53 protein-coding genes (1 of these 53 running past the window's edge) are annotated in these 56,957 nt (G+C 62.7%); 24 read left to right on the top strand and 29 right to left on the bottom strand.

Annotated features, from left to right (window positions below):
* From NLX68_RS15405 to pcaR, 6 genes are all read right to left on the bottom strand, one after another.
* Positions 1–151, bottom strand: partial view of a 3-carboxy-cis,cis-muconate cycloisomerase gene (locus NLX68_RS15405; RefSeq protein ID WP_254284832.1) — the start only. The gene continues 1,214 nt to the left of window position 1, outside the view; only the first 151 of its 1,365 coding nucleotides appear in the window; it begins with the start codon at positions 149–151; its stop codon lies beyond the left edge, outside the window.
* A 134-nt stretch (positions 152–285) separates the two neighbouring features.
* The gene (gene pcaF / locus NLX68_RS15400) at positions 286–1,491 is read right to left on the bottom strand and encodes a 3-oxoadipyl-CoA thiolase (RefSeq protein WP_254284831.1); all 1,206 of its coding nucleotides are present in this window, start codon (positions 1,489–1,491) and stop codon (positions 286–288) included.
* Positions 1,488–2,267 (bottom strand): CoA-transferase subunit beta, encoded by a 780-nt coding sequence (locus NLX68_RS15395; protein ID WP_254284674.1) that lies wholly within the window; start codon positions 2,265–2,267, stop codon positions 1,488–1,490. The genes pcaF and NLX68_RS15395 overlap by 4 nt, the downstream gene beginning before the upstream one ends.
* The gene (locus NLX68_RS15390) at positions 2,264–3,124 is read right to left on the bottom strand and encodes a CoA transferase subunit A (protein WP_254284673.1); all 861 of its coding nucleotides are present in this window, start codon (positions 3,122–3,124) and stop codon (positions 2,264–2,266) included. The genes NLX68_RS15395 and NLX68_RS15390 overlap by 4 nt, the downstream gene beginning before the upstream one ends.
* A 170-nt stretch (positions 3,125–3,294) precedes the next feature.
* Positions 3,295–4,641: an MFS transporter gene (locus tag NLX68_RS15385; RefSeq protein ID WP_254284672.1), complete on the bottom strand. Its 1,347-nt coding sequence runs from the start codon at positions 4,639–4,641 to the stop codon at positions 3,295–3,297.
* Positions 4,642–4,918: 277 nt separating this feature from the next.
* A complete protein-coding gene (gene pcaR / locus NLX68_RS15380) occupies positions 4,919–5,794 on the bottom strand; it encodes a pca regulon transcriptional regulator PcaR (protein ID WP_254284671.1) in 876 nt (291 codons plus the stop codon).
* A gap of 598 nt (positions 5,795–6,392) precedes the next feature.
* On the opposite strand from pcaR, the gene NLX68_RS15375 reads away from it, so the two are divergent.
* Positions 6,393–6,593: a hypothetical protein gene (locus NLX68_RS15375; protein WP_010220873.1), complete on the top strand. Its 201-nt coding sequence runs from the start codon at positions 6,393–6,395 to the stop codon at positions 6,591–6,593.
* A 341-nt stretch (positions 6,594–6,934) separates the two neighbouring features.
* Positions 6,935–8,407: an inorganic phosphate transporter gene (locus tag NLX68_RS15370; RefSeq protein WP_010220872.1), complete on the top strand. Its 1,473-nt coding sequence runs from the start codon at positions 6,935–6,937 to the stop codon at positions 8,405–8,407.
* 54 nt (positions 8,408–8,461) lie between these two features.
* On the opposite strand, the gene NLX68_RS15365 is transcribed toward NLX68_RS15370, so the two are convergent.
* Positions 8,462–9,940, bottom strand: coding sequence for a helicase HerA-like domain-containing protein (locus NLX68_RS15365; RefSeq protein ID WP_254284670.1), 1,479 nt, complete (start codon positions 9,938–9,940; stop codon positions 8,462–8,464).
* 168 nt (positions 9,941–10,108) lie between these two features.
* On the opposite strand from NLX68_RS15365, the gene NLX68_RS15360 reads away from it, so the two are divergent.
* From NLX68_RS15360 to NLX68_RS15345, 4 genes are all read left to right on the top strand, one after another.
* Positions 10,109–11,989, top strand: a complete 1,881-nt coding sequence (locus NLX68_RS15360) for a methyl-accepting chemotaxis protein (RefSeq protein WP_254284669.1) — start codon at positions 10,109–10,111, stop codon at positions 11,987–11,989.
* Between the two features lie 202 nt (positions 11,990–12,191).
* On the top strand, positions 12,192–13,313 hold the full coding sequence (locus NLX68_RS15355) for a glycosyltransferase family 1 protein (RefSeq protein ID WP_254284668.1): 1,122 nt from the start codon (positions 12,192–12,194) through the stop codon (positions 13,311–13,313).
* Entirely contained in the window at positions 13,306–14,067 is a 762-nt protein-coding gene (locus NLX68_RS15350; protein WP_254284667.1) for a DUF2334 domain-containing protein, read from the top strand. Before NLX68_RS15355 ends, NLX68_RS15350 begins: the two co-directional genes overlap by 8 nt.
* The gene (locus NLX68_RS15345) at positions 14,064–15,068 is read left to right on the top strand and encodes a lysylphosphatidylglycerol synthase transmembrane domain-containing protein (RefSeq protein WP_254284666.1); all 1,005 of its coding nucleotides are present in this window, start codon (positions 14,064–14,066) and stop codon (positions 15,066–15,068) included. The genes NLX68_RS15350 and NLX68_RS15345 overlap by 4 nt, the downstream gene beginning before the upstream one ends.
* On the opposite strand, the gene NLX68_RS15340 is transcribed toward NLX68_RS15345, so the two are convergent.
* Positions 15,043–15,216: a hypothetical protein gene (locus NLX68_RS15340; protein ID WP_254284665.1), complete on the bottom strand. Its 174-nt coding sequence runs from the start codon at positions 15,214–15,216 to the stop codon at positions 15,043–15,045. The two genes, NLX68_RS15345 and NLX68_RS15340, sit on opposite strands and share 26 nt — an antisense overlap.
* Positions 15,217–15,239: 23 nt before the next feature.
* Complete coding sequence (gene purU, locus NLX68_RS15335) at positions 15,240–16,091, bottom strand: formyltetrahydrofolate deformylase (protein WP_254284664.1); 852 nt, start codon at positions 16,089–16,091, stop codon at positions 15,240–15,242.
* 314 nt (positions 16,092–16,405) lie between these two features.
* Between purU and mvaT the strand changes: the two genes are divergently transcribed.
* Entirely contained in the window at positions 16,406–16,783 is a 378-nt protein-coding gene (gene mvaT, locus NLX68_RS15330; protein ID WP_010220862.1) for a histone-like nucleoid-structuring protein MvaT, read from the top strand.
* Positions 16,784–16,859: 76 nt separating this feature from the next.
* Here mvaT and sbcB read toward each other — a convergent pair whose 3' ends face one another.
* The 3 genes from sbcB to NLX68_RS15315 form a co-directional block, all read right to left on the bottom strand.
* Positions 16,860–18,290 (bottom strand): exodeoxyribonuclease I, encoded by a 1,431-nt coding sequence (gene sbcB / locus NLX68_RS15325; RefSeq protein WP_254284663.1) that lies wholly within the window; start codon positions 18,288–18,290, stop codon positions 16,860–16,862.
* Between the two features lie 61 nt (positions 18,291–18,351).
* A complete protein-coding gene (locus tag NLX68_RS15320; protein WP_010220860.1) occupies positions 18,352–18,711 on the bottom strand; it encodes a PilZ domain-containing protein in 360 nt (119 codons plus the stop codon).
* Between the two features lie 126 nt (positions 18,712–18,837).
* On the bottom strand, positions 18,838–19,224 hold the full coding sequence (locus NLX68_RS15315; RefSeq protein WP_010220859.1) for a tol-pal system YbgF family protein: 387 nt from the start codon (positions 19,222–19,224) through the stop codon (positions 18,838–18,840).
* A gap of 229 nt (positions 19,225–19,453) precedes the next feature.
* On the opposite strand from NLX68_RS15315, the gene pyk reads away from it, so the two are divergent.
* Positions 19,454–20,905, top strand: a complete 1,452-nt coding sequence (gene pyk / locus NLX68_RS15310; RefSeq protein ID WP_254284662.1) for a pyruvate kinase — start codon at positions 19,454–19,456, stop codon at positions 20,903–20,905.
* Between the two features lie 887 nt (positions 20,906–21,792).
* Here pyk and NLX68_RS15305 read toward each other — a convergent pair.
* Positions 21,793–22,731 (bottom strand): iron-sulfur-binding ferredoxin reductase, encoded by a 939-nt coding sequence (locus NLX68_RS15305; protein ID WP_254284661.1) that lies wholly within the window; start codon positions 22,729–22,731, stop codon positions 21,793–21,795.
* Positions 22,724–23,836 carry a GGDEF domain-containing protein gene (locus NLX68_RS15300; RefSeq protein WP_254284660.1) on the bottom strand — a complete coding sequence of 371 codons (1,113 nt, stop codon included), beginning with the start codon at positions 23,834–23,836 and terminating at the stop codon, positions 22,724–22,726. Before NLX68_RS15300 ends, NLX68_RS15305 begins: the two co-directional genes overlap by 8 nt.
* Positions 23,837–24,152: 316 nt before the next feature.
* Here NLX68_RS15300 and NLX68_RS15295 point away from each other — a divergent pair, with 316 nt between their 5' ends.
* Positions 24,153–25,676: a fumarate hydratase gene (locus NLX68_RS15295; RefSeq protein WP_010220854.1), complete on the top strand. Its 1,524-nt coding sequence runs from the start codon at positions 24,153–24,155 to the stop codon at positions 25,674–25,676.
* Between the two features lie 186 nt (positions 25,677–25,862).
* Here the strand turns inward: NLX68_RS15295 and NLX68_RS15290 are convergent, their stop codons facing one another.
* The 6 genes from NLX68_RS15290 to NLX68_RS15265 all read right to left on the bottom strand — a co-directional run bounded on the left by NLX68_RS15290 (position 25,863) and on the right by NLX68_RS15265 (position 30,616).
* Entirely contained in the window at positions 25,863–26,444 is a 582-nt protein-coding gene (locus NLX68_RS15290) for a DJ-1/PfpI family protein (protein ID WP_254284659.1), read from the bottom strand.
* A 65-nt stretch (positions 26,445–26,509) separates the two neighbouring features.
* Complete coding sequence (locus tag NLX68_RS15285; protein ID WP_254284658.1) at positions 26,510–27,667, bottom strand: phosphatidylserine/phosphatidylglycerophosphate/cardiolipin synthase family protein; 1,158 nt, start codon at positions 27,665–27,667, stop codon at positions 26,510–26,512.
* A 1-nt stretch (position 27,668) separates the two neighbouring features.
* Complete coding sequence (locus NLX68_RS15280; RefSeq protein WP_254284657.1) at positions 27,669–28,250, bottom strand: YceI family protein; 582 nt, start codon at positions 28,248–28,250, stop codon at positions 27,669–27,671.
* A gap of 45 nt (positions 28,251–28,295) precedes the next feature.
* Positions 28,296–28,592: an amidase gene (locus NLX68_RS15275; RefSeq protein ID WP_010220849.1), complete on the bottom strand. Its 297-nt coding sequence runs from the start codon at positions 28,590–28,592 to the stop codon at positions 28,296–28,298.
* Complete coding sequence (locus NLX68_RS15270; RefSeq protein ID WP_254284656.1) at positions 28,589–29,686, bottom strand: serine hydrolase; 1,098 nt, start codon at positions 29,684–29,686, stop codon at positions 28,589–28,591. The genes NLX68_RS15275 and NLX68_RS15270 overlap by 4 nt, the downstream gene beginning before the upstream one ends.
* Before the next feature lie 42 nt (positions 29,687–29,728).
* Complete coding sequence (locus NLX68_RS15265; RefSeq protein WP_254284655.1) at positions 29,729–30,616, bottom strand: acyl-CoA dehydrogenase; 888 nt, start codon at positions 30,614–30,616, stop codon at positions 29,729–29,731.
* Between the two features lie 136 nt (positions 30,617–30,752).
* Between NLX68_RS15265 and olsB the strand changes: the two genes are divergently transcribed.
* Both olsB and NLX68_RS15255 read left to right on the top strand, forming a co-directional pair.
* The gene (gene olsB, locus NLX68_RS15260) at positions 30,753–31,508 is read left to right on the top strand and encodes an L-ornithine N(alpha)-acyltransferase (protein WP_010220846.1); all 756 of its coding nucleotides are present in this window, start codon (positions 30,753–30,755) and stop codon (positions 31,506–31,508) included.
* Positions 31,508–32,293, top strand: a complete 786-nt coding sequence (locus NLX68_RS15255) for a 1-acyl-sn-glycerol-3-phosphate acyltransferase (protein WP_254284654.1) — start codon at positions 31,508–31,510, stop codon at positions 32,291–32,293. The genes olsB and NLX68_RS15255 overlap by 1 nt, the downstream gene beginning before the upstream one ends.
* On the opposite strand, the gene NLX68_RS15250 is transcribed toward NLX68_RS15255, so the two are convergent.
* Positions 32,290–32,862 carry an ACP phosphodiesterase gene (locus tag NLX68_RS15250; RefSeq protein WP_254284653.1) on the bottom strand — a complete coding sequence of 191 codons (573 nt, stop codon included), beginning with the start codon at positions 32,860–32,862 and terminating at the stop codon, positions 32,290–32,292. The two genes, NLX68_RS15255 and NLX68_RS15250, sit on opposite strands and share 4 nt — an antisense overlap.
* Positions 32,863–33,017: 155 nt before the next feature.
* On the opposite strand from NLX68_RS15250, the gene NLX68_RS15245 reads away from it, so the two are divergent.
* The 3 genes from NLX68_RS15245 to NLX68_RS15235 are packed head-to-tail and all read left to right on the top strand — an operon-like array spanning position 33,018 to position 35,570.
* The gene (locus NLX68_RS15245; protein ID WP_010220843.1) at positions 33,018–33,320 is read left to right on the top strand and encodes a helix-turn-helix transcriptional regulator; all 303 of its coding nucleotides are present in this window, start codon (positions 33,018–33,020) and stop codon (positions 33,318–33,320) included.
* 13 nt (positions 33,321–33,333) lie between these two features.
* On the top strand, positions 33,334–34,503 hold the full coding sequence (locus NLX68_RS15240) for an MFS transporter (protein ID WP_254284652.1): 1,170 nt from the start codon (positions 33,334–33,336) through the stop codon (positions 34,501–34,503).
* 17 nt (positions 34,504–34,520) lie between these two features.
* Positions 34,521–35,570, top strand: coding sequence for an alkene reductase (locus NLX68_RS15235; RefSeq protein ID WP_254284651.1), 1,050 nt, complete (start codon positions 34,521–34,523; stop codon positions 35,568–35,570).
* A 127-nt stretch (positions 35,571–35,697) separates the two neighbouring features.
* Here NLX68_RS15235 and NLX68_RS15230 read toward each other — a convergent pair whose 3' ends face one another.
* The 3 genes from NLX68_RS15230 to NLX68_RS15220 all read right to left on the bottom strand — a co-directional run bounded on the left by NLX68_RS15230 (position 35,698) and on the right by NLX68_RS15220 (position 38,575).
* Entirely contained in the window at positions 35,698–36,540 is an 843-nt protein-coding gene (locus NLX68_RS15230; RefSeq protein ID WP_254284650.1) for an ATPase, read from the bottom strand.
* Positions 36,541–36,627: 87 nt separating this feature from the next.
* On the bottom strand, positions 36,628–37,632 hold the full coding sequence (locus tag NLX68_RS15225) for an NAD(P)-dependent oxidoreductase (protein WP_254284649.1): 1,005 nt from the start codon (positions 37,630–37,632) through the stop codon (positions 36,628–36,630).
* Between the two features lie 52 nt (positions 37,633–37,684).
* Positions 37,685–38,575, bottom strand: a complete 891-nt coding sequence (locus tag NLX68_RS15220) for a LysR family transcriptional regulator ArgP (RefSeq protein ID WP_254284648.1) — start codon at positions 38,573–38,575, stop codon at positions 37,685–37,687.
* A gap of 121 nt (positions 38,576–38,696) precedes the next feature.
* Between NLX68_RS15220 and NLX68_RS15215 the strand changes: the two genes are divergently transcribed.
* From NLX68_RS15215 to NLX68_RS15175, 9 genes are all read left to right on the top strand, one after another.
* Positions 38,697–39,296, top strand: coding sequence for a LysE/ArgO family amino acid transporter (locus NLX68_RS15215; RefSeq protein WP_010220834.1), 600 nt, complete (start codon positions 38,697–38,699; stop codon positions 39,294–39,296).
* Positions 39,297–39,485: 189 nt separating this feature from the next.
* Positions 39,486–40,082, top strand: coding sequence for a superoxide dismutase (locus tag NLX68_RS15210; RefSeq protein WP_010220832.1), 597 nt, complete (start codon positions 39,486–39,488; stop codon positions 40,080–40,082).
* Between the two features lie 345 nt (positions 40,083–40,427).
* Positions 40,428–42,479, top strand: coding sequence for a bifunctional diguanylate cyclase/phosphodiesterase (locus NLX68_RS15205; RefSeq protein WP_254284647.1), 2,052 nt, complete (start codon positions 40,428–40,430; stop codon positions 42,477–42,479).
* A gap of 149 nt (positions 42,480–42,628) precedes the next feature.
* A complete protein-coding gene (locus tag NLX68_RS15200) occupies positions 42,629–43,963 on the top strand; it encodes an imelysin family protein (RefSeq protein ID WP_254284646.1) in 1,335 nt (444 codons plus the stop codon).
* Positions 43,964–44,158: 195 nt separating this feature from the next.
* Entirely contained in the window at positions 44,159–45,586 is a 1,428-nt protein-coding gene (locus tag NLX68_RS15195) for a di-heme oxidoredictase family protein (RefSeq protein WP_254284645.1), read from the top strand.
* A 15-nt stretch (positions 45,587–45,601) separates the two neighbouring features.
* On the top strand, positions 45,602–46,666 hold the full coding sequence (locus NLX68_RS15190) for an imelysin family protein (protein ID WP_254284644.1): 1,065 nt from the start codon (positions 45,602–45,604) through the stop codon (positions 46,664–46,666).
* A gap of 2 nt (positions 46,667–46,668) precedes the next feature.
* Positions 46,669–47,766, top strand: coding sequence for a DUF1513 domain-containing protein (locus NLX68_RS15185; RefSeq protein WP_254284643.1), 1,098 nt, complete (start codon positions 46,669–46,671; stop codon positions 47,764–47,766).
* 125 nt (positions 47,767–47,891) lie between these two features.
* A complete protein-coding gene (locus NLX68_RS15180; protein ID WP_254284642.1) occupies positions 47,892–49,049 on the top strand; it encodes an efflux RND transporter periplasmic adaptor subunit in 1,158 nt (385 codons plus the stop codon).
* 13 nt (positions 49,050–49,062) lie between these two features.
* The gene (locus NLX68_RS15175) at positions 49,063–52,113 is read left to right on the top strand and encodes a multidrug efflux RND transporter permease subunit (protein WP_254284641.1); all 3,051 of its coding nucleotides are present in this window, start codon (positions 49,063–49,065) and stop codon (positions 52,111–52,113) included.
* Between the two features lie 61 nt (positions 52,114–52,174).
* Here the strand turns inward: NLX68_RS15175 and NLX68_RS15170 are convergent, their stop codons facing one another.
* The 5 genes from NLX68_RS15170 to colR all read right to left on the bottom strand — a co-directional run bounded on the left by NLX68_RS15170 (position 52,175) and on the right by colR (position 55,908).
* On the bottom strand, positions 52,175–52,402 hold the full coding sequence (locus NLX68_RS15170; protein WP_254284640.1) for a hypothetical protein: 228 nt from the start codon (positions 52,400–52,402) through the stop codon (positions 52,175–52,177).
* Positions 52,402–53,112, bottom strand: a complete 711-nt coding sequence (locus tag NLX68_RS15165) for a lipopolysaccharide kinase InaA family protein (protein WP_254284639.1) — start codon at positions 53,110–53,112, stop codon at positions 52,402–52,404. Before NLX68_RS15165 ends, NLX68_RS15170 begins: the two co-directional genes overlap by 1 nt.
* A gap of 7 nt (positions 53,113–53,119) precedes the next feature.
* Positions 53,120–53,800 carry a class I SAM-dependent methyltransferase gene (locus tag NLX68_RS15160; protein WP_010220821.1) on the bottom strand — a complete coding sequence of 227 codons (681 nt, stop codon included), beginning with the start codon at positions 53,798–53,800 and terminating at the stop codon, positions 53,120–53,122.
* Positions 53,801–53,936: 136 nt separating this feature from the next.
* Entirely contained in the window at positions 53,937–55,235 is a 1,299-nt protein-coding gene (locus NLX68_RS15155; RefSeq protein ID WP_254284638.1) for a HAMP domain-containing sensor histidine kinase, read from the bottom strand.
* A complete protein-coding gene (colR, locus tag NLX68_RS15150; protein ID WP_100782556.1) occupies positions 55,225–55,908 on the bottom strand; it encodes a two-component system response regulator ColR in 684 nt (227 codons plus the stop codon). Before colR ends, NLX68_RS15155 begins: the two co-directional genes overlap by 11 nt.
* A gap of 188 nt (positions 55,909–56,096) precedes the next feature.
* On the opposite strand from colR, the gene NLX68_RS15145 reads away from it, so the two are divergent.
* Entirely contained in the window at positions 56,097–56,831 is a 735-nt protein-coding gene (locus NLX68_RS15145) for a phosphatase PAP2 family protein (RefSeq protein ID WP_254284637.1), read from the top strand.
* Positions 56,832–56,957 lie beyond the last annotated feature (126 nt).

The following is a 56,957-nucleotide window of genomic DNA, read 5'->3' as shown; positions in this document are numbered from 1 at the left end:
GAGGGATGACCCCGGCGGCCGCTTCGGCACGGGCCAGGGCCGCTTCGAAATCGAGCATGCCCTGCACCCGGCCACGGTCGCAGAAGATCTCGCGCATGGCTGGCGCGGTGAAATAGGCATCGAACAGCTGATTGCCCGGTCGTTGTTTCAAATAGGCTGAAGTCATGGCTACTTTCTCTTGGAACTACAGAGAGTCTAGATACACCCAGTAACATCCACGATCCACAGAACAATCACCCCAGGCCGCCAACCTTGCGTGGAGGCCGGCGGCTCGGGATCATTGCTTTACACCCGCTCGATGGCCAGGGCCAGGCCCTGGCCGACGCCGACACACATGGTCGCCAGGCCTTTGCGCCCGCCGGATTTTTCCAGTTGGTGCAAGGCGGTGAGGATCAAACGCGCGCCGCTCATGCCCAGCGGATGACCGAGGGCAATGGCGCCACCGTTGGGGTTGACCTGCGGTGCATCGTCGGCCAGGCCGAGTTCGCGCAGCACGGCCAGGCCCTGGCTGGCAAAGGCTTCGTTGAGTTCGATGACATCGAAATCAGCCACTGCCACCCCCAGGCGTTCGGTCAGTTTGCGCACCGCCGGTACCGGGCCGATGCCCATGACCCGTGGTGCAACGCCGGCACTGGCCATGCCCAGCACCCGTGCCCGCGGGGTCAGGCCATGCTTTTTCACGGCCTCGGCCGAGGCCAGGATCAGCGCTGCGGCGCCGTCGTTGACCCCTGAGGCGTTGCCGGCGGTGACGGTCTTGTCCGGGCCATTGACCGGCTTGAGCCGGGCCAGGGCTTCGAGGGTGGTGTCGGCACGCGGATGTTCATCCTGCTCGACCACGGTTTCGCCCTTCTTATGCGCGATGCGTACCGGCACGATCTCTTCGGCGAAGAAGCCCGCAGCCTGGGCCGCTGCGGTACGCTGCTGGCTGCGCAGGGCGAAGGCGTCCTGATCGGCGCGCGACACCTGATAATCGTCGGCAACATTGTCGGCAGTCTGTGGCATGGCATCGACACCGTACTGGGCCTTCATCAACGGGTTGATGAAGCGCCAGCCGATGGTGGTGTCTTCCAGCTTCATGGTGCGCGAGTAGGCGCTGTCGGCCTTGCCCATGACGAACGGGGCACGGGACATCGACTCGACGCCACCGGCGATCGCCAGTTCCATTTCACCGCTGGCGATGGCGCGAAAGGCCGTGCCCACCGCGTCCATGCCCGAGGCGCAGAGGCGGTTGAGGGTCACCCCGGGCACGCTTTCTGGCAAACCCGCCAGCAGCAGCGCCATGCGCGCGACGTTGCGGTTGTCTTCACCGGCCTGGTTGGCGCAACCGAGGAACACTTCATCGAGCTGCGCCCACTGCACCTGCGGGTTGCGTTCGATCAGCGCCTTGAGCGGCACCGCCGCCAGGTCATCGGCGCGCACGCCGGCCAGGGCGCCGCCGAAGCGGCCAATCGGGGTGCGAATGGCGTCGCAGATAAATACGTCACGCATCAGGCTTCTCCTGGCGCTTGGCCGTGGGCGGTGGCGGTGCGCGCTTCGAGGTCACGCAGGGCGTTGAGCTCGACTGCGCTCGGCTCGGCGGTGATCTGCACGTCGTCGGCAAAGCGGATGGCCCAGCCGGTGGCGGCAACGATCTGTTCGCGGGTCACGCCCGGGTGGATCGAGGTCACGACGAACTCATGGGTGCCGGCTTCGGGCTCCATGATGCACAGGTCGGTGATGATCCCGACCGGCCCTTCACCCGGCAGGCCCAGGCGCTTGCGCGAATCGCCGCCTTCACCATGGCCGACCGAAGTGATGAAGTCGAGCTTGTCGACAAATGCGCGGTTCGATTGCTTGAGGATGATCAGCACCTGCTTGGCGGAACCGGCGATCTCCGGCGCGCCACCGGCACCGGGCAGGCGCACTTTCGGCTGGTGGTAGTCACCGACCACGGTGGTGTTGATGTTGCCGAAACGGTCGACCTGGGCAGCGCCGAGGAAGCCCACGTCGATGCGCCCGCCCTGCAGCCAGTAGCGAAAGATCTCACCGGTCGGCACCACGGTATCGGCGGTTTCGGCCAGCTCGCCGTCACCGATCGACAGCGGCAGCACGCTCGGCTTGGCACCGATCGGGCCGGATTCGTAGATCAGCACCACATCGGGCGACGAGGTCAGGCGCGCCAGGTTGGCGGCCTTGGACGGCAGGCCGATGCCGACGAAACATACCGCGCCATTGCGCAGGCGACGGGCTGCGGCAACGGTCATCATTTCATTGGTGGAGTAGCTCATTGTGCAGCCTCCGCAGCGCTGGCCAGTTTTGCCTTGAATTCAGTGAAGTCGGCGGTGCCGCGAATGTACTGGTCGATCCAGGCCGTGAAGCTTTCGCGGTTGCGGGCAATCGGGTCCCAAGCCTGGTAGAAGCGGTTGTCACGCTCGTAGTAACCATGGGCGTAGGATGGATGCGCGCCCCCCGGCACCAGGCACACCGCAGACAGCGCCCAGGTCGGCAGCACGCAGGCGTTCATCGGTGCCTGGAGGTCATCGACGATCTCTTCGACCGTGACGATGCAGCGCTTGGCTGCCAGTGCCGCCTCCTTCTGCACGCCGAGGATGCCCCAGAGCAGCACATTGCCCTTGCGGTCAGCCTTTTGCGCGTGGATCACGGTGACGTCCGGGCGCACCGAAGGCACGGCGGCGAGCACTTCGCCGGTGAACGGGCAAGTGACGCTCTTGATCAGCGGGTTGACCTTCGGCAGGTCGGAACCGGCGTAGGCACGCAGCACCGCGAACGGCAGGCCGGAGGCGCCGGCAACGTAGGCGTTGGCCAGGTCTGCGTGGCTGTGTTCTTCGATTTCCATCGCCTGCGGCCACTGCTTTTCAACAGCGTCGCGCAAGCGATGGAGGGAGCCGACACCCGGGTTGCCGCCCCAGGAGAAGATCAGCTTGCGGGCGCAACCGGCACCGATCAGCTGGTCGTAGATCAGGTCAGGTGTCATGCGTACCAGGGTCAGATCTTTCTTGCCCTGACGAATGATTTCATGCCCAGCGGCAGTCGGAATCAAGTGGGTGAAGCCTTCGAGGGCGACGCTGTCACCGTCGTTGACGAACTGCTTCACGGCGTCGTGGAGCGAGAGGATTTCAGCCATTGCAGACTCCTGGATATGCTGAGTCGGGGTCGGTTTCAAGACGCCTTGGGCGGCGCCGGGTGTGGGTTCAGATTAAGGTGGGCTTGGGGGCGGTTCAATCCGATAATCGACTAACCGTTCGATTATCGAACCGATTGTTATCTTGCTAAGAACCCTTGTGGGAGCCGATATCAGGTGGCATCAGCATGGCTGACCATGCCCTTGATGATCACCGCCGTGGTGGCCAGCGCCGCCGGGATCACCAGTGCGGTCAGCACCTGCTCGAAGTTCCAGCCCAGGCCCAGCAGCGTCGCACCCATCCACGCCCCAAGGATCGCGCCGAAGCGGCCGATACCGAGCATCCACGACACACCGGTGGCGCGCCCCTGAGTGGGGTAGAAACGCGCCGCCAGCGACGGCATCGCCGATTGCGCACCGTTGACGCACATACCGGCAACCAGCACCAGGGTCGCCAGTACGGTGATGTTGCCCAGGCTCTGCCCTACCGCGTAGGCAAACACCCCGGCCAGCAGATAGAAGGTGCCGATAACTTTGTGCGGGTTGTAGCGGTCCATGGCCCAGCCCACGCCCACGGCACTGAGCACACCACCAAACTGGAACAGCGCACCGATAAAGGCGGCCTGCTCCATGCTCGCGCCACTGTCACGCATCAGCGTTGGCAGCCAGCTCGTCAGCAGGTAGACGATCACCAGGCCCATGAAATAGGTCAGCCACAGCAGCAGGGTGCCGGTGCTGTAGGTACCGGAGAAGATCACTGCAAACACGTTGCGGGCTTTTACCGTCTTCTGCTCCGGCACGCTGAAGCTCGACGCCTGGCCGACGATGCCCGGCTCAATCGGGGCGAGGGTCTTGCGCACCTTGTCGGTGCCACGGTTGCGGACCACCAGGTAGCGCGCCGACTCCGGCAGCCAGAACACCAGCACGACGGCCAGCACCAACGGCAGCAGGCCGCCGATCAGCAGCAGGCTGTGCCAGCCGAACGCCGGGATCAGCTTGGCGGAAATGAAGCCACCACCGGCCATGCCCAGGTTGAAGCCGCAGAACATGCTGGTTACCAGCAGCGACTTGTGCCGCTCCGGGGTGTACTCGGACAGCAGGGTCGTGGCATTGGGCATGCCCGCACCCAGGCCCAACCCGGTCAGAAAGCGCAGCACCAGCAACTGGTCAACGTTGCTGCTGTAGGCCGAAGCCAGGCTGAAGGCGCCAAACAACACCACTGCCCCCACCAGTACCACCTTGCGCCCGAAGCGGTCGGCCAGCGGCCCGGAACCCAGCGCCCCGAAGACCATGCCGATCAGCGCGGCACTCATCACCGGCCCCAGGCTGGCCCGGTCGATGCCCCAATCCTGGGACAGGGCCGGGGCGATAAACCCCATGGCGGCGGTGTCGAGGCCGTCGAGGAAGACAATCAGGAAGCACAGGATCACCACCCGCCACTGGTAGCGTGACAACGGTTGGCTATTGATAAAGGACTGCACATCAAGGCAGTTTCCGACAGCAGCTTGAGGACTATTCATTATTTTTATCCAGAAGAAGCGCGCGAGTGTGCAGGTGCGCGCATGAACGGCACAGGCGAACAGGAACAGGTTCGGAAAACTGGATCAGCTGCCGCGCAGTCCAGCGTAGGACAGGTGCAAGCCGTGCGGGGACAGGAAGTCGGTCATGGGGCGTTTGCCTCTCACTCATTATTATGGGCGGTCAAGGCAGGCTGACCGCTGCGAGGGACATTAATAAGCAGGCGGGCGCGGCGCAATTCGATAAACGCATCTCTGTGCGTTTATCGAACAGGAACGTTCAGGCGAACAGTTGCGCGCTGAGGTCGCGGCTGGCGGCGAGCATGATCGGCAGAAAGCGCTGCTCAAGCTCGGTGCGACTGACCCGCGCGGCATGGGTGCTGACGTTGAGCGCCGCCAGCACCTGGCCGGAGGCGTCATAGACCGGCACGGCGATCGAGCGCAAGCCTTGCTCGAGCTCCTGATCGACCACACACCAGCCTTGCTGGCGAACCAGTTGCAGGCATTCGAGCAGTGCCACCGGGTCGTGAATGGTGCGGCTGGTCTTGGCCTGCAGGTCGGCATGCTCCAGGTATTCGTGCAGGGTCGCGTCGTCCAGCGCCGCCAGCAGGATGCGGCCCATGGAGGTGCAATAGGCCGGCAGCCGCCCGCCAACCGACAGGTCGACCGAAATCAAGCGCTGCACGGTGGCGGAACGGGCGATGTAGAGAATGTCGTCGCCTTCCAGGGTGGCCATGTTGCAGGCCTCATGCAACTGATCGCTCATGCGGTCCAGATACGGCTGCGCCGACACCGCCAGAGGCGTCGACGACAGATAGGCATGGCCCAGGGTCAGCACCTTGGGCAGCAACGAATAAGTGCGCCCGTCGGTAGTGGCGTAGCCCAGCTTGATCAAGGTATGCAGGCAACGGCGCACCGCTGCCCGGGGAATTTCCGTGCGATGGCTGATCTGCGCGATGGTCAGGTGACGCTTGCGCTCCTGGAAGGCCTGCACCACCGCCAGGCCCCGGGCCAGTGAGGTCATGAAGTCGGGGTCGCCGGTGAAGGCCTGGATACGCTTGGCCGGCGAGGCGACGATGGGCGGCGCCAGTGACGCAAACGAGCTACGCACGTTGTCGTTCAATCCTGGCCCTTTGGGCGTGGTTTCTTCTGTCATGGCTAGCCTCGGCAACACGGTCACTAGGGCGATTATCGAACCATCGACCGATAATCGCAATTGACCGCTACCCTCAATTGCTTATACCTTTCTACCGCCACCATGTGGCTTCTTGGAGAGACTGGTCAGGTACCCACCGTAGAAGTCCCAGGCACGGCCTTGCCCACGAAGCGAGGCCGTTTTTCTTCCTCCGTACAATGCGGGGCTTTGTAGCCGGCGAACTTTTTCTTTGCCCTCGGCTCGGATTTAATACTCGCCCGTCTGACTACATTCATAACGTGGTAACAAAGCGGGTGCTCTTATCAACCCTAGAGCGTGCTACTGTCAGACCATCTGCTTGCTATAATAAAACTTCGTATCCCTGCCCTCGGGCAGGGATAGTGCGGATCCAATCCGCGTCTGCCCAGGCAGACACAACGGGATTGTTGCAAGTGCCACTCACGTGAATAGCCGTTGTTCACATTCGCTTGCATCATCACAACCTACTGTTGCTGCGACAGTTATGCCGCCCTGGCAGCGTAGCCGTGTGCATGTTGCGCCCCGCGCACTATTTGCCCACGTAATCGCCAGGGTTTATATCCACTCTACAGGTAGTACTGTGACCAAAGATGAACTGCGCGCGGAACTAGAGCGCCAGGAACAACGTTACAAGGATGTCTATGGCGGTGAAGTGACCACTTATGCCGCGCAACCCGATCCGGAACGCAAACCCTGGCGAAAACGCGCAAGCGTGCTTGACCAGGCCTTTGCTCAGGAGCTGGAAAAAATCGAGAAAGAACTCAAGGACCAGGCGCCCTGAGCCGCAGTTGCAGGCGACTGGAACATGCCGTTCAACGGCGTGCCGAGGCGCTTTTACCTGAACGTAATGCAGCGGATTTTTGCGCTTGCATGCGCATGCCGTAACGGAATTTCACAAATTTCATACGGCCGTTTGATTTCTTTCTGATAGAACAGAACGCTCTCAAATATCTAATTTTTCTCGATTTTTTAGAATTTTAGCCGACGTTAAGCGAAGCATCGCCGACTCAACGGGTCAGGCACGGGGGTAGAAAAGTCGTCGAGCGGTCAGCAGCAGGGGCATCGATTACCGGGGATTTCTGGCATAATCGCGCCCCCTTATGACCGGGTCAGAATTCCTTCATGATCGATTTATTCAGCGGACTTGATGCCTGGGTACTGGTGAGCTTGCTGCTCGCTCTGACCTTCGTACTCGCCTTCGAGTTCATCAATGGCTTTCATGACACCGCTAACGCGGTAGCTACAGTCATCTATACCAAAGCCATGCCGCCGCACCTGGCCGTGTTCTTCTCCGGCGTGTTCAACTTCCTCGGCGTTCTATTGGGCGGTGTCGGCGTGGCGTATGCCATCGTTCACCTGCTGCCGGTCGAACTGCTGATCAATGTGAACACCGGCCACGGCCTGGCGATGGTCTTCTCTCTATTGGCCGCCGCCATCACCTGGAACCTGGGCACCTGGTACTTCGGGATCCCGGCGTCCAGCTCGCACACGCTGATCGGCTCGATCCTCGGCGTGGGCCTGGCCAACGCCCTGCTCAACGACATTCCGTTGGGTGACGGGGTCAACTGGCAGAAGGCAATCGACATCGCCATGTCCCTGGTACTGTCGCCCATGGCCGGCTTTGCCGTGGCGGCCCTGGTGCTGATCGGCCTTAAATGGTGGCGCCCGCTGTCGAAGATGCACAAGACCCCGGAACAGCGCCGCAAGCTTGACGACAAGAAACACCCACCGTTCTGGAACCGCCTGGTGCTGGTCATTTCGGCCATGGGCGTCAGCTTCGTGCACGGCTCCAACGACGGCCAGAAGGGTATCGGCCTGATCATGCTGGTGCTGATCGGTATCGTCCCGGCCCAGTTCGTTCTCGACCTGAACAGCACCACCTACCAGATCGAGCGGACCCGCGACGCCACCCTGCACCTGAGCCAGTTCTACCAGCGCAACGAAGCGACCCTGGGTGAATTCCTGGCCCTGGGCAAAGCCAAAGATGGCGACCTGCCGGAGCAGTTCAGCTGCAACCCGCAGCAGACCGAGCCGACCATCAAGGCCCTGCAGCAATCGCTCAACGGCGTAGCCGACTACCACTCGCTGTCGGCGGAAAAACGCGTCGAAGTCCGTCGCTACCTGCTCTGCCTGGACGACACCGCGAAGAAGGTCGGCAAGTTGCCGGGCCTGCAAGCGCGCGAGAAGGCCGACCTGGAAAAACTGCGTAAAGACCTGACCGCCACCACCGAATATGCCCCGTTCTGGGTCATCCTCGCGGTCGCCCTGGCCCTGGGCCTGGGTACCATGGTGGGCTGGAAGCGCGTGGTGCTGACCATCGGCGAGAAGATCGGCAAGCAGGGCATGACCTACGCCCAGGGCATGTCGGCACAGATCACCGCAGCCTGCGCCATCGGCATGGCCAACATCTTCAGCCTGCCGGTTTCGACCACCCACGTGTTGTCGTCGGGTGTAGCCGGGACCATGGTGGCGAACAAGAGCGGCCTGCAAAGCGGCACCGTCAAGACCATCCTGCTGGCCTGGGTCCTGACCCTGCCAGCCTCGATGGGCCTGGCGGCTGGATTGTTCTGGCTGGCGACCAAAGCCATCGGCTAAGACAGCCGCACAAAAAAAGGCGCCCCAAGGGCGCCTTTTTTATACCTGGCAAAATCAGCGACGCTTGCTGCCCCCGAGCAACGAGCCCATCAGGCCACGCACCAGTTGGCGCCCGAACTGGTTGGCCGCCTGGCGTACCGCCGACTTGATCGCCTGCCCCGCCGCGCTCTGGAGGAACTCACCGGCCTTGTCGGCAAAGCTCTCCTCAGCCGCTGCCGGCGCTTGTTCAGGCTCGGCCGCGCCGCCTTTGCGGGCGTTGAGCATTTCATAGGCAGACTCACGGTCCACCGGTTTGTCATAGCGCCCGGCCAGTGGCGACGCGGCAATCAGCGCCGCCCGCTCAGCAGCGCTCAGCGGCCCGATACGCGACTGCGGCGGTGCGATCAGCACACGCTGGACCATACCCGGCGTGCCCTTTTCCTGCAGGGTTCCGACCAGCGCCTCACCGATGCCCAGCTCGGTCAGCACACTCAGGGTGTCGAATTGTGGATTAGGACGGAAGCCATCGGCCACGGCCTTGAGGGACTTCTGCTCCTTGGCAGTGAACGCTCGCAGGCCATGCTGGACCCGCAGGCCCAACTGCGCCAGGACATCATCGGGCAGATCGCTCGGCGACTGGGTGACGAAGTACACCCCTACGCCCTTGGAACGAATCAGCCGCACCACCTGCTCCAGACGGTCCTGCAGGGCCTTGGGCGTACCATTGAACAGCAGGTGCGCTTCATCGAAAAACAACGCCAGCAGCGGTTTGTCGGCATCGCCGCGCTCGGGCAATTGCTCGAACAGCTCTGCCAGCAGCCAGAGCAGGAAGGTCGCATAGACCTTGGGCGCTTCATGCACCAGGCGGCTGGCATCGAGCAGGTGAATGCGCCCGCGGCCATCGGCATCCGGTTGCAGGATGTCTTCCAGCTGCAAGGCTGGCTCGCCGAACAACGCTTCGGCGCCCTGCTGCTCCAGGGTTGCCAGGCGCCGCAACAGGGCCTGGCTGGAACCTGTGGTCATCAGCGCACTGTCTTCACCGAGTAGCTGCGGGTTGTCCTTCAAATGTGCCAGCAGTGCCTTGAGGTCCTTGATGTCCAGCAGTAACAGGCCTTCGCGGTCGGCAACCTTGAACGCGGCATACAGCGCCGCCTGCTGGCTGTCGGTCAGTTCCAGCAGGTTGCCCAAGAGCAACGGGCCCATTTCACTGAGGGTGGTACGCAATGGATGACCGGACTGACCGTGAATGTCCCACAAGCTGACCGGATACGCCTGAGGCCGGTGCCCCAGCCAGGGCATGCCGGCAATGCGCTCGGCCACCTTGCCTTGCGGGTTGCCCACTGCGCCCAGGCCGCACAAGTCGCCTTTGACGTCGGCGGCAAACACCGCTACGCCTGCGTCACTGAAGGCTTCAGCCATATGTTGCAGGGTCACGGTCTTGCCGGTACCGGTGGCCCCGGCCACCAGGCCGTGGCGGTTGGCCAGGCGCATGGCCTGGGCCACAGGCTGCCCGGCAAGGTCGGCACCGAGCACGAATTGCGAAGAGTCAGGCATGTTTTTTCACCCTCTGTTTAAAGCTTTGGCTGGAAACGGCCGATATTAAATGGCGACAGACCACCAGAAGACAGGAATAGCCCGACAAGGAATTGGGACCTGCACTGCTTTCACGCTGTTCTTTGTGCGAACGACCCGGACAACAAGACCTTAGCGGACCGACACGTTATGAACAAAAGCCTCCGATTCAGCCACAAGATCCTATTAGCCGCCTCGCTGATCGTCATGATCGCCTTTACCCTGTTTACTTTGTACAACGATTTCTTGCAGCGTAATGCCATTCGCGAGGATCTGGAAAACTATCTTGAGGAAATGGGCGAAACCACTTCGACCAATATCAAGAACCTGTTTGACGGTCGTATTCTGCTGGTACAAAACGTTGCACAGAACATTGCCGCGTTTCCCGAGGCTGACAAGATCGGCACCCTGCTCGGCCAACAGGCATTGGTCTCAAGTTTCCTGACGATTTACCTGGGTGACGTCAACGGCGGGTTCACCATTCGCCCGCAAGCCAAGATGCCGGACGGCTACGACCCACGCGTGCGCCCCTGGTACAAGGACGGCATGGCGGCCAACGGGCCGATCCTGACCGAACCGTATATTGATGTCAGCACCGGCAAGATGGTCATCTCGGTAGTGGCGACCGCTGCGCGCAATGTCGGCGTGGTCGGTGGCGACCTGGCCCTGGACGGCCTGACCGAAATCATCAACTCGCTGAACTTCGGCGGCATGGGCTATGCGTTCCTGATCAACGATCAGGGCAAGATCCTCGTGCACCCGGACAAGAACCTGGTGATGAAGTCGCTGTCGGACCTGTTCCCGCAGAACACCCCGCGCATCAGCAAGGAACCGAGCGAAGTCCAGCTCGATGGCAAGACCCGGATCCTCAGCTTCGCCCCGGTCAAGGGCCTGCCTTCGGCCAACTGGTACATCGGCCTGTCGGTAGACAAGGACGAGGCCTACTCGATGCTGAGCGAGTTCCGCACCTCCGCGATGATTGCGACCCTGGTGGCGGTAGTCATCATCATTGCCCTGCTCGGCCTGTTGATCCGTGTGCTGATGCAACCGCTGCACACCATGACCCGCGCCATGGAAGACATCGCCGAAGGTGAAGGCGACCTGACCAAACGCCTGGCCATTCACAACCACGACGAATTCGGCATCCTCGCTACCGCCTTCAACCGCTTCGTCGAGCGTATTCATGGCTCGATCCGCGAAGTGTCCTCGGCCACCGAACAGGTCAACGAAGTGGCCTTGCGGGTGGTCAGCGCCTCCAACTCGTCGATGGTCAACTCCGACGAGCAGTCCAACCGCACCAACAGCGTCGCAGCGGCGATCAACCAGTTGGGTGCCGCCGCCCAGGAAATCGCCCACAACGCCGCGCAAGCCTCGCAACAGGCAAGCTCGGCACGCCACCTGGCCGAAGAAGGCCAGCAAGTGGTCGATCGCAGCATCCAGGCGATGAACCGCCTGTCGGACCTGATCTGCACCTCCAGCGCCCACATCGAGACGCTCAACAGCAAGACCGTGAACATCGGTCAGATTCTCGAAGTGATCACCAGCATCTCGCAACAGACCAACCTGCTGGCGCTCAACGCGGCTATCGAGGCGGCACGGGCCGGTGAAGCCGGGCGTGGGTTTGCCGTGGTCGCCGATGAAGTACGCAACCTGGCGCACCGCACCCAGGAATCGGCGCAACAGGTGCAGAACATGATCGAGGAGCTGCAGGTCGGCGCCCGCGAGTCGGTCGACACCATGGGCCAGAGCCAGCGCCACAGCCAAGACAGCGTCGAGATCGCCAACCAGGCCGGCGAGCGCCTGGGCAGCGTGACCCTGCGCATCGGCGAGATCGACGGCATGAACCAGTCGGTGGCCACCGCCACCGAGGAACAGACGGCCGTGGTCGATTCGATCAACATGGACATCAATGAAATCAACATGCTCAACCAGGAAGGGGTCGAGAACCTGCAGTCGACCCTGCGCGCCTGCGCCGACCTGGAGCAGCAGGCCAGCCGCCTGAAACAACTGGTGGGCAGCTTCCGTATCTGAACTTGAGCTGCAAGCGGCAAGCTTGAAGCGGCAAGAAGAAGCAGTGCCATGCGCGCTCTGCTTTTTCTTGCCGCTTGCAGCTTGTAGCTGACCGCTGCTGAACCCAGTCGAACAAACTATCCTTCATAGAGGTCAACCTTAGGGCGTGTCTCCAGCGGCGCAAAGCTGCCTGGCGACACACTCTGGAGACGATCTCGGAGGGATGCTGATCGTGCACATCGCTGACATCACCATGTTCTACGCCCCTGCCAGTGGCGGCGTGCGTACCTATCTTGATGCCAAACACCGCCGCCTGGGCCTTACCCCAGGCGTCCGTCACAGCCTGTTGATCCCCGGCGCCAGCGCCAGCCACGACAACGGCATCTACAAGGTGCCGGCACCGGCCCTGCCATTTGGCAACGGCTACCGCTTTCCTCTGCGCCTGGCGCCCTGGCGCAATATCCTGCAGGATCTTCAGCCCGATCTGATCGAAGTCGGCGACCCTTACCTGACCGCCTGGGCGGCGCTGGATGCCCGCCGCCAGCTCGATGTGCCGGTGATCGGCTTCTACCACTCCGACCTGCCGCTGCTGGTCAGCAACCGCATGGGCAACTGGTTCACGCCAAACGTCGAGGCCTATGTCAGCAAGCTCTACGGCAACTTCGACCGGGTCCTGGCGCCGAGCCAGGTGATGGCCAACAAGCTGCGCGGCCTGGGTATCGATAATGTTCATGTGCAGCGCCTGGGCGTCGACCTGGCGACCTTCAACCCGCAGTACCGCGACCTGTCGTTACGCCAGCAACTGGGTATCGCCGATTCCACGCGGCTGCTGGTATTCGCCGGCCGCGGCTCGCGGGAGAAGAACCTGCCGGTGCTGCTCGACTGCATGAAACGCCTGGGCAAGCACTATCATCTGCTGCTGGTCGGTTCGCATATGCCGACCCATGTGCCGGCCAATGTCAGTGTCATCGATCACTTCTGCCCGGCCAGCGAAGTCGCCCGCCTGCTGGCCAGCGCCGATGCCTTGCTGCACGCCGGCGACCAGGAAACCTTCGGCCTGGTGATCCTCGAAGCCATGGCCAGCGCCATCCCGGTCATTGCCGTGGCCGCCGGGGCCTTCAGCGAAATCGTCAACGACCAGTGCGGCCGCCTGTGTACACCCAACGATGGCCAGGCCATGGCCCGCACGGTCAGGGAGGTGTTCGAAGCCGGTGCCCGGCAAATGGGCCTGCAGGCGCGTGCCCATGTCGAGCAATATTACGCTTGGGACACCGTGGTCAACGGCTTGCTGGAGCATTACCGGGCAGTGCTGGGCCACCCGATGCCGGTGCGCATCCATGCCTGAGTACACCGATCGACCAAGCCTGCTCCTGGTGCTGCATGATGTTGCGCCGCAAACCTGGCCTGACTACCAGCCCTTTGTCGAAGCGGTGGATGCCCTGGGCGAGATCCCCATGACCTGGCTGGTGGTGCCGGACTTTCACAAGCGCAACGCCCTGGAGCAGGCGCCCGGCTTTCGCCTGATGCTCGACCGGCGCCTGCAGCGTGGCGACGAGATGGCACTGCATGGCTATTTTCACCTTGATGACAGCCCGCCGCCGCGTTCGCCACGGGACTACTTCATGCGCCGGATCTACACCCGGGAAGGTGAGTTCTACAGCCTTGACCAGGCCCAGGCCCGCGAGCGCCTGGAAGCCGGCATCGCGCTGTTCCAGCGTTATGCCTGGCCGCTGTCAGGCTTCGTCGCCCCGGCCTGGCTGATGAGCGACGGCACCCGCCAGGCACTGTGCAGCCTGCCATTGAGTTACACCAGCGATCCACAGCACCTCTACCGACTACCCGACTTCACCCCGCTCCCGGCGCCTGGTCTGGTCTGGAGTGCCCGCAGCAGCTGGCGGCGCGGCCTGTCGAAAGTGCTCTGCGATGTACGTGAAGCGCGCCTGAGCAATGCTCCGGTCATACGCCTGGGCCTGCACCCGGTGGACATGCGCCATGGCTTGTCCCGCCGTTACTGGCTACAAACCTTGAAACGCCTGCTGCGCCAGGGCCGCGAGCCGATGACCAAATCCGCCTGGCTGGCCAGCAGGCACGGCCGGTGAACCGCCTGCTCTGGCTGCTCCTGGCGTTGATCATGGCAGTGCTGGTGCCGACCTTGCTGGGCGGCAGCGAACTGGTGCCGCGTCTGCGTGGCTTCGCTCCACCGTTGCTGCTTGGCCTGTTCGCGATGATCGTGCTGTGCTGGATCATCAATGCCATCCGCCTGCGTTTGCTGCTCGGCAGCCAGGGCGCGGCGTTGGGGCGCTTGCGCAGCCTGGGGGTGATCATGGCCACTGAATTTGCCATTTGCACCACGCCGGGCGGCAGCGGCGGGCCGCTGGCCCTGATGGCCTTGCTGGCCCGCGAGCGCATTGGCCCTGCGCGCAGCAGCGCGGCGTTCGCCGCCGACCAGCTCAACGACTTGCTGTTCTTTTTCTGCGCCATGCTGGGGATCGCCGGCTACGCGCTGTTCCACAGCCTCAACCGCAGCCTGGAAGGCATGCTGCTCGGCAGTGCGCTGTTGCTGTTCACAGCCTGCGGCGCTGTGCTCGGGCTGATGTGCTACCGCCGCACGCTGCTGCGCCTCAATGGCCGGCTGCTGCGCAGGCTCAAGGTGCCCGCCCAGCGACGCCGGCGCTGGACGCGCAAGCTGCTGCACTTCTTTCGTGCCTTCGGCGACACCTGGCGCCTGCCCAAACGCACCCTGGCGCTGGTGTTTGCCCTGACTTGCGTGCATTGGGGGTTACGTTACAGCGTGCTGTACCTGGCGCTGCGCGGGCTGGGCGTCGACTTGCAGTGGATACCGAGCTTTCTGGTGCAGATGCTGTCGCTCAGCGCGGGGCAGTTCAGCCTGCTGCCGGGGGGCGCGGGGGCCGCCGAGATGACCTCGGCCGCGTTGCTTTCACCGTTGGTGGGGACCTCCACGGCGGCGGCGGCAATCCTGATCTGGCGGTTGGTGACCTATTACTTCTATCTGCTCGCCGGTGGCCCGGTGTTTCTCTGCCTGTTGGGCCGGCCGCTGCTGGAGCGCTTGCGGCTCAGTCAGGCGCGGGGTCGTCGCTAGCCGGTTTGAGCTGTTCCCAGAGCTCGGCGGCACCCGGAAAATCGGTGCCATCGTCGCTGTCCAGCGCATCCGGATCGTAGCGGCTCAGGCAGCCCTCGCCGAGGGTTGGCGGGGCCTTGGAGGTTGCCTTGTCGAGGGGATCGGCCATGGAGCAACCTCCTGCACTGACGCTTAGTTGAACACCACGGTCTTGTTGCCGTGCACCAGCACGCGGTCTTCCAGGTGGTAGCGCAGGCCACGGGCCAGGACCATCTTCTCGACATCACGGCCGAAGCGGACCATGTCTTCGATGCTGTCGCTATGACTGACGCGGACCACGTCCTGCTCGATGATCGGGCCGGCATCGAGTTCTTCGGTGACGTAGTGGCAGGTAGCGCCGATCAGCTTGACCCCACGCAGCGAAGCCTGGTGGTACGGCTTGGCGCCGACGAACGATGGCAGGAAGCTGTGGTGGATGTTGATCACCTGCTGAGCGTACTCCTGGCACAGCTGTGGCGGCAGGATCTGCATGTAGCGCGCCAGCACCACGACATCGGCACTGTGCGCCTTGACCAGGCGCGAGACCTCGGCAAAAGCCGGTTGTTTGTCCTGCGGGTCGACCGGGACATGGAAGAACGGGATGCCGTGCCACTCGACCATGCTGCGCAGGTCGTCATGGTTGGAGATCACGCAGGGAATGTCACAGTCGAGCTCTTTGGCGTGCCAGCGGTGCAGCAGGTCGGCCAGGCAATGGGACTCACGGCTGGCCATCAGCACCACACGCTTCTTCTGGTCGGTATCGGTGATACGCCAGACCATCGAGAACTCTTCGGCGATCGGTGCGAAGGCTTCGCGGAACGCCTCGATGCCGAACGGCAGGGTCTCGGCGCGGATTTCGTGACGCATGAAGAACCAGCCACTCTGCTCATCGGAGTGATGGTTGGCTTCGTTGATCCAGCCGTTGTAGGACGCCAGGAAATTACTGACTTTGGCGACAATGCCAACGCGGTCGGGGCAGGCAATCACCAGCCGGTAGGTGCGCATGAAGTGGACTCCAGAAACTATCGCAAAGGCGCACATTCTAGCGAGTGCCCGGCAAAACTGCAGTACTCATTGCTTGCGGCCCGCCGACTGACCCGCCGTCGCTGCAGCCGGCCGGCGCGGGCGCAGCACCGGGCACAGATTTAAGTTAACTTTTGAAGCAGCGTATTAGTTTGTAAATTTTTCTTAACCTAGTCTATCGCCGTGATTAACAATTCATTGAGCTAATTGCCTGTTTTAATGTTTACTTGGCGAGGACGTCTGATTACTATTGCCGCACTGTCTCTCTGAAAACCTTCATTTCCAAGGAACGCCTCATGTCCCTGATCAACGAATATCGCGCCACCGAAGAAGCCATCAAAGAACTGCAGGCGCGTTTGCAGAACCTGTCGCAAGACGACAAGCTGAAAACCGAGCTTGAGTTCGAAGGCAAACTGCGCGCACTGATGGGCGAATATTCGAAGTCCCTGCGTGACATCATTGCGCTGCTGGATCCAGAAGCCAAACTGAGCAAAGCCCCACGCGGCGCAGTAAAAACCACCGGCACCAAGCGTGCGCGCAAGGTCAAGCAATACAAAAACCCGCACAACGGCGAAGTCATCGAAACCAAAGGCGGCAACCACAAAACCCTGAAAGAATGGAAAGCCAAATGGGGTGGCGATGTGGTTGAAGGCTGGGCAACCCTGCTGGGTTAATTGGCCCGCTGGTAACCTTGTGTTACTCGCTAAAAAAACGCCAGCTTAGCTGGCGTTTTTTATTTTCAACGATTGCTTACATTCCCAATTGCAACTTCAATGCCCGCACATGGCTGCGCCACTGACCGAGCAGCGCCTGCTGCTGGGCATCAGCCTCTGCCCAACAGTCCTGCAAGGCCCGCTCGAAATCACCGACGGTATTGGGTGCCCCCATCAACGGATCACTCAGGCGTTGCTGGCAAAAGGTCTGCCAGCGCTGGCGCTCCTCGGCATTCAAGGTTTCGTTGAAATTACGCGCACGATAGCGAAACAACAGTTCCGGTAAACGTTCATCATCGAACATCCACTGGCCCTGCCCCAACTGCTGCGGATCGACACTGCGCACTTGCTCGCATAACCGACGATCACGGTCGCCAAGAAAGCCATCATACAACTGCTGTTCCGGATCTTCGCTGGGGGCAAACTCCTCGGCGCTGTAGATTACCGGCAATTTGTCTTGCCATTGCCCTGCCGTGGCAATCAGGCTGGCAGCGCGCGCCTGATAAACAGACATATCCAGTTCCAGCCGCTGCTGATCTTCCCCACGCAATACACTTAAGGGGGCGACTACCGGGCAGCGATTGATGTGGATTAATTTCAGCGGTACCGGCAATTGTCCGTCAGGCATTTCCTCGCGACGAGTGTATAAACGCTGACGCAGTGAATCAGCACCCTCATCGATCAAGGGCTGCGCATCCAGATGCAGGTCACAGACGATCAAGGCATTGCGATTATGCGGATGCCAGGCCAGGGGTAATACCACCCCCAGATAATTACGTGCCGCAGAAAAGCGACCGGAAATATGCACCAGCGGCTGTAATAATCGAATCTGGTCGAGGACTTTCTGCTTGCTGCGCAGTTGAAACAACCAGTCATAGAGCTTGGGCTGTTTCTGTCGGATCAATCGCGCAAGTGCAATTGTCGCACGCACGTCCGACAACGCTTCGTGTGCCTGACCATGGTCGATGCCGTTGGCGGCGGTGAGCAACTCCAGGCGCAAACTGGTGCGCCCGTCCTGTTGCGGCCATTCAATCCCGTCCGGGCGCAGAGCATAGGCGCTGCGGACGATGTCGATCAGGTCCCAGCGGCTGTTGCCGCCCTGCCACTCGCGGGCGTAAGGATCAAAGAAGTTGCGATACAGGCTGTAACGGGTGACTTCATCATCGAAGCGCAGGCTGTTGTAGCCGGCGCCACAGGTGCCCGGACGTGCCAGTTCGGCGTGTACCCGGGTCATGAACTCGGCTTCGCTCAAGCCCTGGCTGGCCAGTTGCTGCGGGGTGATGCCGGTGACCAGGCAAGCCTTGGGGTGCGGCAGGATGTCGTCGCTGGGCTGGCAATAGAAGTTGATCGGCGCCTCGATCTCGTTGAGCTCGAGGTCGGTGCGCACCCCGGCAACCTGCAAAGGCCGGTCGTTGCGCGGGTTGATGCCGGTGGTTTCGTAGTCGTGCCAGAAAATGCTGGAGCTCACGGGGTCGTCCTGAACAGAAGATCGACCAGAGTCTAGGGCCAGCAGCCCGCCAGGGCCAGTGTCAGGCCGAGGCGTTCAACGGATGGAAGCTGAAATAGTTGCGCAGGGCGCGCACCAACAGCTCGTAGTCACGTGGTGCCTGCAACAGCATGAAGCCCGAGTCGTAATGCCCGGGCGTCTGGTCTTCATGGCTCCACAGGCAACTGGCGGTGAGGTTGATCGGGTGCACGGCGCCATCGCGGCCCGGAACTTTGAGTTGCAACTCGAAATCCGGGCCGACCAGCATCGGCAACTGGCTGATCAGCATCAGGCCGTCTTCCGACACATTGCCCAGGTAACCGATGGGCTGGTCGGTGAAGCGGTTGAAGACTTTGAGAAAATAAGGGAGCTGGTGACGCTCGATGCGGCGCTCGTCAAACATGGTCGGGATCGCTGTCGAAGACCCTTTTAGCAGGGCCGCGCTAGAGCTGCTGTTTTTCATTCATCTCAGCAACAAGATTAGCGCACCCTGACCCGTACGTCACAATCAGACTTGCTGACTTTAGTATTAACGCCAAGGCGTGGTCGTTGCCGGCCGGGCAATCGCGGCTTCGCCAGTGCGGTAGTGGCCCAGTTGCTCGAGGGTCTGCAGCCGCGCGCGGGCACGGAAGGCGTATTCGCTCTGCGGGTAGCGCTGGAGGATGAACTGGTAGGTCTGCGCCGCATCGACGAACAGCTTCTGCCGCTCCAGGCACTGGCCACGCAGCAGCGACACTTCCGGCTGGATGAACGGTCGGGCACGGCTGGTGCGCTCGACCTGGGACAGCTCCAGCATCGCCTGCTCGCAGTTACCCCGGTCATAGGCGCGGTAGGCGTTGTTCAAATGATGGTCCATCGACCAGCGGGTGCAGCCGACGACGCTGGTCGCCAAGGCTAAAACGATCAAGGCTCGCATGGGGATCTCCTGTATTGAGCAGTGTATCGGCTTTGTGCGGAAAATCTGTAGACGTTGCTGGCTGCAGGGGCCTCATCGCGGGGCCAGCCCGCTCCCACAGGGGCCGCGCTCGGGGCCCTGCCGCCGTTCAAACGCCACCCCCGCTAACCGGCAGGTAGTGCAAAGGAACAATGACTACAGCAATTTTCCGGAGTAGCCTTTCGCTGCGCTTCACTATAGGAGTCTGTGCATGACCATCCGCCGTACCAAAATCGTCGCCACCCTTGGCCCCGCCAGCAACTCGCCGGAAGTGATCGAGCAACTGATCCTTGCCGGCCTGGATGTCGCTCGCCTGAACTTCTCCCACGGCACGCCTGACGAGCACAAGGCTCGCGCGCGCCTGATCCGCGATATCGCCGCCCGCCTGGGCCGCCACGTAGCGCTGCTCGGCGACCTGCAAGGGCCGAAGATCCGTATCGCCAAGTTCAGCAACAAGCGTATCGAACTCAAGGTCGGTGACCGCTTCACCTTCTCCACCGCCCACCCGCTGACCGAAGGCACCCAGGAAATCGTCGGCATCGACTATCCGGACCTGGTCAAGGACTGCGGCGTCGGTGACGAACTGCTGCTCGACGACGGCCGCGTGGTCATGCGCGTAACCAGCGCCACTGCCGATGCCCTGCACTGCGAAGTACTGATCGGCGGCCCGCTGTCCGACCACAAAGGCATCAACCGTCGCGGCGGCGGCCTGACTGCTCCGGCCCTGACCGAAAAAGACAAGGCCGACATCAAGCTGGCAGCCGAAATGGACCTGGACTACCTGGCCGTTTCCTTCCCGCGCGATGCCTCCGACATGGAATACGCCCGTCGCCTGCGCGACGAAGCCGGCGGCAGCGCCTGGCTGGTGGCCAAGATCGAGCGCGCCGAAGCGGTCGCCGATGACGAGACCCTCGACGGCCTGATCGCCGCCAGTGACGCGGTCATGGTTGCCCGTGGCGACCTGGGCGTGGAAATTGGCGATGCCGAGCTGATCGCGATCCAGAAGAAGATCATCCAGCACGCCCGCCGCAACAACAAGGCGGTGATCGTTGCGACCCAGATGATGGAGTCGATGATCCAGAACCCGATGCCAACCCGTGCCGAAGTCTCCGACGTGGCCAACGCCGTGCTGGACAACACCGACGCGGTGATGCTGTCGGCCGAAAGTGCCGCTGGCGCCTACCCGATCGAAGCCGTACAGGCCATGGCGCGCATCTGCCTGGGCGCGGAAAAGCACCCGACCAGCCAGAAGTCCAGCCACCGTCTGCACACCCGCTTCGAGCGCTGCGACGAAAGCATCGCCCTGGCGGCCATGTACACTGCCAACCACTTCCCTGGCGTCAAGGCGATCATCGCCCTCACCGAAAGTGGCTACACCCCGCTGATCATGTCGCGCCTGCGTTCTTCGGTGCCGATCTACGCCTTCTCGCCGCACCGCGCCACCCTGGCCCGCGCCGCGATGTTCCGTGGTGTGTACCCGGTAGCGTTCGACCCGGCAGCCCTGCCGGCCGAGAAAGTCAGCCAGGCGGCAGTCGACGAGCTGCTGCAGCGCGGCGCGGTCGAACCAGGTGACTGGGCGATCCTGACCAAAGGCGACAGCTACCACACCATCGGTGGCACCAACGGCATGAAGATCCTGCACGTCGGTGATTCGCTGGTCTGATCCTCAGGCCCTGCTGAACAAAGCCCCGCAGCTTGTGCTGCGGGGCTTTTTTTTGGTTCTTCACGACATTTCGGGGACTATGAGCCTTGGGGTGGGGTTGGTTGCGAGCTTATCCATTCGCTGTGGCGCCGCTGCTGGCCCCTTCCGCCCTTACGGCGGCCTACTTTTCTCTTGGGAAAAGGTAGGCAAAACCGCTTGCTCCTGCATACGGCCCTACGCTGCGCTTCGGGTCCCTTCGCTACGGCGCCCTCCGGGGCATCGCGGCCTACGACTTGCTACGCCAAGTCTACGTCTCGCGTCTTCGGCTGACGCCGAAGGTGCTGCGCACTGCCCCTACAGGCACCTTCGCTCAGCCTCCTGAAGTCGCTTTCCGCGGCGCCTTGAATTACGTGCATGAACATCAAGATCAAGATCAGCATCAAGATGAAGCAGGTCGGTCCTCGCTTCGGGGTCAGTTTGGCTACGCCATAATCTGCTTTCGCAGATACGCCAGTGCAGGCGCCGCCCGTAACTTCGCGACTTCAGGAGGCTGAGCGTAGGTGTCTGGAGGGGGCTGGTGCGCAGCACCCTTCGGCGTTAGCCGAAGACGCGAGACGTAGACTTGCGCAGCAAGTCGTAGGCCGCGATGCCCCTGGAGGAGACCGAAGCGAAGGAACCCGAAGCGCAGCGTAGGGCCGTATGCGGGAGCGAGCGGTTTTGCTTACTTTTCCCAAGAGAAAAGTAGGACGCCGTAAAGGCGGAAGGGGCCGGCAGCGGCGCCACAGCAAATGGATAAGCTCGCAGCCGGAACAAGCCAAGCCAAGCCAAGCCAAGCCAAGGATCCTAGCCCCCCAGGATTCCGTGAAGAACCTTTTTTTGGGGGATAAGCCCGCAGCCTCAACAAGAAATCAAGCGTGACCGATGAAAACATCGGCAAACAACTGGTTGCGCGGCAGGCCAGCGAGAAACATGCGCCGGGAAAACTGCTCGACACCGGCCGCCGAGCCACACGCCAGGGCCACGGTCTGGCGTGACTGCAAACGTAACGCCGCCAGGGCCTGGGGCAACTGGTCCGGGGTCAGCAGCTCGACCTGCAACTGCGGATGCCGGCTGGCCAGTGCCGTCAGTGCCTGCGCCAGATAATGCTCCTGCTCGTCGTGGGCCAGATGCAGCAAGCGAATCGGCCCGTGATGCTCCTGGCGCAAGGCCTCGCGCAGAATCCCCCACAGCGGCGCCAGGCCGGTGCCGGCGGCCAGCAGCCACAGCGGGCGTTCCTGCCAGTCCGGGTCGTAATGCAAGGCTCCGCCGCGCAACTCGCCCAGGCGCAGCGTTGCACCGATACTCAGTTGCCGCGCTGCCGTGCAGAACGCACCGGGTTGCCGGCAATCGAGATGAAACTCCAAAAAGCCCTCCTCCCCCGGCAAACTGGCCAGCGAGTAAGGCCGGGCGACCCCGCTCGGGCTCCACAACACCAGGTGCTGGCCGGCCTGATAGCGCAACGGTCTGTGTGGCTCAAGACGCAAGCGCAGCACCGTCGGGCTCAGCCAGTCGAGGCCGCTGACCTGGGCTGGCACCCCATCCTGGAGCGGGTCGAACAAGGCCACCTGCAAGTCTTCCTCGATGCTGCACTGGCACGACAGGCGCCAGCCCAACTGGCGTTTGTCCGCCGCCAGGGCCTCGGGCCGGGCATCCCCCGGCTGGCCTTGCAGGCAGCGCACCAGGCAGGCGTGACAGCTGCCGGCACGGCAACTGTAAGGCACCGCCAGCCCGGCATCATTCAAGGCATCGAGCAGGTTGCTGCCCGGTGCCACCGTCCACTTTCGCTCACCAACCTGCAATTCAGGCATCGACGGCCTCCCAGGCGGCCAGGCAGCGGTTGCGCCCGCTGCGCTTGGCCCGGTACAAGGCCTGATCTGCGCGCTGCAGAGCGTCATCGAGATCGTCGCCTGCGCACAACAGGGTCAACCCCGCCGACAGGCTCAAAGGCTCGACCCGCAATCCAACCGCTGGCGGCTGAGCCAGGGCAAACGCCCTGCGCAGCCGCTCGCAACAGGTGGCCAGTTGCGCGTCGGTGCAGTCAGGCAGCAGCAACACGAACTCTTCGCCACCGTAACGGGCCAGTACCGCAGTGTCGCCCAGGCAGTCGCTGGCGATCGAGGCAAAGGCTTGCAGCACCTGATCGCCTGCGGCGTGGCCATACACATCATTGATGCGTTTGAAGTGATCGAGGTCGATCAATGCCAGGCCATGGCAACTGTCAGCGCCCATGCGCTCCAGCTCGTGGGTGGCCAGGCCCAGAAAGTGCCGACGATTGAACAAACCGGTCAGTTCATCGGTGGCCACCAGGCCTTCGAGCTGGCGCATCATGCCGCGCAAGGTGTCCTGATGGGCCTGCAGGGCATAGCGCCGCTGGCGCATGCGCTGACGCGCGGCCTGCACATAACGGGCATACAGGCACAACCAGCACAGCACCACCAACAAGGCACTGGCCTGCAATGCCAACAGCGACCCGTCGAAATGCGGCGCTTGCCAGGCCTCCCAGGCGATCAGGCCGAGGAAGCTGCACAACACCAGCAGCGCGCAGCGCACAAACACCCGTCCGCTCAGGTGAAACAGGCCGAACATCAGGATCAAGGGGTAGAACATCAGGAAAGTGCCGCGCCCCTGGTCAAGCTGAGCCAACAGCCAGGTCTGCCAGGCGATCGCCAGCAGCACCTGGAACTCGGTCAGGCTCGGGTCGTTAAAGCGCAGGTTGCGGCCGCTGGCGAACACCCAGCCGAGCAGCGACTGGCACACGAGCAACAGGCCGCTGCCCAGCAGCAAAACAGTCAGGGAGGCTTGCAGATGGCCGCTCAAGAGTGCCACCCAGAGTAGCGCCAGCACCAGCAGATACGTGCCAGCCGCCATGAGAAAGCGTTTGAGGAGAAGCTTCTGCAGCGCTGTTTCGGTCACTGGTGACTCACCGTGCTCTGGCCAGGGCAGAGGAATGGGGCATGGCCAACCGCCACTTTAGGCGGTGCGAAGAATAATTGCCATGGTTGCACAAATCGACCCTGGCCAGTGCTCAGGCAAGAACAGTGCCCGGCCACTGCCGACCTTGGTGGGGACCTTTGGTACGTGTACCGGCGGCGGATGCGCGCTATACTGCCGCGCCTTTTTTGCGCCGACAGCCTTGCGTTGGCGCCTGTTGAAGGTCGTTTCGACACCTCGGCCAGTCCGCGTCGGAATACCTTAATGAATGTTCCCGTCTTTAAGAGGAGCGCGCTGCATGACCGTGATCAAGCAAGACGACCTGATTCAGAGCGTTGCCGACGCCCTGCAGTTCATTTCGTACTACCACCCCGTTGATTTCATCCAGGCCATGCATGAGGCCTATCTGCGTGAAGAGTCGCCAGCTGCGCGCGATTCCATCGCCCAGATCCTGATCAACTCGCGCATGTGCGCCACCGGCCACCGGCCGATCTGCCAGGACACCGGTATCGTCACCGTGTTCGTGCGCGTCGGTATGGACGTGCGCTGGGACGGCGCGACCATGAGCCTGGACGACATGATCAACGAAGGCGTGCGCCGCGCCTACAACCTGCCGGAAAACGTCCTGCGTGCATCCATCCTGGCCGACCCGGCAGGTAGCCGTAAAAACACCAAGGACAACACCCCGGCGGTCATCCACTACTCCATCGTCCCGGGCAATACCGTGGAAGTGGACGTGGCGGCCAAGGGCGGCGGCTCCGAGAACAAGTCGAAAATGGCCATGCTCAACCCGTCCGACTCGATCGTCGACTGGGTGCTCAAGACCGTTCCGACCATGGGTGCTGGCTGGTGCCCTCCGGGCATGCTCGGCATCGGCATCGGCGGTACCGCCGAGAAAGCCGCGGTAATGGCCAAGGAAGTGTTGATGGAATCCATCGACATCCACGAGCTCAAGGCCCGTGGCCCGCAGAACCGCATCGAAGAGATCCGCCTGGAGCTGTTCGACAAGGTCAACCAGCTGGGCATCGGCGCCCAGGGCCTGGGCGGCCTGACCACCGTGCTCGACGTCAAGATCATGGACTACCCGACCCACGCCGCCTCCTTGCCGGTGTGCATGATCCCCAACTGCGCCGCCACCCGTCACGCCCACTTCGTGCTCGACGGCTCCGGCCCGGCTGACCTGGAAGCGCCATCGCTGGACGCCTACCCGGAAATCGTCTGGGAAGCCGGCCCATCGGCCCGCCGTGTCAACCTCGACACCCTGACCCCGGAAGACGTGCAGAGCTGGAAGCCGGGCGAGACCATCCTGCTCAACGGCAAGATGCTCACCGGTCGCGACGCTGCGCACAAGCGCATGGTCGAGATGCTCAACAAGGGCGAAGAACTGCCGGTCGACCTCAAGGGTCGCTTCATCTACTACGTTGGCCCGGTTGATCCGGTCGGTGACGAAGTGGTTGGCCCGGCCGGCCCGACCACCGCAACGCGGATGGACAAGTTCACCCGTCAGATCCTCGAGCAGACCGGCCTGTTGGGCATGATCGGCAAATCCGAGCGCGGCCCGACCGCCATCGAAGCGATCAAGGACAACAAGGCCGTGTACCTGATGGCCGTCGGCGGCGCTGCCTACCTGGTGGCCCAGGCGATCAAGAAGTCCAAGGTCCTGGCCTTTGCCGAACTGGGCATGGAAGCGATCTACGAGTTCGAGGTCAAGGACATGCCGGTCACCGTCGCGGTCGACAGCAACGGCGAGTCGGTACACATCACCGGCCCAGCGATCTGGCAGCACAAGATCGCTGAAAGCCTGGCGGTGGAAGTGAAGTAAGCCTCGGGGTTTGCTGATAGAAAAAAGCGGCAGGTGGATTATTCCCCTGCCGCTTTTTTATTGCCTGTACCGGCCTCATCGCTGGCAAGCCAGCTCCCACAATGGCTCTTCATGCACCTGACCCGTGGGAGCCGGCCTTGCCGGCGATCGAGCGCGAAGCGCTCGTATTTCGGCCAGCACCTTTGTTCACAGGGTGATGTGAGTCCCCAGCAGTTGCAGGAAACCCGCCAACCACGCCGGGTGCGCCGGCCAGGCAGGTGCCGAAGCCAAGTTGCCCTGCACATGGGCCTGGTCGACGGCGATCTCGACATACTGGCCACCGGCCAGGCGTACTTCCGGCGCGCAGGCCGGATAAGCGCTGCACTCGCGGCCTTCCAATACGCCGGCCGCCGCCAGCAGTTGTGCGCCATGGCACACCGCGGCAATGGGTTTGCCGGCCTGATCGATAGCCTTGACCAGCGCCAGCACCTGCTCGTTCAAACGCAGATACTCCGGTGCCCGGCCCCCTGGAATCAGCAGCGCGTCGTAGTCGTCAGCCTGAACCTTGGCAAAATCAAAGTTCAGGGCAAAATTATGCCCGGGCTTTTCACTGTAGGTCTGGTCGTCTTCGAAATCGTGGATCGCCGTGCGCACCGTCTGCCCGGCGTTTTTGCCCGGGCACACCGCGTGCACGGTATGGCCAACCATCTGCAGGGCCTGGAACGGCACCATCACTTCGTAATCTTCAACGTAGTCGCCAACCAGCATCAGAATCTTCTTCGCAGCCATGTCATCAACTCCTTCAAGTGCAGTGAAAAGATAAAGACACCATAGACCGCTAACGTGCGACAGGCTCAATCGCGTCGGTCGAGCAGGTTGACCACCAGCCGGTCAAGCCAGCCCCACAAGCGTTGCTGCACGCGCTTCCACAACGGCCGCGCATGCCAGTGGTCCAGGTCGATAGTCAGGCTCCGGGCAAAGTCGCGCTCAAAGCTCGCCGCCACGTCGGCGGTCAGGGGTGGGTCGATGGCTTCGACATTGGCCTCGAGGTTGAAGCGCAGGTTCCAGTGATCGAAGTTGCACGAGCCGATGCTGACCCAGTCATCCACCAACACCATTTTCAGGTGCAGGAAACACGGCTGGTATTCGAAAATTTTCACCCCGGCGCGCAACAGCCGCGGGTAATAGCGATGGCCGGCATAACGCACCGACGGGTGATCGGTTCGCGGCCCGGTCAGCAGCAAACGTACATCGACACCCCGGGAGGCGGCGCGGCGCAGTGAGCGGCGGACCTTCCAGGTCGGCAAGAAATACGGCGTGGCCAGCCAGATGCGCCGCTGGCCGCTGTTCAGGGCGCGCACCAGCGACTGCAGGATATCCCGGTGCTGGCGGGCGTCGGCATAGGCCACCCGGCCCATGCCCGCACCACTCACCGGCACTCGCGGCAAACGTGGCAGGCCAAAGTGCGTTGGTGGCCGCCAGGCGGTACGGCGCAGGTTGGCACGCCACTGGCGGTCGAACAGCATCTGCCAGTCGGCTACCAACGGGCCCTGCATCTGCACCATCACTTCGTGCCATTCGCTGACGTCTTCGGTTGGCGTCCAGAACTGGTCAGTGACGCCAGTACCGCCCACCACCGCCCAGGTCTGGTCGACCAGCAGCAGCTTGCGATGATCGCGATACAGGTTGCGCAAGCCACGACGCCAACGCAGGCGGTTGTACCAGCGCAACTCCACACCCGCAGCCAACAGGCGCTGGCGCAGGCTCAAGGTGAAGGCCAGCGAACCATAATCATCGAACAGGCAACGCACCTGCACGCCGCGCTCGGCGGCCTGCACCAGGGCCTGGACCATGGTTTCGGCGCAAGCGCCGGCTTCGACCAGGTACAGCTCCAGATCCACCTGATACTCGGCGCGCACGATTGCGGTGAGCATGCGCGGGAAAAACTGCGGACCGTCGATCAATAGCTCGAACTGATTGCCGTCGCGCCAGGGAAAGACCGGTCCGGCCATCTCAACGCGCCGTGAAGATCAGCACCGCGGCCACCGGCACCGACGGGCTGATGGACTTGAGCCCGGCCAACTTGCGCAAGGTGGCAAGCCCGGGGAGCAGATCGAAATCATCGGCGCGCAACATCAACGGCTCCAGGGTCACCACCTGAAAGCGCCGGTCATCCAGGCGGGTGGCCAGCAACAGGGCGCTGTAGCTGTGCTGCTTGCCATGCAGGCTGACAGTCAGCGGCAGGCGCAGCTCCACCTGGGCGCCATTGGCCAGGTCGTTGATCGGGCGCAGGTCGATCTGCGCGCTGACCTTGGCTTCGGGGAACTTGGCGAACTCGAACAGTTCCTTGCGCATGCGTTCGTCACGCAGCGGCACGCCGCTGTTGTTGGAGTCCATCTCGACCTGCAGCTCGGCGGCGCCCTTGCGATCGACCTTGCCATGCAGAACGAGGAAACGATGTACCTCAGCGGTGTCACCGTTCTTGCTGGAGACAAATGACAGGCGTGACGATTCGCCGTCCAGGTGCCAGTTGGCCTGGGCAGGGAGACTGAGAACGACCAGCAGGGCAAGCAGAAGACGCGACAGACTGAACATGTGAAATCCTGTAACACAATGGTCGTCAACCTTACCCGGCTGCCCTCACGGCAGCAAGCGACAGCCCTCGCGCGGGCCCTGCCACTGCGCACGATTCTCGACCCCCAGCCCGGCAGCGCTGACCAGCCGCTGCTGCGCGTCTTCATCCAGGCGACTCAACGGCAGGTATTGGCGCACATAGCCCCGACAATAATGTTCGTCGAAATTCATGACATAGCGGCACGAACAGTACTCCTTGGCCGAGTAGGCACTGAGGATGCCGGGGAAATCCGCCAGCGCCTGGCGTTCGTACCAGGCCCAACCGCCGGCCAGCAGCGCCAGTACCAGCAACACGCGCGTCATGGCCGCACCTTGTCGACTGCTGCCAGTACCCGCTTGAGCAACTCGTTATGGGCAAAGCTGGCGTCGCGGTCATCGGCGTAGCGGACGATCAGCAACTTGCGCGCCGGCAGCACATACAGTGCCTGGCCCCAATGCCCCAGGGCCGCATACGTGTCAGCTGGCGCATCCGGCCAGGGTGGCGGGCTGCCGGGCAAAGGTTGATTAAGCCACCAGTGCCCGCCCGGGTTGGCTTCACCGGGTTGGGCCGTGGCTTGCAGGAACGGCTGGCGATTGAAGTCGACCCAAGCGCTGGACAGCAATTGTCGCGTTTGCCAACGACCTTCGCGCAGCATCAACAGGCCAACGCGCGCCAGGTCGCGCGCGCTCATGTACAGATAGGAAGAACCCACCAAGGTGGCACTGGCGTCACGCTCCCAGACTGCACTGGCGATCCCCAGCGGTTCAAACAAGGCGTGCCAGGGGTACTGCGCATACCCCGCATCGCCGACCATGCCGCGCAAGGCCGCCGCCAGCACGTTACTGTCACCGCTGGAGTAGAGAAAGCGTTGCCCAGGGCTGGCCACCTCGGGCCTGGCCGCCGTGTAGCTGGCCATATCGCCGCGCCCGCGGGTGTAGAGCATGGCCACTACCGAGGACTTGAGCGGCGCGTATTCGTAATCTTCCTGCCAGCCCAGGCCGCTGGCCCAGTGCAGCAGGTCTTGGATGCGCACGTGGGGATGGGCACGCATCGGTGCGTAGAAACGCGCAACCGGATCCTGCAGGTCAAAGCGGCCCTCGGCGTGGGCGACGCCCAGCAGGGTCGCCAGCACGCTCTTGCTGATCGACCAGGTCAGGTGCGCGGTTTTAACGGTGCTGGGCGCGGCATAGTGCTCATAGACAATGCGCCCGTCGGCGATCACCAGCAGCGCGTCGCTGCGCACGCCCTGACGTTGCTGATCATCGCGTGGGGCGAAGGCATAGCGTTCAACCGCCTGCCAGGCGCTTCGGTTGGCATCGCTCGCCACCGTCCAATCAGGTACCGGCCAGTACTCCTCGGCCGAAACGGCCTTGCTGAAGGCAAAAACAGCCAGCATCCACCACACTGCGTTGCGCATGCCACATACTCAAGGCCAGGGTTCGCCCAGCCTGGCAGCGTTTCATGACAATCCGGCGGCGGTCCAGGCCTTGGCCAGACGTTTGGCGCGGGCCGCGCTGGCGATCTCCAGCAGGCCCTGATCGCGTTGCCACAGGCTTGCCCACTCGCCTGGGCTGGCCAGCAGTGCCTGATTGAGTTCATCTTTCAAGCTGTTGAACTGGGCAAACAGACCGCCCAGCAGCAAATGGCTGGTCGAGGCGTTGGCGCACTGGCGAGTGCTTTCAGCGCACGCGCCGAGCAGACTGATCAGGCGCAATTGCAGGTTTTGCGGCCAGCCCGTTTCCTGGCCGACGCCATAGAGCCAGGCACACAGGGCACTGAGCACATAAAGATCTTCCAGCGAGCGGAAGGGTTTGACGTAGGCATCCCAGCCGTCCCCCGCCAAGCGCTCGCACAACGCCCCTTGCAGATGCAGGCGGGCATGGCCGACTTCCGGCATCAACGGCAAGGCCGGCAGCGATTCGAGGCGCACGCCCGGTTCACCGGCGTAGACCACCGCCAGGCTCAGTTCTACTGGCTGCCCCTGCGCCTCGCAGCGCGCCGCCACCAGCAGCCACTCGGCATCGAGCCCGGCAGTGACAAAGTCCTTGCTGCCACTCAGGCGCAAATCATCCAGACGCACCTGCATGTCCGCCGGGCGCACGCTGCGCCGCTCACTGGCGCACAGGGCGCCAAGGCTCTGCGGCGCACTGGGCCACAGCACCCGCAGCGCCGCCTGGTAGCCGACCAGGAAGGCCAGGCCCGGGGTGCTCATCGCCCGCCCACCGAGCACCGCCAGCTCGAACGGGCTAACCGCGCCCAGGCGCGCCAGCAGGCTGGAATAGGTATCGGCCAGCGTGGCCGCAAGGGGTTGTCTGTGTCGATCGTTGAGTCGTTGCAGCCAGGCCATCGAAGCGCTCCTTGAGGGGGGCTGTCATACAAGCATCACCAAACATTCACGGGGGTGACACCGCATCTACCTAGGCTGAGCTTGCACAACAAAGTCGACCGGCCGCAACCCCATGGCTGGCTTATGGAGACACGCAATGACTCGGATCGCTCGCTCTGGCGACAACAGCACTGAACGCCGTCTGCAAGCCGAACGCCTGGTCGGCCCGGCAGCCCTGCAGGAAGCACAGGCCCTTCGTTTCAGCGTATTCAGCGGTGAATTCAAGGCAAAACTCAAAGGCGCCGAACTGGGCCTGGACATGGATGACTACGACATTCATTGCCGCCACATCGGCGTGCGCGATCTCACTAGCGGGCGCCTGGTCGCCACCACTCGTCTGCTCGACCACCAGGCCGCCAACAGCCTGGGGCGCTTTTACAGCGAAGAGGAATTCAGCCTGCACGGCCTCGGCCACCTGCAAGGGCCGATTCTCGAATTGGGTCGCACCTGCGTCGATCCGGCCTACCGCAACGGCGGTACCATCGCCGTGCTCTGGGCGGAGCTGGCCGAAGTGCTCAACGAAGGCCGCTACAGCTACCTGATGGGCTGCGCCAGCATCCCCATGCAGGACGGCGGTGTACAGGCCCACGCGATCATGCAGCGCCTGCGCGAACGCTACCTGTGCACCGAGCACCTGCGCGCCGAACCGAAGAAGCCACTGCCGAGCCTGGCCCTGCCGAACAACGTCATCGCCGAAATGCCGCCGCTGCTCAAGGCTTACATGCGCCTGGGGGCGAAGATCTGTGGCGAACCATGCTGGGACGAAGACTTCCAGGTCGCCGACGTGTTCATCCTGCTCAAGCGCGACGAACTGTGCCCGCGTTATGCCCGTCACTTCAAGGCGGCGGTCTGATGCAGCGCCTGCGCGTCTATGCACGCGTAGCCCGGGTGCTGCTGGTGGTGCTGTTCGGCCTGGCCATGGCAGCCCTGTTCAGCCTTTATGAACGCCTGCGCGTGCCGGCCTCGACCGAGCGCCGCCAGCGTTGGTCGCAGCTGTTCATGGGCAAACTGAGCAATGCCCTGCCGTTCAAGGTGCGAGTGGTGGGCCAACTGCCACAGCAGCCGATGCTGTGGGTCAGCAACCACGTGTCCTGGACGGATATTCCTTTACTGGGCATGCTTGCGCCGCTGTCGTTTTTGTCCAAGGCCGAAGTGCGTACCTGGCCAGTGGCCGGCTGGCTGGCACACAAGGCCGGTACCCTGTTCATCCGGCGTGGCGGCAACGACAGCCAACTGCTGCGCAAACAGATCAGCCAGCACCTGCAACAGGATTGCCCGCTGCTGATCTTCCCCGAAGGCACCACCACTGACGGGCGCAGCCTGCGTACCTTTCACGGCCGCCTGCTGGCCAGCGCCATCGACACGCAGACACCGCTGCAGCCGGTAGCCCTGCGCTACCTGCGCAGCGGAAAAGCCGATTCGATCGCGCCGTTTATTGGTGATGATGATCTGCTCTCGCACCTGCTGCGCCTGTTCAGCAATGACTGCGCCGAAGTCGAGATCCATTTGCTGGCGCCGATTGACAGTACCGGTGAAGAACGCGCTGCCCTGGCCTTCAAGGCGCAGCAGGCGATCCAGCAGGCATTGTTCGGTTGCGAGCCGGTTGCCCAGGCGCAACGCCGGGCCAGGGCTGCCTAGGTATTGGCGCGGGCAAAGCGCTGCAACTGCGGATAGAAATTGCGAAAGTCATCCAGCAACGGCTGGTACAGCGCCGCCACCTCCTCCACCGCGCCGTCCAGGCCTTCGGGCCGCGACAGGCGCCGGGCAATCCCGCGAAACACCGGTTCAAGTACCGCGAACTCGCGGTAAGACCCGAGCCAGTCATCGGCCGCCATGTACGGTGCTATCTGCGCCAGGCGCCCGGGCAAGGCCGGTTCTGCGGCCAGCACCCGGTACACGCGGTCGGTGAACTGGCCCAGCGGCTGCTCGGCATAGTCCTGCCAGTGCAAGGCCAGGCAATGATCGAAAAACACATCGAGGATGATCCCGGCGTACCGCCGCCGCTCCCGCGGAAAGCGTGCCAGCGCCGCCAGCACCAATGGATGACTGTCGGTGTAGACATCGATCTGGCGGTGCAGACGGATCGCAGCTTCCAGTGTCGGGGGGAAACGCCCCTGCAGTGGCCCTTTGACGAAATCGCCATAGAGGCTGCCGAGCAATTGCTCAGGCTGCTGACCGCCGAGATGAAGGTGCGCGAGGTAGTTCATGGGAAGGGATTCTAGCACCCCGAGGCGTATATCGTTATAACTCGATATAGCGATTTACGCTGAGCTCAGAACCACATCATATTTGTATATCGCGAAATACCGATTTATATTTCGCCCCATCGCGATATACCGCTACACACACCACGAGCCCAACCATGCCTCTCGATCTCGACGAAATAATAAAAGCCCTGGCCCACCCAGTACGGCGAGAAATCCTCAACTGGCTGAAGGACCCCGACGCGCAGTTTCCCGACCAGCACCACAGCACCGAACACGGTGTGTGTGCCGGGCAGATCGATCAACGCTGCGGCCTGTCGCAGTCGACCGTTTCCGCCCACCTGGCGACCTTGCAGCGCGCCGGCCTGATCAGCAGCCAGAAGATTGGCCAATGGCATTTTTTCAAACGCAACGAGGACACCATCCAGGCCTTCCTCAAGCAGATGAGCCAAGAGCTCTGACAAGGACCTTGCAATGCCCCTTTCGCTGATAATCCTGGCGCTCAGCGCCTTCGCCATCGGTACCACCGAGTTCGTCATCATGGGTCTGTTGCCGGATGTGGCGGCAGACCTGGGTGTATCGATTCCCGGTGCCGGCTGGCTGGTCACCGGCTACGCCCTGGGCGTGGCCATCGGTGCGCCGTTCATGGCCCTGGCCACCTCGCGCCTGCCACGTAAAGCGGCGCTGATCGCGCTGATGGGCGTGTTCATCGTCGGCAACCTGCTGTGTGCGGTGGCCAGCGACTACAACCTGCTGATGTTCGCCCGGGTGGTGACCGCCCTGTGCCATGGTGCCTTCTTCGGTATCGGTTCGGTGGTGGCAGCCAGCCTGGTGCCGGCCAACCGCCGTGCTTCGGCGGTCGCCTTGATGTTCACCGGCCTGACCCTGGCGAACGTGCTGGGTGTGCCGCTGGGTACCGCGCTGGGCCAGGAATACGGCTGGCGCTCGACCTTCTGGGCGGTGACTGTGATCGGCGTCGTCGCACTGATCGGTCTGATCCGCTTCCTGCCGTACCGGCACGACGAAGAGGCACTCGACATGCGCGCCGAACTTGCCGCGCTCAAAGGCGCCGGCATCTGGCTGTCGCTGTCGATGACCGTGCTGTTCTCGGCCTCGATGTTCGCCCTGTTCACCTATGTCGCACCACTGCTCGGTGACGTCACCGGCGTTTCGCCACGGGGCGTGACCTGGACCCTGCTGCTGATCGGCCTGGGCCTGACCCTGGGCAACATCCTCGGCGGCAAGCTCGCCGACAAACGCCTGGGCGCCACCCTGATCGGCGTGTTCGCCAGCATGGCGGTGGTGTCCACCGTATTGAGCTGGACCAGCGTCGCCCTGATCCCGGCAGAAATCACCCTGTTCCTCTGGGCCACTGCAGCCTTTGCCGCGGTCCCCGCCCTGCAGGTCAACGTGGTGACCTTCGGCAAGGCCGCCCCGAACCTGGTCTCGACCCTGAACATCGGCGCTTTCAACCTGGGCAATGCCCTCGGCGCCTGGGTTGGCGGCACTGTCATTGCCCAGGGCCTGGGCCTGACCCGCGTGCCCCTGGCCGCCGCAGCGCTGGCGGTGCTGGCGTTGATCGTCACCCTGATCACTTTCAGCCAGGGCGGTAACAAAGCCGAACTGGCACCTGCCACTCACTGATAGGCCTTGAGGTATTTATGACGACTCTTTTCGATCCGATCACCCTCGGCGACCTCAAACTGCCGAACCGCATCATCATGGCCCCACTGACCCGCTGCCGCGCCGATGAAGGCCGGGTACCCAACGCGCTGATGGCCGAGTACTACGTACAACGGGCCAGTGCCGGGCTGATCCTCAGCGAAGCCACTTCGGTAACGCCCATGGGCGTCGGCTACCCGGACACCCCGGGGATCTGGTCCAACGATCAGGTGCGTGGCTGGACCAACGTCACCAAGGCGGTGCATGGCGCCGGCGGGCGGATCTTCCTGCAGCTGTGGCATGTGGGGCGCATCTCGCACCCGAGCTACCTCAACGGTGAAACCCCGGTGGCACCGAGTGCAATCCAGCCCAAAGGCCATGTCAGCCTGGTGCGCCCACTGGCCGATTACCCGACGCCACGGGCACTGGAAAGCGCAGAAATCGCCGATATCGTCGAGGCCTACCGCACCGGTGCCGAGAACGCCAAGGCGGCCGGTTTCGATGGCGTCGAAGTGCATGCGGCCAATGGTTACCTGATCGATCAGTTCCTGCAGAGCAGCACCAACCAGCGCAACGACCAGTACGGTGGTTCTCTGGAAAACCGTGCACGGCTGCTGCTGGAAGTGACCGACGCCGTGATCGACGTCTGGGGCGCACAACGGGTCGGCGTGCACCTGGCGCCACGGGCCGATTCCCATGACATGGGCGATGCCAACCGTGCCGAAACCTTTACTTATGTTGCCCGGGAACTGGGCAAGCGCGGCATTGCCTTTATCTGCTCGCGAGAGAAAGAAGCCGACGACAGCATTGGCGCGCTGATCAAGCAGGCTTTTGGCGGCCCGTACATCGTCAACGAGCGCTTCACCAAGGCCAGCGCCAACGCTTCGCTGGCCAGTGGTAAAGCCGATGCGGTGGCCTTCGGTATTCCGTTCATTGCCAACCCGGACCTGCCGGCCCGCCTGGCAGCCGATGCAGCGCTGAACGAGCCGCACCCGGAGACCTTCTACGCCAAGGGGCCGGTGGGTTATATCGATTATCCGCGGATGTAAACCTTGGGGCTGCCTTGCAGCCCATCGCCGGCAAGGCCGGCTCCCACAAAGTCCGCTGCAAGCAGATCCAGTGTGGGAGCCTGCCTTGCCGGCGATGGGCCGCAACAGCGGCCCTGTTTAGCGCCGATCAAGGCCGGGTGTTGATCTGCTGTTGCAGGTTCTGCACCTGGCTTTGCAAGGTATTGATGTTTCGAGTCACCTGGCCACGAAACGCATCGAACTCCGCCGTTGACGCACCGCCACTGGCCGCAGGCGCCGGGCGGTTTTCCTGTTCGCTCTTGAGCACGATCAGGTCCTGCTCCAGGCGCTGGATCGCCGCCGCCGGGTTGCCCTGTTTCTTCAGCGTCGCCACATCAGCGCTCAGGCTCTTGAGCTCACCATCGAGCTTGCCGCCATCGACCTGGGCCGTCTTCAATCCCGCCAACTCGTCATTTACCCGCTTGAGCTGTGCCTGCAACTGCTCCTGCAACTTGGCATTGGCCGCCTGCTGCTCGCTGGCCTGAGCCAACACCTGCTCCAGTCGCTTGCCCAGATCGCCGGTCTGCCCGGCCACACCCTGCTGTTGTTTGCCCTGTTCGGCCAGGCTCGCCTGCAGCTGCCTGATCTGCAGCTTCAGGGCTTCGCTGTCGGTGCTGACACTGGTCTCGCTGGCCGCAACCTTGCCGCTGATCGCCTGCAGGCGTCCCGCCGCGTCTTCACTGATGCGGGCGAAACTCTCCTGGGTGGCAACCAGTTGCTGCTCCATCAGGGAAATCTGTTGAAAGCTCCACCAGCCAAGGCCAGCCAGAGCAATGAACGAGGCGCCGAGCAATGCCCACAACGGGCCGCTGCTCGCGGCCTTGGGCTGAGCACGCGAAGCTGCGGGCCCGCCACGACGCACACCCGCTACCGGGACGAAATCATCGTCATCACGGCTACCGGCACTCAAGGTCGGCACGTTATCGAAATCATCTGGAGCATCGTTACGCATGGGATCCCTTCAACCACGGTGATAGCAAATGGTCAGTAGTATAAAGCCTGATCAGCGCACTGATCGACCGCAAAGCCCTGGTCCGGTTCAGTCCTTGCCGGACGGAAGGTCCTGGGCTTTCCACCAGCCACAGAACTCATCCAGTGCCGACCACAGGCTGACGCTGGGGCGGTAATCAAGAAACTGCCGGGCGCGGCTGATGTCGAGGGTAAAGTCCTTGCTCATCACCTGCGTGCCCAAGCGCGACAGGGTCGGTTGCGGACGGCCAGGCCAGAGCAGGCAGGCACCTTCGTTCACGGCCGCAAGGCTGTAGGCCAGGCCGTAGGAACGGTAACGGGTGACCTGCGGCAGGTGCATTTGTCGCATTACATAATTGACCACATCCCACAATGGCAACGGGTGGCCATTACTGATGTTGTAGGCTTGGCCCAGCGCGGCCTCATCGGCGAGCAAGGCACTGACCAACGCCTCGTTGAGGTTCTGCACGCTGGTGAAGTCGACCTTGTTCAAACCATTGCCGATGATTGCCAAACGCCGCTTGCGCTGCATTTGCAACAAGCGCGGGAAGATGCTCACGTCGCCAGCGCCAGTGACAAAGTGTGGACGCAGGGCCAGCACTTCGAGGCCGAACTCCTGGGCGCCGAAGACCTTCTGCTCGGCCAGGTGCTTGGTTGCCCCGTAGTGGTTATGGAAGCGCCGCGGCACCTGCTCTTCAGTGATGCCCAACTGCGAGCGGCCATTGAAACAGATCGACGGCGAAGACAGGTGCACCAGCCGCCGCACATGCTCTTTAAGGCACGCTTCCACCACGTTTTCAGTCACCACCACGTTGCCCTGGTAGAAATCCTGATAGCGCCCCCAGTTGCCCACGGCACCCGCGCAATGCACCACTGCTTCGACGCCCTGACACAGGCGCCGGGCCAGGCCCGGGTCGTTGAGGTCACCCGGGATGAACTGCGCGCCGCGTCGCACCAGGTGCTCGACGCCTTCGGCGCGGCGGCCGTTGACCCGAACGTCAAAGCCCTGCTCCAGGGCAAAGCGCGCAAAGCGCCCGCCGATGAAGCCGCTCGCGCCGGTGACCAGAATTCGCATGTAGCACTCCGCCTAAAACAGGTTTTTCAGATACTGCTGACGCCGCCCGTGCCTACAAGGGCACCAGCCATTGCCCGGCCGTGAGGCGCAGGTGCTCCGTCAGCTGGCCAAGCAACTGCCCGCCATTGCGCCAATGATGCCAGTACAAGGGCACGTCGATGGGTTTATCCGCCGATATTTCTACCAGACGCCCGCTGGCCAGTTGGTCGCGTACCTGCAGTTCCGGTACCAGGCCCCAGCCCAGGCCTGCTTCGGTCATGCGCAAAAAGCCCTCGGACGACGGACACAGGTGATGCAGGAAACCGTCCTCAATACCCAGGGACGCCAGGTAACGGTGCTGGAGAAAATCATCCGGACCGAACACCAGTGCCGGGGTACGCGACAAACGGCCGGCATCGAAGCCCAAAGGAAAGTAGCGGGCCATGAACGCCGGGCTGGCCAGGGCACGGTAGCGCATAGCGCCAAGCAACAGGCTGCGGGCGCCCGCCACCGGCCGTTCGCTGCCGCACAGGCAGGCGGCCACTTCACCGGCACGCATGCGCTTGAGGCCGACCTCCTGGTCTTCCACCACCAGGTCCAGCAGCACCTGCCGGTCAGCGCAAAACTCACCCACCGCAGCGGCCCACCAGGTCGCCAGGCTGTCAGCGTTCAGGGCAATGCGCAAACGCTCCGGCATACCCTCCTCGTCCAGCGCCGGCACCTGGCTCTGCAGGTCGCGTTCAAGCAGGCGCACCTGCTGCACATGGTTGAGCAAGCGCCGGCCAACATCGGTGGGGCTTGGCGGGTTGGCGCGCACCAGCACTGGCTGGCCGACCCGCGCTTCAAGCAACTTGATGCGCTGGGAAATCGCCGACTGCGACAAACCCAGTACCTGGGCGGCACGTTCGAAGCCGGCCTGCTCGATGACGGCAGCGAGGGCAGAAAGCAGTTTGTAATCGAACATTATTTTTCCTAATGCCTGATCAGCTTTATTTGTTTTTCTTATACAGAGGGCATCCCCACAATGGCCAGCATCTTCTTTGTATTTGCGCCCGCGCCCTGCGGGCGTCCGTGGAGTCCTCCCTATGTGGCAAAGCTACCTGAACGGCCTGCTGGTCGCCTTCGGCCTGATCATGGCGATCGGCACGCAAAACGCCTTTGTCCTGGCGCAAAGCCTGCGCCGTGAGCATCACCTGCCGGTGGCGGCGCTGTGCGTGGTCTGCGACGCCATCCTGGTGGCGGCCGGGGTGTTCGGCCTGGCCACGGTACTGGCGCAGAACCCGACCCTGCTGGCCGTGGCACGCTGGGGCGGTGCGGTATTTCTGCTCTGGTACGGCGGCAAGGCCTTGTTGCGGGCCTGCTCGCAACAAAGCCTGCAGCAAGGCGAAGGCCAGGGCCTGCGCTCGCGCCGGGCGGTGCTGCTCAGTGCCCTGGCGGTGACCTTGCTCAACCCGCATGTGTACCTCGACACCGTGTTGCTGATCGGCTCACTGGGCGCCCAGCAAACCGTGCCCGGCGCCTACGTGGCCGGCGCCGCCAGCGCCTCGCTGCTGTGGTTCTTCACCCTGGCCCTGGGCGCCGCCTGGTTGGCCCCGTGGCTGGCGCGGCCTGGGACCTGGCGGCTGCTTGACCTGATGGTGGCGGTGATGATGTTTGCCGTGGCGGCGCAGCTGATTTTTACCTGAGGCGCCGCTCGTCCGGCACCGGCAAAGGCTCTGGAACCTCTTTCCCGTACACTTGTTGCGTGGTTAAGCACCGGGCCCGGTGCTATGATCCAGCCCTTGCGTCGCAAAGAGTACAGACTCGCCGACGCACACCGGCCGCCCGTGATCGGCCTTGCGCTCACCGCAACAGACCTGATTAGGAGAATCACCATGGCTTTTGAATTGCCGCCGCTGCCTTACGCCCACGACGCCCTGCAGCCGCACATTTCCAAGGAAACCCTGGAATACCACCACGACAAGCACCACAACACCTATGTCGTGAACCTGAACAACCTGGTGCCAGGCACCGAGTTCGAAGGCAAGACCCTGGAAGAGATCGTCAAGACCTCCTCGGGCGGTATCTTCAACAACGCCGCTCAGGTCTGGAACCACACCTTCTACTGGAACTGCCTGGCGCCAAACGCCGGCGGCCAACCAACCGGCGCCCTGGCTGAAGCCATCAACGCCGCGTTCGGCTCCTTCGACAAGTTCAAGGAAGAGTTCACCAAGACGTCGGTCGGCACCTTCGGTTCCGGTTGGGGCTGGCTGGTGAAAAAAGCCGACGGTTCCCTGGCCCTGGCCAGCACCATCGGCGCCGGCAACCCGCTGACCAGCGGCGACACCCCGCTGCTGACCTGCGACGTCTGGGAACACGCCTACTACATCGACTACCGCAACCTGCGTCCGAAGTACGTCGAGGCGTTCTGGAACCTGGTCAACTGGAAGTTCGTTGCCGAGCAGTTCGAAGGCAAGACCTTCACTGCCTGAGACGGCTGCTGATCGATACGCGTGATCCGGTATCGAGCGACCGAGAAGCCCACCCTAGCGGTGGGCTTTTTTATGGGCGCCGATGCTGCAACATTTTTCATCCTATTCCCGCGCCGTGCATCTTGCCGCGCACGCAGAGCACGCTAACATCAATCGTTGGGAAACTCTTTCCCACGGATTAAAGTCGCAAGGCCGGGCAACCGATACAGTGACGGCAGGTACCCAACCTGCTCCAGGGGCAAAAATGCACCCTCACGGAGCTGGAGAAGTCCTGTTGACGGCCGATAGTGGATTGCCAAGTTTGATGGCAAAATGATGCCATGCGCATGGATTAAGGAAACCCCATTGAAGCTGGAACTCAAGAACAGCTTATCGGTCAAGTTGCTCAGGGTAGTACTGCTCTCGGCGTTGGTCGTCGGTGTAGTTCTCAGTTGTGCGCAGATCGTCTTCGATGCCTACAAGACCCGCCAGGCCGTCGCCAATGACGCCCAACGGATCCTCGACATGTTCCGTGATCCTTCAACCCAGGCGGTGTACAGCCTGGACAAGGAAATGGGCATGCAGGTCATGGAGGGCTTGTTCCAGGACGAGTCCGTGCGCATGGCCGCCATCGGCCATCCCAATGAAACCATGCTGGCGGAAAAATCCCGCCCGCTGCAGGAAGACTCCAGCCGCTGGTTGACCGACCTGATTCTCGGCCAGGAACGCAGCTTCACCACCCAGCTGGTCGGCCGTGGCCCCTACAGCGAATATTACGGCGACCTGAGCATCACTCTCGACACTGCGTCCTATGGCGAGGGCTTTCTGGTCAGTTCGGTGATCATCTTCATTTCCGGTGTGCTGCGCGCCCTGGCCATGGGCCTGGTGCTGTACCTGGTCTATCACTGGATGCTGACCAAGCCGCTATCGAAGATCATCGAGCACCTCACCCAGATCAACCCCGACCGCCCCAGCCAGCATCAGTTGCCGCTGATCAAGGGCCACGAAAAGAACGAGCTGGGCTTGTGGGTCAATACTGCCAACCAATTGCTGGCGTCGATCGAGCGCAACACCCACCTGCGTCACGAGGCCGAGAACAGCCTGCTGCGCATGGCCCAATACGACTTTCTCACCGGCCTGCCCAATCGCCAGCAATTACAGCAGCAACTGGACAAGATCCTGATCGACGCCGGTCGCCTGCAACGCCGGGTGGCAGTACTGTGTGTCGGCCTGGATGACTTCAAGAGCATCAACGAACAATTCAGCTACCAGGCCGGCGACCAGTTGCTGCTGGCCCTGGCCGATCGCCTGCGCGCCCACAGTGGCCGGCTCGGCGCCCTGGCACGCCTGGGCGGCGACCAGTTCGCCCTGGTCCAGGCCGATATCGAGCAGCCCTACGAAGCGGCAGAACTGGCCCAGAGCATTCTCGATGACCTCGAGGCGCCGTTCGCGCTCGACCATCAGGAAATCCGCCTGCGCGCCACCATCGGCATCACCCTCTTCCCCGAAGACGGCGACAGCACCGAGAAGCTGCTGCAAAAAGCCGAGCAGACCATGACCCTGGCCAAGGCCCGCTCACGCAACCGCTACCAGTTCTACATCGCCAGCGTCGACAGCGAGATGCGCCGCCGTCGCGAGCTGGAAAAAGACCTGCGCGAAGCCCTGCCGCGCAACCAGCTGTTTCTGGTCTATCAACCGCAGATCAGCTACCGCGACCACCGCGTGGTCGGCGTCGAGGCGCTGCTGCGCTGGCAGCATCCGGAACTGGGCATGGTCCCGCCCGACCAGTTCATCCCTCTGGCCGAGCAGAACGGCAACATCATCACCATCGGCGAGTGGGTACTCGACCAGGCCTGCCGGCAACTGCGCGACTGGCATGACCAGGGCTTCAGCGAACTGCGCATGGCGGTCAACCTGTCGACCGTGCAACTGCACCACAACGAGTTGCCGCGGGTGGTCAACAACCTGCTGCAGATCTACCGCCTGCCACCGCGCAGCCTGGAGCTGGAGGTCACCGAAACCGGCCTGATGGAAGACATCAGCACCGCCGCCCAGCACCTGCTGAGCCTGCGCCGCTCCGGGGCGCTGATCGCCATTGACGACTTCGGTACCGGCTACTCCTCACTCAGCTACCTGAAGTCGCTGCCGCTGGACAAGATCAAGATCGACAAGAGCTTCGTCCAGGACCTGCTCGATGACGACGACGATGCCACCATCGTTCGCGCCATCATCCAGCTGGGCAAGAGCCTGGGCATGCAGGTGATCGCCGAGGGCGTGGAGACGGCTGAACAGGAGGCCTACATCATTGCCCAGGGTTGCCATGAAGGTCAGGGCTATCACTACAGCAAACCGCTGCCAGCCCGGGAGTTGACCGCGTTCCTGAAACAGGCGCAGCGCAACCAGGTTTCGATTCTGTAACCCCCGTCCGCATCGCCAGAAATGACAAAAACACGCATTTGAATATTTACGTGGCTGCCCCTTTACACAAAATGCAAATCTTTCGCATTATGTTGCAGTTTTGCGTGCCCCCGGTACGCTTGTCCAACCTCTCGACGCAGGAATTCGCCATGATTCGTATGCCTCTGGCCACCGCCAGTCTGTTGGCCATTGCCATCTCTCTCGCCGGTTGCGGCGACAGCAAGGACAAGGACAAAGCCGCCGCACCGCAAACTCCGGCCGCCACCACCTCGGCTGCCGCACCTGCTGGCGCCGTCGACGAGGCAGCGGCCAAGGCCGTGGTCAAGCATTACGCCGACATGGTCCATACCGTCTACAGCGACTCGCTGAGCACCGCCAAGACCCTGCAAACCGCCATCGACGCCTTCCTCGCCAAGCCCAACGAGGAAACCCTGAATGCCGCCAAGGCCGCCTGGGTCGCTGCACGCGTACCGTACCTGCAGAGTGAAGTGTTCCGCTTCGGCAACACCATCATCGACGACTGGGAAGGTCAGGTGAACGCCTGGCCGCTGGACGAAGGCCTGATCGACTACGTCGACAAGAGCTACGAGCACGCCCTGGGCAACCCTGGCGCTACCGCCAACATCATCGCCAACCTGCAAGTGCAGGTCGGCGAAGACAAGATTGACGTCAAGGACATCACCCCGGAGAAACTGGCCAGCCTGAACGAGCTGGGCGGCTCCGAAGCCAACGTCGCCACCGGCTACCACGCCATCGAATTCCTGCTCTGGGGCCAGGACCTGAATGGCACCGGCCCAGGCGCTGGCGCCCGTCCTGCCTCCGACTACCTGGAAGGCAAGGGCGCTACCGGCGGCCACAACGAACGCCGTCGCGCCTACCTGAAAGCCGTGACCCAACTGCTGGTCAATGACCTCGAAGAAATGGTCGGCAACTGGGCGCCGAACATCGCCACCAACTACCGCGCCACCCTCGAAGCCGAGCCTGTCAATGACGGCCTGCGCAAGATGCTGTTCGGCATGGGCAGCCTGTCGCTGGGCGAACTGGCTGGCGAGCGCATGAAAGTTTCCCTGGAAGCCAACTCGCCTGAAGACGAGCAGGACTGCTTCAGCGACAACACCCACAACTCGCACTTCTACGACGCCAAGGGCATCCGCAACGTCTACCTGGGCGAATACACCCGCACCGACGGCACCAAGCTGACTGGGCCAAGCCTGTCGTCGCTGGTGGCCAAGGTCGACGCGGCTACCGACACCACCCTCAAGGCCGACCTGGAAGCGACCGAAGCCAAGATCCAGGTCATGGTCGACCACGCCGCCAAAGGCGAGCACTACGACCAGCTGATCGCTGCCGACAACGCGGCCGGCAACCAGATCGTGCGTGACTCCATCGCCGCCCTGGTCAAACAGACCGGTGCGATCGAACAGGCCGCAAGCAAGCTGGGGATTGCCAACCTGGCGCCAGACAGCGCTGATCACGAGTTCTGATTCAGCAGCGGTAAAAAAAGGCGACCTTCGGGTCGCCTTTTTTATGCGCATTATCGCGGGGCAAGCCCGCCCCAACTGTGGGAGCGGGCTGCCCCGCGATAGATTTCATCCAGCAAACGCAAATCCCTCTTATTCAATTTCCCTGAGCCTGCTAAGCTTGCACGCCGGTTTTTTGCCCAAGCCCCAGGATTATTGATGTCCTCGTTGCTTTCCCGCCTCAGCCCCCTGCTTCTGGCCCTGTTTCTGGCCGGTTGCGACGATGCCCCGCATTTCACCCAGGCCGAGCCCGGTGAGGCGCTGGCCGGTGGCAAGGCCACGGTGAACAAGCGCGACCAGAACGCCTATTCCATGCCTTCGGCCAACCTGCCGCCGAGCCGGCGCCTGGACTTCAGCGTCGGCAACAGCTTTTTCCGCAGCCCCTGGGTGATTGCGCCGTCGACCACTACTGCCCGCGACGGCCTCGGCCCGCTGTTCAATACCAATGCCTGCCAGAACTGCCACATCAAGGACGGTCGCGGCCATCCGCCCGGGCCCAACGCCTCCAACTCGGTGTCGATGCTGGTGCGCCTGTCGATCCCTGACCAACCACAGTACGCCAAGGTCATCGAGCAACTGGGCATCGTCCCGGAGCCTGTGTATGGCGGTCAGTTGCAGGACATGGCAGTGCCCGGTGTCGCCCCCGAAGGCAAGGTGCGCGTTGAATACGATGCGCACACCGTCACCTTCAAGGACGGTACGCACGTGGAGCTGCGCACGCCGCGGTTGCAGATCAGCCAGCTGGGCTACGGCCCGATGCACCCGGACACCCGCTTCTCCGCCCGGGTCGCCCCGCCGATGATCGGCCTGGGCCTGCTCGAAGCCATCCCAGAGGCGGCAATCCTGGCCAACGCCGACCCCGATGACGGTAATGGCGATGGCATCCGTGGCCGTGCCAACCGGGTCTGGGACGATGCCCTGGGCAAGACCGTAGTCGGCCGCTTTGGTTGGAAGGCCGGGCAGCCAAACCTCAATCAGCAGAATGTCCACGCCTTTTCCGGTGACATGGGCCTGACCACCAGCCTGCGGCCGATGGACGATTGCACCCCGGCGCAAACCGACTGCCTCAACGCCGCCAACGGCAACGGCGCCAATGGCGAGCAGGAAGTCAGCGACAACATCCTGCGCCTGGTGCTGTTCTACACCCGTAACCTGGCGGTGCCGGCGCGCAAGGACGTTGATTCAACCCAGGTCCTGGCCGGCAAGAACCTGTTCCACCAGGCCGGTTGCCAACGCTGCCACACGCCACAGTTCACCACTGCCAGCGACGCCGCCGAGCCGGAGCTGGCCAGCCAGCTGATCCGCCCCTACAGCGACCTGCTGCTGCACGACATGGGCCCGGGCCTGGCGGATAACCGCACCGAGTTCGCCGCCAGCGGCCAGGACTGGCGCACTCAGCCGCTGTGGGGCATCGGCTTGAACCAGACCGTCAGCGGTCACACCCAGTTTCTTCATGATGGCCGCGCCCGCGACCTGCTCGAAGCCGTGCTCTGGCACGGCGGCGAGGCTGAGGCGGCCAAGCAGCACGTACTGACCTTCAATGCCGAGCAGCGCGCCGCGTTGCTGGCCTTTCTGAATTCACTTTAAGCAAAGGAGCCGGGCATGTTCCGTCCCAAACTGTTGTTCACCAGCCTTGCCGCCCTCGCCCTCGGCGCCTGCTCGCCGCAAGACCCGCAAGCGCTGACCTCGGCGGCGATCGCCCAACAGGTGATCCTGCCGACCTACAGCCGCTGGGTCGAAGCCGACCGCCAACTGGCCGTCAGTGCCCTGGCTTTCTGTGAAGGCAAGGCGGACCTGGCCACTGCCCGCGCCGACTTCCTCCATGCGCAAAAAGCCTGGGCCGAGCTGCAGCCGCTGTTGATTGGCCCGCTGGCGGAAGGCAACCGCACCTGGCAGGTGCAGTTCTGGCCCGACAAGAAGAACCTGGTCGGTCGTCAGGTCGAGCAACTGATCAATGGCGACACCCCGGTCGATGCCGAAACCCTGGGCAAATCCAGTGTCGTCGTGCGCGGCCTGTCGGCTTACGAGTACATTCTATTCGACAGCAAGCCGGACGCCGCCAACGCCGAACAGAAAGCCCGTTACTGTCCGCTGTTGGTGGCCATCGGCGAACACCAGAAGACCCTGGCCGAAGAAATCCTCAAAGGCTGGAACAGCACCGATGGCATGCTGGCGCAGATGACCAAGTTCCCCAACCAGCGCTATGCCGATTCCCACGAAGCCATTGCCGACCTGCTGCGCGCCCAGGTCACCGCCCTGGACACCCTGAAGAAAAAGCTCGGCGCACCCATGGGCCGCTTGAGCAAGGGCATCCCGCAGCCGCTGCAGGCCGAAGCCTGGCGCAGCCACTCCTCGCTGAAAAGCCTGGAAGCCAGCCTGAACGCGGCCCAGACCGTCTGGGTCGGGGTCGACAACAAAGGCCTGCGTGGCCTGCTGGGCAAGGATCAGCAGGCCCTGGCCGACAAGATCGACGCCGCCTACGCCAATGCGATCAAGCTGCTGGCCAGCAACCAGAAAACCCTGGGCGAGTTGCTCGACGACGAAGCCGGTCGCCAGCAGCTGAACGCCATTTACGACAGCCTCAACGTCGTCCACCGCCTGCACGAAGGCGAGCTGGCCAAGGCGTTGGGCATCCAGCTGGGCTTCAATGCCAACGACGGTGACTGATCATGTTGCGACGCCAGGCTCTCACACTCGGTAGCGTTGTGCTCAGCGCCCTCACCCTCGGCGGCTGGGCCCTGTTTCGCAACAAGAGCAGCGCCCCGCTGCTGCTCTCGGCGCGTGACGATGGCGACGGCAAGCACTATGCCGTCGGCTACCGCCTGGACGGTACCCAGGTATTCGCCACCCAGGTGGGCCAGCGTTGCCACGACATCATCAACCACCCCGAGCAGCCGATTGCCCTGTTCGTCGCCCGCCGCCCCGGCACCGAGAGCTACCTGATCGACCTGCGCGATGGCCGCTTGCTGCAGACCATCACCTCGCAGCCGAACCGGCACTTCTACGGCCACGCGGTGATCCACAAGAGCGGTGAATGGCTGTATGCCACCGAGAACGACACCACCGACCCCGGTCGTGGCGTGCTCGGGGTGTATCGGTTCGACGGCGAACGTCTGCAGCACAGCGGTGAAATCCCGACCCACGGCATCGGCCCGCACCAGGTGTCGTGGATGCCCGACGGCGAGACCCTGGTGGTGGCCAACGGCGGCATCCGCACCGAGGCCGAAAGCCGGGTGGAGATGAACCTCGATGCCATGCAGCCAAGCCTGGTGCTGATGCAGCGCGACGGTACCCTGCTGAGCAAAGAGGTACTCAGCCAGCAGATGAACAGTGTGCGCCACCTGGCGATTGCCGCCGACGGCACCATCGTCGCCGGCCAACAGTTCATGGGCGCCAGCCACGAGACGGCCGAACTGCTGGCGATCAAACGTCCGGGCCAGGCGTTCGAAGCCTTCCCGGTGCCCGAGCAGCAGTTGCAGTCGATGGCCCACTACACCGCCAGCGTCGCTGTTCACAATGAGCTGCGCCTGGTGGCGCTGACCGCGCCACGGGCCAACCGCTTGTTCATCTGGGACCTGGACAGCGCCCAGGTACGCCTGGACGCCCCGATGCCCGATTGCGCCGGCGTCGGCGCCGTGGCCGACGGTTTTGTCGTGACCTCCGGACAGGGCCGCTGCCGCCTGTACGATTGCCGCAAAAACGAGCTGATCGGCCAGCCGCTGCAACTGCCTTCGGGGCTCTGGGACAACCACCTGCACCTGGCCTGAAAATAGCCGGGAACACAGGCTTCCCAGGCCCGGTCAACAGAGTAATATTCGGCTACATCGCACGTGGGCAGGGACGCCCGTCGTCGTGCCAAGCGAACCACAATTCGTCTCCAAGGAACTGGACTATGCTGCGCCGCCGCATGCTGATCATGTTGGGTGTTGTCCTGCTGCTCGTGCTGATCCTGGGGGGCTACAAAGCCTTTGCCATCTATCAGCAGATCCAGATGTTCGCGGTCCCCAAGCCACCGATCAACGTGGCGGCGACCGAGGCCAGCGAACGCGCCTGGCAGAATCGCCTGCCGGCAGTGGGCAGCCTCAAGGCCCTGCAAGGGGTCGACCTGAGCCTGGAGATCGCCGGCACGGTCAAGGCCCTGCAGTTCGAGTCCGGGCAGAAGGTCAGCAAGGGCCAGCTGTTGCTGCAACTGGACAGCGATGTCGAAACCGCGCTGCTGGGTACCGCCCTGGCCGACCTGGGCCTGGCCCAGGTCGATTACAACCGCGGCAGCCAGCTGGTCGGCAGCCAGGCCATTTCCAAGGGCGAGTTCGATCGCTTGAGCGCACAGTTCAAGCGCAACAAGGCGGTGGTCGAACAACTCAAGGCCGCACTGGCGAAAAAGAGCATCAACGCACCGTTCAGCGGCACCATCGGCATCCGCCAGGTGGACGTCGGCGACTACCTGGCCAGCGGCACAGTCATCGCGACCCTGCAGGACCTGAGCAGCCTCTACGTCGACTTCTTTGTCCCCGAGCAGTCGATTCCCAAGCTGAGCATTGGCCAGCAGGTGCTGGTCAACGTCGCCGCCTACCCACAGGAAAACTTCCCCGGCACCCTCAGCGCCATCAACCCCAAGGTCGAGGACAGCACCCGCAACGTGCAGGTTCGCGCCACCCTGGCCAACCCCGACGGCAAGCTGCTGCCCGGCATGTTCACCAGCCTGCAGGTGCTGCTGCCCGATCCGCAGCCACAGGTGGTGGTGCCGGAAAGCGCGGTCACCTATACGCTCTACGGCAACTCGGTGTACGTCGCCGTGGCGAAAAAGCCCGAGAAGGCCGAGGACGCCAAGCCACAGGCCAATCCCGACGGCCAGGCGACGCTGATCGCCGAGCGCCGTTTCGTGGAAACCGGTGAACGCCGCGATGGCCTGGTGGTGATCAGCAAAGGGCTCAAGGCCGGTGAAACGGTGGTCACCGCCGGCCAACTGAAACTCACCCAGGGCGCGCCGATCAGCATCAGCCCGGACAAGACCCTGCAAGCCCCCACCCGCCAGCCGCGCAGCAACTGATCAAGGAACCGTCATGGCCTTTACCGATCCGTTCATTCGCCGCCCGGTGCTGGCCAGCGTGGTCAGCCTGCTGATCGTGCTGCTGGGCTTCCAGGCCTGGAGCAAGTTGCCGATCCGCCAGTACCCGCAGATGGAAAACGCCCTGATCACGGTGACCACCGCCTACCCCGGGGCCAATGCCGAGACCATCCAGGGCTACATCACCCAACCGCTGCAGCAGAGCCTGGCCAGCGCCGAAGGCATCGATTACATGACCTCGGTGAGCCGGCAGAACTTCTCGGTGATCTCGATCTATGCACGCATCGGTTCAGACAGCGACCGTCTGTTCACCGAGCTGCTGGCCAAGGCCAACGAGGTCAAGAACAAGCTGCCCCAGGATGCCGAAGACCCGGTGCTGAGCAAGGAAGCCGCCGACGCCTCGGCGCTGATGTACCTCAGTTTCTACAGCAGCGAACTGAGCAACCCGCAAATCACCGATTACCTGTCACGGGTGATCCAGCCCAAGCTTGCGACCCTGCCCGGCATGGCCGAGGCCGAGATCCTCGGCAACCAGCTGTTCGCCATGCGCCTGTGGATCGACCCGGTGAAGCTGGCAGGCTACGGCCTGAGCGCCAATGACGTGACCCAGGCGGTGCGCGGCTACAACTTCCTTTCCGCGGCGGGCGAGCTCAAGGGCGAATACATCGTCACCAGCATCAACGCCACCACTGAACTGAAGAGCGCCGAAGCCTTCGCCAAGATCCCGCTCAAGACCAGCGGCGACAGCCGGGTGCTGCTCGGCGATGTGGCGCGGGTCGAGATGGGCGCGGAGAACTACGACACGGTCAGCTCCTTCGACGGCACACCATCGGTGTACATCGGCATCAAGGCTACCCCGGCGGCCAACCCGCTGGAGGTGATCAAGGAGGTGCGCAAGCTCATGCCCGAGCTTGAAAGCCAGTTGCCGCCGAACCTGAAGTCCTCGATTGCCTACGACGCCACACTGTTCATCCAGGCGTCGATCAACGAAGTGGTAAAAACCCTGGTCGAAGCGGTGCTGATCGTCATCGTCGTGGTTTTCCTGTTCCTCGGCGCCCTGCGCTCGGTGCTGATCCCGGTGATCACCATTCCGCTGTCGATGATCGGCGTATTGTTCTTCATGCAGTTGATGGGCTACTCACTGAACCTGCTGACCCTGCTGGCGATGGTGCTGGCCATCGGCCTGGTGGTCGATGACGCCATTGTCGTAGTGGAGAACATCCACCGTCATATCGAAGAAGGTAAATCGCCGTACGAAGCGGCCCTGGAAGGCGCCAGGGAGATCGCCATGCCAGTGGTGTCGATGACCATCACCCTGGCGGCGGTGTACGCCCCTATCGGCTTTCTGGAGGGGCTGACCGGCGCGCTGTTCAAGGAGTTCGCCCTGACCCTGGCCGGCGCCGTGGTGATCTCCGGCATCGTCGCCCTGACCCTGTCGCCGATGATGTGCGCCTTGCTCCTGCGTCACGAGCAGAACCCCACGGGCCTGGCGCATCGCCTGGATGTGCTGTTCGAGCGGCTCAAGCAGCGTTACCAGAAAATCCTCCATGGCACCCTCAACACACGGCCGGTGGTGCTGGTATTTGCGCTGATCGTGCTGTGCCTGATTCCGGTGTTCCTGATGTTCACCAAGAATGAACTGGCGCCGGATGAAGACCAGGGCGTCATCTTCATGATGGCTACCGCGCCACAGCCGACCAACCTCGACTACCTGAACAGCTATACCGATGAGTTCATCACGATCTTCAAGGACTTCCCCGAGTATTACTCTTCGTTCCAGATCAACGGTTTCAATGGCGTGCAGTCGGGCATCGGCGGCTTTTTGCTCAAGCCCTGGAATGAGCGCGAGCGCACCCAGATGGAGCTGCTACCGCTGGTACAGGCCAAGCTTGAGGGCATCAGCGGCCTGCAGATCTTCGGCTTCAACCTGCCCTCGCTACCGGGCACCGGCGAAGGCCTGCCGTTCGCCTTCGTGATCAACACCGCCAACGACTATGCATCACTGCTCGAGGTGGCCGAGCGGGTCAAGACGCGCGCCCAGGCCTCTGGCAAGTTCGCCTTCCTCGACATCGACCTGGCCTTCGACAAGCCGGAGGTGGTGGTCGATATCGACCGGGCCAAGGCGGCGCAGATGGGCGTGTCCATGGACGCTCTGGGCGGTACCCTGGCGACGCTGCTGGCTGAAGCGGAGATCAACCGCTTTACCATCGACGGGCGCAGCTACAAGGTCATCGCCCAGGTCGAGCGGCCCTACCGCGATAATCCCGACTGGCTGAACAACTACTACGTAAAAAACCAGCAAGGGCAGATGCTGCCGCTGTCGACCCTGATCAGCATCAGCGACCGCGCCCGGCCGCGCCAGCTCAACCAGTTCCAGCAATTGAACTCGGTAATCATCCAGGGCTTCCCGACGGTCAGCATGGGTGAGGCGCTGGATACCGTGCGCAGCATCGCCCGCGAAGAAGCCCCGGAGGGCTATGGCTTTGACTATGGCGGCGCGGCGCGTCAGTTCGTCCAGGAAGGCAGCGCCCTGTGGGTAACCTTCGGCTTGGCCCTGGCGATCATCTTCCTGGTGCTGGCGGCACAGTTCGAGAGTTTCCGCGACCCGTTGGTGATCCTGGTGACCGTGCCGCTGTCGATTTGCGGCGCGTTGATTCCGTTGTTCCTGGGCATCTCGAGCATGAACATCTACACCCAGGTGGGGCTGGTGACCCTGATCGGGCTGATCAGCAAGCACGGCATCCTGATCGTCGAGTTCGCCAACCAGTTGCGCCTGCAAAAAGGCCTCAGTGCGCGCGAAGCAGTGGAAGAAGCTGCGGCGATTCGCTTGCGCCCGGTGCTGATGACCACCGCCGCGATGGTGTTTGGCATGGTGCCGTTGATTCTCGCCACCGGCGCCGGTGCGGTCAGCCGCTTCGACATCGGCACGGTAATCGCCACCGGGATGTCCGTGGGCACCTTGTTCACCCTGTTCGTGCTGCCTTGCATCTATACCCTGCTGGCCGTGGAAGCGGGCTTGCCCCGCGAAGAGGTGGTGCCTGAATAATCTTCGCTTGGGGATCGATCGCGGGGCAAGTCGAATCGTCGCACCGCCGCTCCCACAGGGGTCAGCCGCTGGCGCGTACGCCCTGGCTCAGGCCGAACAGCAATAACAACAGGTCGTGATCCGGCTTGGCATCGACCTGGGGTTTTACCACCCGTGGCAGCGGGCATTGCGCACCGGCATCGATCTTGCTGAAAACCTGCGGGCGAGGCTCCTCCAACGCCGCCACGGCAGCGGTTGCCACGGCCAAGGCAATCACCAGAAACAAACCTCGGGCTATTTCTAGTTTCATTACTCTAAACCTTTGACAGCGCTGCCAAACGCTCCTTGGTAAAAATAGAGCAGTTTTTGCCACTCTGCGTCGTTGAAAGACGAATGGCGGCGCAGTTGTTTAAGGTCATTGAGCGCAGCACGCTGACAACTGATGCGCCGGCGGCACTTTTCGAGGTCCAGCAGGGCCACTTCAGCCCGAGCCTCGGCACCTTGGCCAATGACCTTGACGAAGACATGCTTGCCATACAGGCAACCATGCTGCCAATGACCGCGGTGCATCCGCGCCAGGTTCTGCGCCAGGTCTTCCAGCACCCGCTCGTGCAATGCCGGGTGGTACCGCTCTCGGGCACCGGCGGCGAACCAGCTGTCGATATCCTCGAAGCCTTCCAGCGCCTCGCTGACCAGCAAGGCTCGCCACTGATGCTCGGCATCACGGTCAACGCCGCAATAGACAATATGCGGCACCCGCACCCCCAACTGCTCGAAGCTGTTCAGGGCATCGTATTCACGCAACACGGTAGGGCGCCCGAAGGGGTGCATTAGGCTGCGGTAGATATGGCCGATCTGGCGCTTGGCATAAAACGTATGGCCAGTGTCATCGCTCAGTCGCTGTACACCACTCTCGCCGCCGCGACGCTGATTGGGCTCCTCGACCCATTCGCCCTGCTGCTGCCAGAAATGATCGAACTGATCCTTGTTCGTCGTTGCTGCTGTGCGCTCAAACCCCATTCCCCGCTTACCCCTTACGCAGAAGATAGACTCGCCACATGGCGTAGAACGGTAAAAAGTCCAATCGTTCCTGAATACGGAAACCTGCGGCTTCAAATTCCTTTTCAACCGTGGCAACAGGTAACACAAAACGATTCTGGTAACTGCCCTGCCCTTTTTCGACGTAACGCCGCTGCTCGAGCTTTTTGCGCCGCCAGGCTTTGAAATTGCCATCCACCCACAGCGAGACGATCACGCTGTCGCGGGTAACCCGTTGAAATTCCGAGAGTAATGTTTTGCGATGGGCCGCATCGCCGATGTGGTGCATCAGCCGCATGCAAAAAATACTGTCAACCGAGTTGTCCGGTAAATCGATGGCGAATGCGGAGGTCTGCAAGGTACGTACCCGTTCCACCACTGCAGCCGGCTGCGAGGCCCGCGCGGTTTCGAGCATGGCTTCGGAATTGTCGGCACCAATGATCACCCGGTTGGGCTTTTCCGCCAGCAACGGCCAGAAGCGCCCGGCACCGCACGGCAAGTCGAGCACCAGCCCCGGTTCGCCAGCCAGTGCCAGGGCGCGACGGGCCAGTTGCTCGTCACGCTGGTGGGACATCCTGCGCGCCAGGCCGTCCTGGTGCTTGAGGAAGTATTCCTGGGCGTGCTGCTGGTCGTACTTATCCGAAAACTCGAGTTTGATAGGGCTACGCATTGTGCATCTCCTGACTCCAATGTGCCCACCTTAGGCTGGCAAGCGTTGGCGTCAGGTCATGCTGATGTGAAAAATTCGTTAGTTGTCACGACAAAAGTTTCAATTAATTACAAACTTTCACGGCTGGCCAATGGCCCTATTCGAGTTCAGTCGGCCCTTGCAGTGCCAGGCTCAGGTCTACGTGAAAGCGGCAGCCATGGGGCACCATGGCGCTCAGGCTGACGCTCCAGCCCTGGTCGTCACAAATCCGCTGCACCAGTGACAGGCCCAAGCCCAGGCCCTCGCCACGCTTTTCATCGCCGCGCACAAACGGCCGGAACATGGCTTCGCGCTGCTCTTCGGGAATTCCTACACCACTGTCTTCGACCAGGAACCCCGCCGGTTCCAGCGTCAGGCGAATAAAGCCCTGATCGGTGTAGTGCGCCGCATTGCGCAGCAGGTTGCCCATGACCGCCTGAAGAAAGGTGGCGTTGTACAAGGTCGGGGTTGCTGCCTTGGCGTCGTACAGCAATGTCAGGCCTTTCTGCTCGATGGTATCGCGCCAGACGCCAATCAGGTCATCGGCCACCTCTTTCATGCTCGCCTGCGAGGCGACCGCGCCTTCGTCACGCTGGGCACGGGCGAGCATCAGGAAGGTCTTCACCAACTCCTGCATCTCTTCGGTGGCCCGGGCGATGCGCTCGACCTGGGATCGGGCGCGGGTGTCGATATTGGGGTTGACCAGCAACAGCTCACAGGAGCTGGCCAGCACCATCAACGGCGTGCGCAGCTCATGGCTGACATCACTGGTAAACAGGCGCTCACGGGTCAGCGCATCGCGCAGACGCCCCAGGGTATCGTCGAACGCCACAGCCAGCTGACCGACTTCGTCCGCAGCGTAATCGGGCGCCAAGGGCGGCGCCAGGCCCAGCAGTTGATCACGGTGGCGCACCTGGCGGGCCAGGCGAATCACCGGTGCCATCACCCGCCGGGCCAGGACCCAGCCGAGGAATACCGCCAGCGCCAGGCTCAGGACAAAGCCGACCACGACCACTGCGAACAGCACTCGCTCGCGCTCTTCGAAATCACTCTGGTCCTGCAACAGCACGTAGCGACGGCCATCGACGATTTCGACCATCGCGTGGTAGGACAGATCTTCACGAAACACTTCATGAAAACCACGGTCAAGGTGACGCAAATCCTTGGGCAGCTCGAAGTCATCACGCCCGCCGCTGAAATAGAACAGCTGGTCCGGCCGCGGCCGGTGGCTCCAGTCGCTGACGCTGTCCATGCGCAGCAAACGTTGCAGGTCGCCGCCCAGCACGGCGGAGATCAAGCGTTCTTCAACCAGGTGGACCGTAGCGACAATGCCGAAGGCGAAGGCCCCGGCCACCATCGCACTCATCAGGGCAAAGGCAATGATGATCCGCTGGGCAAGGCTTTGTTTAAACTCCATCACGGCCCTCGGCCAAGCGATAGCCGACGCCGTGGACGGTATGCAGCAGGGGTTTTTCAAACGGTTTGTCGATGACCTGGCGCAGTTGGTGAACGTGGCTGCGCAAGCTGTCGCTGTCCGGACAATCGTCGCCCCACAGCGCCTCTTCGAGTACTTCGCGGCGCAGCACATGCGGGCTCTTCTGCATCAGCACCGCCAGCAGCTTCAGGCCGACCGGGTTGAGCTTGAGCAATTTGCCTTCGCGGCTGACTTCCAGCGTGTCGAGGTCGTAGACCAGGTCACTGACCTGCAGGGTACGCCGACCACCGCCCTGGGCGCGACGCAGCACCGCTTCGATGCGCGCGGCAAGCTCCGACAGGGCAAACGGTTTGAGCAGGTAGTCGTCAGCGCCGGAGCGGAAGCCCTGCAGGCGATCGTCCAGCTGATCACGGGCGGTGAGCATGATCACCGGGGTGTCGCGCCGGGCGTCTTCGCGCAGGCGCTTGCACAGGGTATAGCCGTCGATGCCTGGCAACATGATGTCGAGCACGATCAGGTCGTAGTGTTCGGTGGCAGCCAGGTGCAGGCCGGAGAGACCGTCCTGGGCACAGTCCACCGTGTAACCCTTCAGGCCCAGGTAGTCGGCCAGGTTGGCGAGGATATCGCGGTTGTCTTCAACCAATAGAATTCGCATGGGGTGTCTCCCGTCCGGCGCTTTTGCCTGCTTGGCAGGCGCAGCTTACGGCCATCAGCAGCGCTCGGCTAGGTCGGCAGGACTTTATTGCAGGTTAATGTTTTTTTCACCGAGCCTTCACGGACAGGCGATGGCGGCTAGCCGAAAATTGGCGGTCGGACTGCCCCGTTGACCTGCCTGGACTTGCCATGTCACTACCTGCCTACTCCCGTCCGCTGAATTTCTGGATTGCCCTGGGCATCCCTGCCGTCACCGCGGTGATATTGATCCTGCTGGAGCTGACCTCACTGGACATGGACCTGGCCAAGCTGGCGTTCGACCCGGTGGCGGGGCAGTTCATCGGCCGGCACAGCTACTTTCTCGAAGATATCCTGCATGACCGGGCCAAACAGGCCGTGATCGTCCTCGGCCTGCTGGCCATCGTCGCCTTCGCCGCGAGTTTCTTCTGGACACGCCTGTTCAGTTGGCGTCGGGAGCTGGGCTGCCTGGTCCTGGCCATGGGGCTGTCGACCAGTTTTGTCACGCCAGTCAAAGCCGTGACTGCGGTGCAGTGCCCCTGGAGCCTGACCGAATTTGGCGGCAAGGAGACCTACAGCGAGCTGCTCAGCCCGCGCCCGGCCACTGACAAGCCCGGACGCTGCTGGCCGGGGGGCCACGCGGCGACCGGCTTCACCCTGTTTGCCCTGTTCTTTGTCCTGCGTGACCGCCGTCCACGCCTGGCGCGGGCGGCACTGGTGCTTGCCTTTGGCCTGGGCACGCTGTTTTCAGTGGGGCGCATGCTGCAAGGCGCGCACTTTTTTTCGCACAACGTATGGACGGCGGTGTTCTGCTGGCTGATCAGCCTTGGGTGCTATTACTGGGTGCTGTATCGCCGGCCGGTTGAATTGAAGCAGAAGGCTGCGGTTACCGTGCCGTCCTCGTAAGACTGGAATGTGCGGTGACTGCATCGCTGGCAAGCCAGCTCCCACATACTGGACTGCCCCCCTAAAGTTGGACAGTATTAACCAGCAGCCTGAGCCCTGTAGTCGACAGGGCTCAGGCCATTGAGC

It is taken from the genome of Pseudomonas sp. SBB6, from assembly GCF_024213215.1.
GTDB classification, from domain to species: Bacteria; Pseudomonadota; Gammaproteobacteria; order Pseudomonadales; family Pseudomonadaceae; genus Aquipseudomonas; species Aquipseudomonas donghuensis.
Note: the sequence above shows the minus strand (reverse complement) of the source record. Positions and strands in the feature narration are given on the sequence as shown.

Bases quoted from the DNA above. Each gene is read 5' to 3' on its own strand.
- NLX68_RS15195 (WP_254284645.1), top strand. From the start codon at position 44,159: ATGTCCTCGTTGCTTTCCCGCCTCAGCCCCCTGCTTCTGGCCCTGTTT.
- NLX68_RS15395 (WP_254284674.1), bottom strand. From the start codon at position 2,267: ATGAGCTACTCCACCAATGAAATGATGACCGTTGCCGCAGCCCGTCGC.
- NLX68_RS15355 (WP_254284668.1), top strand. From the start codon at position 12,192: ATGCTGATCGTGCACATCGCTGACATCACCATGTTCTACGCCCCTGCC.
- NLX68_RS15200 (WP_254284646.1), top strand. From the start codon at position 42,629: ATGATTCGTATGCCTCTGGCCACCGCCAGTCTGTTGGCCATTGCCATC.
- NLX68_RS15175 (WP_254284641.1), top strand. From the start codon at position 49,063: ATGGCCTTTACCGATCCGTTCATTCGCCGCCCGGTGCTGGCCAGCGTG.
- NLX68_RS15215 (WP_010220834.1), top strand. From the start codon at position 38,697: ATGTGGCAAAGCTACCTGAACGGCCTGCTGGTCGCCTTCGGCCTGATC.
- NLX68_RS15245 (WP_010220843.1), top strand. From the start codon at position 33,018: ATGCCTCTCGATCTCGACGAAATAATAAAAGCCCTGGCCCACCCAGTA.
- NLX68_RS15170 (WP_254284640.1), bottom strand. From the start codon at position 52,402: ATGAAACTAGAAATAGCCCGAGGTTTGTTTCTGGTGATTGCCTTGGCC.
- purU (WP_254284664.1), bottom strand. From the start codon at position 16,091: ATGCGCACCTACCGGCTGGTGATTGCCTGCCCCGACCGCGTTGGCATT.
- NLX68_RS15225 (WP_254284649.1), bottom strand. From the start codon at position 37,632: ATGCGAATTCTGGTCACCGGCGCGAGCGGCTTCATCGGCGGGCGCTTT.
- colR (WP_100782556.1), bottom strand. From the start codon at position 55,908: ATGCGAATTCTATTGGTTGAAGACAACCGCGATATCCTCGCCAACCTG.
- NLX68_RS15385 (WP_254284672.1), bottom strand. From the start codon at position 4,641: ATGAATAGTCCTCAAGCTGCTGTCGGAAACTGCCTTGATGTGCAGTCC.
- NLX68_RS15305 (WP_254284661.1), bottom strand. From the start codon at position 22,731: ATGCCTGAATTGCAGGTTGGTGAGCGAAAGTGGACGGTGGCACCGGGC.
- NLX68_RS15160 (WP_010220821.1), bottom strand. From the start codon at position 53,800: ATGCGTAGCCCTATCAAACTCGAGTTTTCGGATAAGTACGACCAGCAG.
- NLX68_RS15155 (WP_254284638.1), bottom strand. From the start codon at position 55,235: ATGGAGTTTAAACAAAGCCTTGCCCAGCGGATCATCATTGCCTTTGCC.
- NLX68_RS15255 (WP_254284654.1), top strand. From the start codon at position 31,508: ATGCAGCGCCTGCGCGTCTATGCACGCGTAGCCCGGGTGCTGCTGGTG.
- NLX68_RS15165 (WP_254284639.1), bottom strand. From the start codon at position 53,112: ATGGGGTTTGAGCGCACAGCAGCAACGACGAACAAGGATCAGTTCGAT.
- NLX68_RS15350 (WP_254284667.1), top strand. From the start codon at position 13,306: ATGCCTGAGTACACCGATCGACCAAGCCTGCTCCTGGTGCTGCATGAT.
- NLX68_RS15235 (WP_254284651.1), top strand. From the start codon at position 34,521: ATGACGACTCTTTTCGATCCGATCACCCTCGGCGACCTCAAACTGCCG.
- olsB (WP_010220846.1), top strand. From the start codon at position 30,753: ATGACTCGGATCGCTCGCTCTGGCGACAACAGCACTGAACGCCGTCTG.
- NLX68_RS15145 (WP_254284637.1), top strand. From the start codon at position 56,097: ATGTCACTACCTGCCTACTCCCGTCCGCTGAATTTCTGGATTGCCCTG.
- NLX68_RS15370 (WP_010220872.1), top strand. From the start codon at position 6,935: ATGATCGATTTATTCAGCGGACTTGATGCCTGGGTACTGGTGAGCTTG.
- NLX68_RS15180 (WP_254284642.1), top strand. From the start codon at position 47,892: ATGCTGCGCCGCCGCATGCTGATCATGTTGGGTGTTGTCCTGCTGCTC.
- NLX68_RS15390 (WP_254284673.1), bottom strand. From the start codon at position 3,124: ATGGCTGAAATCCTCTCGCTCCACGACGCCGTGAAGCAGTTCGTCAAC.
- NLX68_RS15265 (WP_254284655.1), bottom strand. From the start codon at position 30,616: ATGGCCTGGCTGCAACGACTCAACGATCGACACAGACAACCCCTTGCG.
- NLX68_RS15365 (WP_254284670.1), bottom strand. From the start codon at position 9,940: ATGCCTGACTCTTCGCAATTCGTGCTCGGTGCCGACCTTGCCGGGCAG.
- NLX68_RS15360 (WP_254284669.1), top strand. From the start codon at position 10,109: ATGAACAAAAGCCTCCGATTCAGCCACAAGATCCTATTAGCCGCCTCG.
- NLX68_RS15220 (WP_254284648.1), bottom strand. From the start codon at position 38,575: ATGTTCGATTACAAACTGCTTTCTGCCCTCGCTGCCGTCATCGAGCAG.
- NLX68_RS15275 (WP_010220849.1), bottom strand. From the start codon at position 28,592: ATGACGCGCGTGTTGCTGGTACTGGCGCTGCTGGCCGGCGGTTGGGCC.
- NLX68_RS15290 (WP_254284659.1), bottom strand. From the start codon at position 26,444: ATGGCTGCGAAGAAGATTCTGATGCTGGTTGGCGACTACGTTGAAGAT.
- NLX68_RS15285 (WP_254284658.1), bottom strand. From the start codon at position 27,667: ATGGCCGGACCGGTCTTTCCCTGGCGCGACGGCAATCAGTTCGAGCTA.
- pcaR (WP_254284671.1), bottom strand. From the start codon at position 5,794: ATGACAGAAGAAACCACGCCCAAAGGGCCAGGATTGAACGACAACGTG.
- NLX68_RS15240 (WP_254284652.1), top strand. From the start codon at position 33,334: ATGCCCCTTTCGCTGATAATCCTGGCGCTCAGCGCCTTCGCCATCGGT.
- mvaT (WP_010220862.1), top strand. From the start codon at position 16,406: ATGTCCCTGATCAACGAATATCGCGCCACCGAAGAAGCCATCAAAGAA.
- NLX68_RS15340 (WP_254284665.1), bottom strand. From the start codon at position 15,216: ATGGCCGATCCCCTCGACAAGGCAACCTCCAAGGCCCCGCCAACCCTC.
- NLX68_RS15210 (WP_010220832.1), top strand. From the start codon at position 39,486: ATGGCTTTTGAATTGCCGCCGCTGCCTTACGCCCACGACGCCCTGCAG.
- pyk (WP_254284662.1), top strand. From the start codon at position 19,454: ATGACCATCCGCCGTACCAAAATCGTCGCCACCCTTGGCCCCGCCAGC.
- NLX68_RS15280 (WP_254284657.1), bottom strand. From the start codon at position 28,250: ATGTTCAGTCTGTCGCGTCTTCTGCTTGCCCTGCTGGTCGTTCTCAGT.
- NLX68_RS15320 (WP_010220860.1), bottom strand. From the start codon at position 18,711: ATGTTTGACGAGCGCCGCATCGAGCGTCACCAGCTCCCTTATTTTCTC.
- NLX68_RS15250 (WP_254284653.1), bottom strand. From the start codon at position 32,862: ATGAACTACCTCGCGCACCTTCATCTCGGCGGTCAGCAGCCTGAGCAA.
- NLX68_RS15270 (WP_254284656.1), bottom strand. From the start codon at position 29,686: ATGCGCAACGCAGTGTGGTGGATGCTGGCTGTTTTTGCCTTCAGCAAG.
- NLX68_RS15295 (WP_010220854.1), top strand. From the start codon at position 24,153: ATGACCGTGATCAAGCAAGACGACCTGATTCAGAGCGTTGCCGACGCC.
- NLX68_RS15190 (WP_254284644.1), top strand. From the start codon at position 45,602: ATGTTCCGTCCCAAACTGTTGTTCACCAGCCTTGCCGCCCTCGCCCTC.
- NLX68_RS15185 (WP_254284643.1), top strand. From the start codon at position 46,669: ATGTTGCGACGCCAGGCTCTCACACTCGGTAGCGTTGTGCTCAGCGCC.
- NLX68_RS15230 (WP_254284650.1), bottom strand. From the start codon at position 36,540: ATGCGTAACGATGCTCCAGATGATTTCGATAACGTGCCGACCTTGAGT.
- NLX68_RS15315 (WP_010220859.1), bottom strand. From the start codon at position 19,224: ATGCGAGCCTTGATCGTTTTAGCCTTGGCGACCAGCGTCGTCGGCTGC.